Annotated in this window: 51 protein-coding genes, 3 tRNA genes and 2 pseudogenes (2 of these 56 only partly in view); 20 read left to right on the forward strand and 36 right to left on the reverse strand. The window is 70.5% G+C overall.

Annotated features, from left to right (window positions below; all coding sequences use genetic code 11):
* Nucleotides 1-542, reverse strand: partial view of a response regulator transcription factor gene (locus SSP29_RS17330; RefSeq protein ID WP_089101524.1) — the 5' portion only. 187 nt of this gene lie to the left of the window's left edge; 542 of the gene's 729 nt are visible here — the first part of the coding sequence; the start codon lies at nt 540-542; the stop codon falls past the left edge of the window.
* A complete protein-coding gene (locus SSP29_RS17335) occupies nt 539-1570 on the reverse strand; it encodes a DMT family transporter (RefSeq protein WP_089101525.1) in 1032 nt (343 codons plus the stop codon). The genes SSP29_RS17330 and SSP29_RS17335 overlap by 4 nt, the downstream gene beginning before the upstream one ends.
* A 443-nt stretch (nt 1571-2013) precedes the next feature.
* On the opposite strand from SSP29_RS17335, the gene SSP29_RS17340 reads away from it, so the two are divergent.
* Both SSP29_RS17340 and SSP29_RS17345 read left to right on the forward strand, forming a co-directional pair.
* A complete protein-coding gene (locus SSP29_RS17340; protein ID WP_150134352.1) occupies nt 2014-3666 on the forward strand; it encodes an alkaline phosphatase family protein in 1653 nt (550 codons plus the stop codon).
* A 326-nt stretch (nt 3667-3992) separates the two neighbouring features.
* Nucleotides 3993-4238, forward strand: coding sequence for a hypothetical protein (locus tag SSP29_RS17345; protein WP_089101526.1), 246 nt, complete (start codon nt 3993-3995; stop codon nt 4236-4238).
* Between the two features lie 31 nt (nt 4239-4269).
* Here SSP29_RS17345 and SSP29_RS55730 read toward each other — a convergent pair whose 3' ends face one another.
* From SSP29_RS55730 to SSP29_RS17355, 3 genes are all read right to left on the reverse strand, one after another.
* Nucleotides 4270-5127, reverse strand: coding sequence for a helix-hairpin-helix domain-containing protein (locus SSP29_RS55730; RefSeq protein WP_107436207.1), 858 nt, complete (start codon nt 5125-5127; stop codon nt 4270-4272).
* 2 nt (nt 5128-5129) lie between these two features.
* Nucleotides 5130-5558, reverse strand: coding sequence for a hypothetical protein (locus SSP29_RS55735; RefSeq protein ID WP_107436209.1), 429 nt, complete (start codon nt 5556-5558; stop codon nt 5130-5132).
* Nucleotides 5559-5706: 148 nt separating this feature from the next.
* On the reverse strand, nt 5707-6936 hold the full coding sequence (locus SSP29_RS17355) for an AfsR/SARP family transcriptional regulator (RefSeq protein WP_089101527.1): 1230 nt from the start codon (nt 6934-6936) through the stop codon (nt 5707-5709).
* A gap of 319 nt (nt 6937-7255) precedes the next feature.
* Between SSP29_RS17355 and SSP29_RS17365 the strand changes: the two genes are divergently transcribed.
* The gene (locus SSP29_RS17365; RefSeq protein WP_089101528.1) at nt 7256-7798 is read left to right on the forward strand and encodes an NUDIX domain-containing protein; all 543 of its coding nucleotides are present in this window, start codon (nt 7256-7258) and stop codon (nt 7796-7798) included.
* A 173-nt stretch (nt 7799-7971) separates the two neighbouring features.
* Here the strand turns inward: SSP29_RS17365 and SSP29_RS17370 are convergent, their stop codons facing one another.
* A complete protein-coding gene (locus tag SSP29_RS17370) occupies nt 7972-8691 on the reverse strand; it encodes a TetR/AcrR family transcriptional regulator (protein ID WP_245883116.1) in 720 nt (239 codons plus the stop codon).
* Between the two features lie 322 nt (nt 8692-9013).
* A complete protein-coding gene (locus SSP29_RS17375; RefSeq protein WP_167449934.1) occupies nt 9014-9580 on the reverse strand; it encodes a class I SAM-dependent methyltransferase in 567 nt (188 codons plus the stop codon).
* A 132-nt stretch (nt 9581-9712) separates the two neighbouring features.
* Between SSP29_RS17375 and SSP29_RS17380 the strand changes: the two genes are divergently transcribed.
* On the forward strand, nt 9713-10987 hold the full coding sequence (locus tag SSP29_RS17380) for a sensor histidine kinase (RefSeq protein WP_089101531.1): 1275 nt from the start codon (nt 9713-9715) through the stop codon (nt 10985-10987).
* Nucleotides 10984-11664, forward strand: a complete 681-nt coding sequence (locus SSP29_RS17385) for a response regulator (protein ID WP_089101532.1) — start codon at nt 10984-10986, stop codon at nt 11662-11664. Before SSP29_RS17380 ends, SSP29_RS17385 begins: the two co-directional genes overlap by 4 nt.
* Before the next feature lie 149 nt (nt 11665-11813).
* On the opposite strand, the gene SSP29_RS17390 is transcribed toward SSP29_RS17385, so the two are convergent.
* A complete protein-coding gene (locus tag SSP29_RS17390; protein ID WP_089101533.1) occupies nt 11814-12287 on the reverse strand; it encodes a hypothetical protein in 474 nt (157 codons plus the stop codon).
* A gap of 268 nt (nt 12288-12555) precedes the next feature.
* Between SSP29_RS17390 and SSP29_RS17395 the strand changes: the two genes are divergently transcribed.
* Nucleotides 12556-13962, forward strand: coding sequence for an MFS transporter (locus tag SSP29_RS17395; RefSeq protein WP_275539765.1), 1407 nt, complete (start codon nt 12556-12558; stop codon nt 13960-13962).
* A 654-nt stretch (nt 13963-14616) separates the two neighbouring features.
* Here the strand turns inward: SSP29_RS17395 and SSP29_RS17400 are convergent.
* From SSP29_RS17400 to SSP29_RS17410, 3 genes are read right to left on the reverse strand one after another with little or no spacing between them, the layout of a single operon-like run.
* Entirely contained in the window at nt 14617-15138 is a 522-nt protein-coding gene (locus SSP29_RS17400; protein ID WP_089101535.1) for a hypothetical protein, read from the reverse strand.
* The gene (locus SSP29_RS17405; protein WP_245883117.1) at nt 15135-16031 is read right to left on the reverse strand and encodes an alpha/beta hydrolase; all 897 of its coding nucleotides are present in this window, start codon (nt 16029-16031) and stop codon (nt 15135-15137) included. Before SSP29_RS17405 ends, SSP29_RS17400 begins: the two co-directional genes overlap by 4 nt.
* Complete coding sequence (locus SSP29_RS17410) at nt 16021-17457, reverse strand: MFS transporter (RefSeq protein WP_089101537.1); 1437 nt, start codon at nt 17455-17457, stop codon at nt 16021-16023. Before SSP29_RS17410 ends, SSP29_RS17405 begins: the two co-directional genes overlap by 11 nt.
* A gap of 202 nt (nt 17458-17659) precedes the next feature.
* Between SSP29_RS17410 and SSP29_RS17415 the strand changes: the two genes are divergently transcribed.
* The 3 genes from SSP29_RS17415 (at nt 17660) to SSP29_RS17425 (ending at nt 19678) form a co-directional block, all read left to right on the forward strand.
* Nucleotides 17660-18541, forward strand: a complete 882-nt coding sequence (locus tag SSP29_RS17415; RefSeq protein ID WP_089101538.1) for a helix-turn-helix transcriptional regulator — start codon at nt 17660-17662, stop codon at nt 18539-18541.
* 457 nt (nt 18542-18998) lie between these two features.
* A complete protein-coding gene (locus tag SSP29_RS17420; protein ID WP_057615609.1) occupies nt 18999-19268 on the forward strand; it encodes a type II toxin-antitoxin system VapB family antitoxin in 270 nt (89 codons plus the stop codon).
* On the forward strand, nt 19265-19678 hold the full coding sequence (locus SSP29_RS17425; protein WP_089101539.1) for a PIN domain nuclease: 414 nt from the start codon (nt 19265-19267) through the stop codon (nt 19676-19678). The genes SSP29_RS17420 and SSP29_RS17425 overlap by 4 nt, the downstream gene beginning before the upstream one ends.
* Nucleotides 19679-20984: 1306 nt before the next feature.
* Here SSP29_RS17425 and cas6e read toward each other — a convergent pair.
* Genes cas6e through SSP29_RS61695 form a run of 6 tightly spaced genes read right to left on the reverse strand, consistent with a single transcriptional unit; the run spans nt 20985 to nt 26054 of the window.
* The gene (gene cas6e / locus SSP29_RS17430) at nt 20985-21743 is read right to left on the reverse strand and encodes a type I-E CRISPR-associated protein Cas6/Cse3/CasE (RefSeq protein ID WP_245883118.1); all 759 of its coding nucleotides are present in this window, start codon (nt 21741-21743) and stop codon (nt 20985-20987) included.
* The gene (gene cas5e / locus SSP29_RS17435; RefSeq protein WP_089101541.1) at nt 21740-22576 is read right to left on the reverse strand and encodes a type I-E CRISPR-associated protein Cas5/CasD; all 837 of its coding nucleotides are present in this window, start codon (nt 22574-22576) and stop codon (nt 21740-21742) included. Before cas5e ends, cas6e begins: the two co-directional genes overlap by 4 nt.
* Nucleotides 22573-23952, reverse strand: a complete 1380-nt coding sequence (locus SSP29_RS17440; RefSeq protein ID WP_245883119.1) for a type I-E CRISPR-associated protein Cas7/Cse4/CasC — start codon at nt 23950-23952, stop codon at nt 22573-22575. The genes cas5e and SSP29_RS17440 overlap by 4 nt, the downstream gene beginning before the upstream one ends.
* Entirely contained in the window at nt 23949-24506 is a 558-nt protein-coding gene (gene casB, locus SSP29_RS17445; RefSeq protein ID WP_089101542.1) for a type I-E CRISPR-associated protein Cse2/CasB, read from the reverse strand. The genes SSP29_RS17440 and casB overlap by 4 nt, the downstream gene beginning before the upstream one ends.
* Nucleotides 24499-25842, reverse strand: a complete 1344-nt coding sequence (locus SSP29_RS17450; protein WP_089101543.1) for a type I-E CRISPR-associated protein Cse1/CasA — start codon at nt 25840-25842, stop codon at nt 24499-24501. Before SSP29_RS17450 ends, casB begins: the two co-directional genes overlap by 8 nt.
* On the reverse strand, nt 25788-26054 hold the full coding sequence (locus SSP29_RS61695; protein ID WP_107436211.1) for a type I-E CRISPR-associated protein Cse1/CasA: 267 nt from the start codon (nt 26052-26054) through the stop codon (nt 25788-25790). Before SSP29_RS61695 ends, SSP29_RS17450 begins: the two co-directional genes overlap by 55 nt.
* 103 nt (nt 26055-26157) lie before the next feature.
* Between SSP29_RS61695 and SSP29_RS17460 the strand changes: the two genes are divergently transcribed.
* Nucleotides 26158-29130 (forward strand): CRISPR-associated helicase/endonuclease Cas3, encoded by a 2973-nt coding sequence (locus SSP29_RS17460; protein ID WP_089101545.1) that lies wholly within the window; start codon nt 26158-26160, stop codon nt 29128-29130.
* A 657-nt stretch (nt 29131-29787) separates the two neighbouring features.
* Here the strand turns inward: SSP29_RS17460 and SSP29_RS17465 are convergent.
* The 5 genes from SSP29_RS17465 to SSP29_RS17485 form a co-directional block, all read right to left on the reverse strand.
* A complete protein-coding gene (locus tag SSP29_RS17465) occupies nt 29788-30195 on the reverse strand; it encodes a PIN domain nuclease (protein ID WP_089101546.1) in 408 nt (135 codons plus the stop codon).
* On the reverse strand, nt 30192-30425 hold the full coding sequence (locus SSP29_RS17470) for a type II toxin-antitoxin system VapB family antitoxin (protein ID WP_089101547.1): 234 nt from the start codon (nt 30423-30425) through the stop codon (nt 30192-30194). Before SSP29_RS17470 ends, SSP29_RS17465 begins: the two co-directional genes overlap by 4 nt.
* 330 nt (nt 30426-30755) lie before the next feature.
* A tRNA-Ile gene (locus SSP29_RS17475) sits at nt 30756-30832 on the reverse strand.
* A gap of 178 nt (nt 30833-31010) precedes the next feature.
* Nucleotides 31011-31083: transfer RNA gene (locus SSP29_RS17480), tRNA-Asn, on the reverse strand.
* 5 nt (nt 31084-31088) lie between these two features.
* Nucleotides 31089-31161: transfer RNA gene (locus tag SSP29_RS17485), tRNA-Asn, on the reverse strand.
* Between the two features lie 132 nt (nt 31162-31293).
* Between SSP29_RS17485 and SSP29_RS17490 the strand changes: the two genes are divergently transcribed.
* The 4 genes from SSP29_RS17490 to SSP29_RS17505 all read left to right on the forward strand — a co-directional run bounded on the left by SSP29_RS17490 (nt 31294) and on the right by SSP29_RS17505 (nt 37039).
* Entirely contained in the window at nt 31294-31599 is a 306-nt protein-coding gene (locus tag SSP29_RS17490) for a hypothetical protein (protein WP_089101548.1), read from the forward strand.
* Nucleotides 31600-31759: 160 nt separating this feature from the next.
* Nucleotides 31760-33214 (forward strand): FGGY family carbohydrate kinase, encoded by a 1455-nt coding sequence (locus SSP29_RS17495; RefSeq protein ID WP_089101549.1) that lies wholly within the window; start codon nt 31760-31762, stop codon nt 33212-33214.
* A gap of 163 nt (nt 33215-33377) precedes the next feature.
* Complete coding sequence (locus SSP29_RS17500; protein WP_089101550.1) at nt 33378-35111, forward strand: ABC transporter ATP-binding protein; 1734 nt, start codon at nt 33378-33380, stop codon at nt 35109-35111.
* Nucleotides 35111-37039, forward strand: a complete 1929-nt coding sequence (locus tag SSP29_RS17505; protein WP_089101551.1) for an ABC transporter ATP-binding protein — start codon at nt 35111-35113, stop codon at nt 37037-37039. The genes SSP29_RS17500 and SSP29_RS17505 overlap by 1 nt, the downstream gene beginning before the upstream one ends.
* A gap of 196 nt (nt 37040-37235) precedes the next feature.
* On the opposite strand, the gene SSP29_RS17510 is transcribed toward SSP29_RS17505, so the two are convergent.
* The 5 genes from SSP29_RS17510 to SSP29_RS17530 all read right to left on the reverse strand — a co-directional run bounded on the left by SSP29_RS17510 (nt 37236) and on the right by SSP29_RS17530 (nt 44358).
* Entirely contained in the window at nt 37236-38537 is a 1302-nt protein-coding gene (locus SSP29_RS17510) for an RNA polymerase sigma factor (RefSeq protein WP_089101552.1), read from the reverse strand.
* Between the two features lie 103 nt (nt 38538-38640).
* On the reverse strand, nt 38641-40557 hold the full coding sequence (dnaG, locus tag SSP29_RS17515; protein ID WP_089101553.1) for a DNA primase: 1917 nt from the start codon (nt 40555-40557) through the stop codon (nt 38641-38643).
* 126 nt (nt 40558-40683) lie between these two features.
* The gene (locus SSP29_RS17520; RefSeq protein WP_089101554.1) at nt 40684-41946 is read right to left on the reverse strand and encodes an NAD(P)/FAD-dependent oxidoreductase; all 1263 of its coding nucleotides are present in this window, start codon (nt 41944-41946) and stop codon (nt 40684-40686) included.
* 158 nt (nt 41947-42104) lie between these two features.
* Nucleotides 42105-43385 (reverse strand): deoxyguanosinetriphosphate triphosphohydrolase, encoded by a 1281-nt coding sequence (locus tag SSP29_RS17525; RefSeq protein ID WP_089101555.1) that lies wholly within the window; start codon nt 43383-43385, stop codon nt 42105-42107.
* Nucleotides 43386-43623: 238 nt separating this feature from the next.
* Entirely contained in the window at nt 43624-44358 is a 735-nt protein-coding gene (locus SSP29_RS17530; RefSeq protein ID WP_089101556.1) for a sirohydrochlorin chelatase, read from the reverse strand.
* A gap of 154 nt (nt 44359-44512) precedes the next feature.
* Between SSP29_RS17530 and SSP29_RS17535 the strand changes: the two genes are divergently transcribed.
* The gene (locus SSP29_RS17535; protein ID WP_089101557.1) at nt 44513-45193 is read left to right on the forward strand and encodes a SanA/YdcF family protein; all 681 of its coding nucleotides are present in this window, start codon (nt 44513-44515) and stop codon (nt 45191-45193) included.
* 212 nt (nt 45194-45405) lie between these two features.
* On the opposite strand, the gene SSP29_RS17540 is transcribed toward SSP29_RS17535, so the two are convergent.
* The 6 genes from SSP29_RS17540 to SSP29_RS17565 all read right to left on the reverse strand — a co-directional run bounded on the left by SSP29_RS17540 (nt 45406) and on the right by SSP29_RS17565 (nt 52546).
* Nucleotides 45406-46713, reverse strand: a complete 1308-nt coding sequence (locus SSP29_RS17540; RefSeq protein ID WP_150134363.1) for an AMP-binding protein — start codon at nt 46711-46713, stop codon at nt 45406-45408.
* Nucleotides 46714-46997: 284 nt separating this feature from the next.
* Nucleotides 46998-48839: an SPFH domain-containing protein gene (locus SSP29_RS17545; protein WP_150134364.1), complete on the reverse strand. Its 1842-nt coding sequence runs from the start codon at nt 48837-48839 to the stop codon at nt 46998-47000.
* Nucleotides 48833-50260 (reverse strand): TIR domain-containing protein, encoded by a 1428-nt coding sequence (locus tag SSP29_RS17550; protein ID WP_089101558.1) that lies wholly within the window; start codon nt 50258-50260, stop codon nt 48833-48835. Before SSP29_RS17550 ends, SSP29_RS17545 begins: the two co-directional genes overlap by 7 nt.
* A gap of 150 nt (nt 50261-50410) precedes the next feature.
* A complete protein-coding gene (locus SSP29_RS17555) occupies nt 50411-51592 on the reverse strand; it encodes a protein kinase domain-containing protein (protein ID WP_089101559.1) in 1182 nt (393 codons plus the stop codon).
* Between the two features lies 1 nt (nt 51593).
* Nucleotides 51594-52061: a TIR domain-containing protein gene (locus tag SSP29_RS17560; RefSeq protein WP_107436212.1), complete on the reverse strand. Its 468-nt coding sequence runs from the start codon at nt 52059-52061 to the stop codon at nt 51594-51596.
* Between the two features lie 47 nt (nt 52062-52108).
* Complete coding sequence (locus SSP29_RS17565) at nt 52109-52546, reverse strand: gamma-glutamylcyclotransferase family protein (RefSeq protein ID WP_245883120.1); 438 nt, start codon at nt 52544-52546, stop codon at nt 52109-52111.
* A gap of 138 nt (nt 52547-52684) precedes the next feature.
* Between SSP29_RS17565 and SSP29_RS17570 the strand changes: the two genes are divergently transcribed.
* Together SSP29_RS17570 and SSP29_RS17575 are read left to right on the forward strand one after the other, a co-directional pair.
* Nucleotides 52685-54328 (forward strand): M4 family metallopeptidase, encoded by a 1644-nt coding sequence (locus SSP29_RS17570; protein WP_089101562.1) that lies wholly within the window; start codon nt 52685-52687, stop codon nt 54326-54328.
* A 246-nt stretch (nt 54329-54574) separates the two neighbouring features.
* Nucleotides 54575-55237, forward strand: a complete 663-nt coding sequence (locus tag SSP29_RS17575) for a YceI family protein (protein WP_089101563.1) — start codon at nt 54575-54577, stop codon at nt 55235-55237.
* Between the two features lie 28 nt (nt 55238-55265).
* Here the strand turns inward: SSP29_RS17575 and SSP29_RS17580 are convergent, their stop codons facing one another.
* From SSP29_RS17580 to SSP29_RS55750, 3 genes and pseudogenes are all read right to left on the reverse strand, one after another.
* Complete coding sequence (locus tag SSP29_RS17580) at nt 55266-55508, reverse strand: hypothetical protein (protein ID WP_089101564.1); 243 nt, start codon at nt 55506-55508, stop codon at nt 55266-55268.
* Nucleotides 55505-55753 carry a hypothetical protein gene (locus SSP29_RS55745; protein ID WP_089101671.1) on the reverse strand — a complete coding sequence of 83 codons (249 nt, stop codon included), beginning with the start codon at nt 55751-55753 and terminating at the stop codon, nt 55505-55507. Before SSP29_RS55745 ends, SSP29_RS17580 begins: the two co-directional genes overlap by 4 nt.
* Nucleotides 55754-55846: 93 nt before the next feature.
* A pseudogene (locus tag SSP29_RS55750) lies at nt 55847-56278 on the reverse strand (ATP-binding protein); the annotation flags it as partial.
* A 158-nt stretch (nt 56279-56436) separates the two neighbouring features.
* On the opposite strand from SSP29_RS55750, the gene SSP29_RS17595 reads away from it, so the two are divergent.
* The 3 genes and pseudogenes from SSP29_RS17595 to SSP29_RS17600 all read left to right on the forward strand — a co-directional run.
* Nucleotides 56437-57324: a helix-turn-helix domain-containing protein gene (locus SSP29_RS17595; protein WP_150134368.1), complete on the forward strand. Its 888-nt coding sequence runs from the start codon at nt 56437-56439 to the stop codon at nt 57322-57324.
* Between the two features lie 2 nt (nt 57325-57326).
* A complete protein-coding gene (locus SSP29_RS59750; RefSeq protein ID WP_245883121.1) occupies nt 57327-57512 on the forward strand; it encodes a DUF397 domain-containing protein in 186 nt (61 codons plus the stop codon).
* A gap of 20 nt (nt 57513-57532) precedes the next feature.
* Nucleotides 57533-57671 (forward strand): annotated as a pseudogene (locus SSP29_RS17600) (site-specific integrase) (its annotated part continues 482 nt past the right edge of the window); the annotation flags it as partial.

Consider the following 57671-nt stretch of genomic DNA (forward strand, 5'->3'; position numbering starts at 1 on the left):
CGGGTGAACACCCGGCCGGGGGCGCGGGCCATGGCGATCAGCAGGTCGAAGTCGAGGGCGGACAGCTCCGCCGTCCGATCGCCGTCGACCAGGACGGTCCGGGTACTCGGGTCGATGGTCAGACCCTCGAAGTTCAGGGTGCCGTCGGCCGCGTCCTGTTCCGCTCCGGGCCCGCTCTCGGCGCGCCGCAGGATGGCCCGGACGCGCAGCGCCAGCTCGCGCGGGCTGAACGGCTTGGTGACGTAGTCGTCGCTGCCGGTGGTGAAGCCGATGAGCCGGTCCACCTCTTCGTCCCTGGCGGTGAGCATGATCACGGGGACCTGGCTGGACTGCCGGATCCGGCGCAGTACCTGGAAGCCGTCCAGTCCGGGCAGCATCACGTCCAGCACGACCAGATCAGGCCGGTCGCGGGTGACCGCCTGCAGGCCGGAGGGTCCGTCCGGGGCCTCCAGGACCTCGAACCCGTCCGCCTCCAGATAACCGCGTACGGTCATGCGGATCTTGGGCTCGTCATCGACGACCAGAACCCGTTGCGTACTCATCGTGCTCGCTTTCGCTTTCGGTCTCGGCTTTCGGTCTCAGGTGCGGGGTCCGGTACGGATGCGGAGCGTCCGGCGGCCTGGAGGCGGAGGTCGTCGAATCGGTCCAGCGTACGGCGGACGTCGTGACGCGGCCGGGTGAGCGGGCCGGCTGTCACGGCCCGCTCCTGCGGTGGCGAGGGTGCTCGCAGGTGGGGGAAGGGCGTGGCACGGGTGATCTGGAGTACGCCTGCGAGGGCGATCGCCCAGCAGGCCAGTCCGGCGAGTGCGGTAACCGGGGTGAGCCCGGGGGCCTCGCCGAGCAGGCCGATCCCGATCGCGACGGCGACGAACGGGTCGACCACGGTCAGGCAGCCGACCGTGACCTCCGGCGGCCCCGACGCCTGGGCTTTCTGGACGAGCCAGAAGCCCGCGAGAACGGTCAGGGCCAGAGCCGCGAGCGTGCCGCACAGCACGGGACTCACGCCGGAGGTCGTGAACTCCTCGCCCGCCGCCCGGATCAGTACCGACATGCAGCCGTACGAGCTGCCCGCGCCGACGGCCGCCGCCAGGCACCGCCGCCGGCCGCGCAGCACCCCTGCGAGTGCGGTGCAGCCGGTCACCATCGCCAGGACCAGCAGCCCCGCCCGCACCTGGGCGGTCGCCGAGACGGAGGTGGCAACGGTGATCCGCGCGGCCAGCGTCGCGAAAGCCCCCGTCCCGAGGACCACCGCCAGCAGCGCGATCCCCGTGGCCGCGCCGAGCCGGGCCCGGCGCGCCCGCAGCCCCCAGAGCACGCTCACCACGACCCCGGTCACGCCCAGCGGTTGCACGACCGTCACCGGAGCCAGCCGCAGAGCGGTCACGTGCAGGCCCGCACCGGACGCCATCAGGACCAGCCCGGCAAGCCAGCGCGGCCGCCGGACCACGGACTTTCGCGGGCCGACGGCGGCACCGCGCGGCGGCTGGTGCAGAGCCTGGTGCTGGAGCCGTGCGCCCGCCGCGTAACCGCACGCGTCCAGAACCGCCAGAACCATGGCGAGCACGATCACGGCCGGCTCCGTCCATCGTGCCGCACCCCGGCCGTCGCGAAGGCCGTGAGGGCAGCCGTCGTCGGACGCCCCGGATCACGGTGACCGGCAGCGGCCGGCAGCGAATGGAGACTCTGCATGCCCGTCACACAACGCGGACCCGATAAGGCGGACACCACTCGCCGTATGAAGCTTCCATGAAGCCACCGCTCGCCTCCGGAGCGGGCGCTCGTCTCCGGAGCGGCCATGCCGGCAAGCCTCCCTGGGGCCTCCTGGGGTCTCCCTGGGTCTCCCTGGGTCTCCCTGGGTCTCCTTGGGTCTCCTTGGGGAAAACCAGACCTGCTTGGTGAAGCCCCGACCGCCCATTCCGGGTGTGTTCACAGCTGCGCCGGTTCCGGTACACAGGGCGCGACTCTGATGAGCCCGGCACCCGCAGCACGCTCCGAACACCCGGGAGAGATCAGATGTCCAGACGTTACGTCAGACCCGCAGCCTTCCTCGCCGCCACCGGAGTCCTGGCCGGAGTGACCGCCGCCCAGCCCTCCGCGTTCGCCGCCTCCCCCCACCCGGCGGCCGCCGCCAAGCACGTTCTGCTGATCTCCGTCGACGGGCTGCACCAGTCGGACCTGACCTGGTACATCGCCGGACACCCGAAGTCCGCGCTGGCCCGGCTGGTCGGCGGCGGCGTGGAGTACACCCACGCCAGCACCACCACGCCGTCCGACTCCTTCCCCGGCATGGTCGCCCAGGCGACCGGCGGCAGCCCCGGCACCACGGGCGTCTACTACGACGACACCTACAACGCCGCGCTTCTCCCGGCGGGAACCACCAGTTGCAAGGGCGTCAAGCCCGGGGTCGAGGTGGACCTCACCGAGGACCTGGACAAGAACCAGGCCTCCATCGACGCCGGTCAGGGCCTCGCGGGCCTGCCGGACAGCATCCTGTCGATGACCGGCCGGCCGGAGAGCCTGATCAACGCGTCGAAGCTGCCCGTCGACCCGAAGACCTGCAAGCCGGTCTACCCGCACTCGTACCTCAAGGTGAACACGATCTTCGAGGTGGCCCGCCAGGCCGGTCTGCGCACCGCCTGGTCGGACAAGCACGCCGCCTACGAGATCCTCGACGGCCCCTCGGGCACCGGCGTCCAGGACCTGTTCACCCCGGAGATCAACAGCGACGCCCTCGGCTACGCCGCCGGTGACGACTGGACCAAGGACAACAAGGCCACCGAGCAGTACGACGGCTACAAGGTGAAGGCCGTCCTCAACGAGATCGACGGCTACGACCACAGCCGCACCCACAAGGTCGGCACCCCGGCGATCTTCGGCCTCAACTTCCAGTCGGTCTCCACCGCGCAGAAGCTGCCCGCCTCCGACGGCCTCACCGGCGGCTACACCGCCAAGAACGTCCCGGGCCCGCTGCTGGTGAAGAACCTGGACTTCGTCAACACGGAGATCGGCGCCCTGACCGCCGAGATCCGCAAGCGGCACCTCTCCGGCAGCACCGCCGTCATCCTCTCCGCCAAGCACGGCCAGTCGCCCACCGACCCCGCCGCGCTCACCCGCGTCGACGACGGCCCGCTGCTGGACGGCCTCAACGCCGCCTGGAAGAAGCTGCACCCCGGCGCCGCCGACCTGGTGACGCACGCGGTGGACGACGACGCCATGCTGCTCTGGCTCTCGGACCGCTCCGCGGCCGCCACCGCCTTCGCCAAGAAGTACCTGCTCGCGCAGAGCGGCACGGGCACCGACATCAACGCCGCGCCCAAGGCCTACACCCACAGCGGGCTCAGCAAGGTCTACGCCGGCAAGGCCGCGGCCGGCTACTTCCACGTCAAGGCCGGCGACGCCCGGGTCCCCGACCTCTTCGGTGTCGCGCAGTACGGCGTCGTCTACACCGGCGGCACCAAGAAGATCGCCGAGCACGGCGGCGGCCACTCCGACGACCTCGACGTCCCCCTCGTCGTGTCCGGCGCCTACGTCCCGGACGGCGTGCGCGACTCCGCGCACGTGCAGACCAAGCAGATCGCACCGACGATCCTGAGCCTGCTCGGTCTCGACCCCCGCTCCCTCAAGGCCGTCCGCGAGGAGCACACCGCCGTACTGCCGGTCCGCTGACCCGTCCGGTGCGCCCCGGCCGCACACCGCGGGGCGCACCGGCCGCGATCCCACCACCCGACCGCCCCGCCACAGCCGACGCCCCCGGTGCGCCGCGCCGGGGGCCGGTCAGCCGGGTGATTGGCGATCAGCTCGCCATGGGCATGAATCGGATACGGGCGTACGGCCGCGCCACCCCGCGGCCGATCCGGTCCCCGATCCGACTTCCCTGTTCCGCGGCGGTACGGAGAGACGCCATGAGCACAACCCATGAAATGCAGCTGGTCAACACGTTGGCATCGGGCGCCGAGGAATGGTTCTGCCCAAGTTGCCGGCGACGGATACTGATGCAGTGGCCGCCCCAGTACGAGCTGGTGGTGCTGGAGCGCGGCGACGAGACCGTCACCCATGCGGGAGGCAAGGGCGGCCTGTCGATCGTACGGACCGAAGTGCCCACCGCCCCGACCGCCTCGACCGTCCCGCAGCCGTTGGCCATGCCTTCCGGGCCGGGACCGGAGGACAGCCGCTGGCTGCGGGAGATCGGCATCGCCTGGGACGACGAGGCGGGCCCGGACTCGGACTCCGCCGCGTGAGGCGTGAGGCGTGGTCCGGTGCCCGTCACCGTCACAGGCTGAGCACGAGCCCGTCCACGGTGGCCGCCAGCGCGCTCGGGTGCAGCCCGCCGGGTTCGCGCAGGCTGACCGCGACGCCCAGGCTGTGGGTGCCGGGCGGCAGACCGGGCAACGGCAGCCGGATGACGGGGTGTCCGGCGACCATCACACCCCGGCCGTCGGCCAGCATCCGCCGTCCGGCGTCGGTCAGGGTCTCGGTGACGGCCGCGTAGTACGCGAAACGCCGCTCCGGGCCACCGGACGGCGGCAGTTCGAGCGTGACGTCCATGGCGAACGGCGCCCACGCCCGTACGGTGCCGCCGTCCCCGACCGACAGCCGGGGCTCGGCCAGGACGACCGTCGGCGGCACGGGGCGAGCCCCGGGCTCGTCGGCTGCCGCTGCCGCTGCCACCGGCTCCCGCTCCGGCTCGGGCTCCGGCTCCGGCTCCGGCTCCGGCTCCGGCTCCGGCTGTGCGTCGGCCTCCGGCGGGGCCGGCCGGCCCAGGACGCAGGCCAGCAGCGCCTGGGCGTCCCACTCGGGCCAGTGCCGGGTCTCCCCGGTGCGTACTCTGCGGATCTCCGTCGCGCGGACCCGGCCCCGGTCGAGCCGGACCCGCAGGACGAAGCTCTCGTACTCCGCCTCGTCGGCCGGCTCCGGCTCCGGCCCGGGTTCCGCCACAGCGAGTTCCGCCGCGTTCTTGCGCCATCGCTCGGCCCGGCTCACGGACATGCCGTGCAGGCCGTGCACGGCGGCGAGCACCTCGTCCGTGGATGCGGCGGACAGTGCGGCGCAGGTACGTATTCCGGCGGCGGCCAGTCTGCGCGCGGTGGCCGCGCCGACACCGTCGATGCGGGTCAGCTCTTCGGTCACGGCTAGTCGATGACCTCGATCACCGGCAGCGTGGTGAACGCTCCGATGCTGTTGACACCGGGGAACTGGACCATGGCCGAGACCTGGTAGAGCCCGGGCGCCAACGTGTTGGCCGGCAGAGTCACTTCGGTCTCGGCGCCGCTGTGCACCACCCGCGGATGCTTCGGCAGCGGGCCCGTGATCAACGGGCGCTCGACAAACCGCGTGACGTTGCCGGTGCCCGAGAGCGAGGCGAAGGCGTAGGTCACCCGGTACTTCGCCGTGATCGCCAGTGCCAGTGCGGACCCGCGCGCCTCGAAGGTCACGCTGACCGTGATCGGCAGGGAAGCGGTGAGTATCAGGCTGGACGGAGTGGCGTCGTTGTCCTTCACCTGGATGTTCCTGGCGTCGACTCCGAAGCCGGGGTCGTTGAGGTCGGGCTGTCCGGACATGCTGGTCTCCTCCTGACGCGTGAGCGGTCGGCTCGGTGGCGGGGTGCCACCGGCCATGGCACCGGTTATGCCGGACGCCGCTTAACGGCCTCGCCGGGCACCGCTTAATCGCGCGGCCCGGCGCGTTAAGCCAGGCGTCGAACGACGCTCACACCGGAAGGTCGGCGCGGAGCCGGTCGTACAGTGCCGCCGTCTCGCGCTGTGGCGGTATGCCGAGTTCGGCCCGCAGGGCCTTGGCGCAGGAGCGGAACTGGAGGATGGCCAGGTGGGGTTGGCCGATCCGGCTCAGGCAGCGCATCAGGCGGCGGTGGGCGCTCTCCCGGCACGGGTCCAGCTCGACCAGCCGGCGGCAGAGCTCGGCGCAGGGGACGTAACGTCCGGTGGTGAAGTGCAGTTCGCTGAGCCGGGCGAGGGCGTCGAGGTGGGCCAGGCGCAGCCGCTCCCGGTAGAGGGCGCTCCACTCCTCGTACGGGGATTCGGCGAGGAACTCGCCCCGGTAGAGGGCGAGCGCCTGCTCGTAGTCCGTCACCGCGACGGTCTTGTCGCCGCGGTCCTCCGCGTCCCGGGCGGTGCACAGCCGCAGCTCGAACTCGTCGGAGTCCAGCCACAGGCCGAGGCGCGGGCAGAGCCGGTAGGTGCCGCAGCTGAAGACGACCACGGGATCGCCGGTGGCGGTGCGCAGGGTCTGGCGCAGCTGGTGCAGTGCGACACCGAGGCTGTTGCGGGCGGCCTCGGGGGCGGAGTCCGGCCAGAAGGCACCCATGAGGGCCTCCCGGTGCGGCCAGGGGTCGCGGTGAGTGGCCAGGAAGGCGAGCAGTGAGCGGGTCCGGTGGCCGTTCCAGCCCTCGGCGGGGACGCCGTCGACGCTGACGTTGAGCGAGCCGAGCAGGGCGATCGCCAGCTGCGGCGCAGGGTGCGCGGCAGGCCCGGCCGGGTCGGGGGACCGTTGCGGTTCCGGGGACCGTTGCGGTTCCGGGGACCGTTGCGGTTCCGGGGCGCGCCGGGTGTGGCGCAGCCGCCCCCACAGCCGGGGGCCGGGGTCGGCGCGGGCCGCGTCGTCCGATGTGCGCGGTGGGGGCCGGTCCGCGTCCGGCGACCCGGCCTGCCGGAACCAGTCGGCGGCGGCCTCATGGTCCCCGGCCAGCAGGGCCAGGCGTCCCTGGCGCAGCTGGGCGGCCCGCAGGTGGGTCGCCAGCCCTGCGGAGGCGGCCAGCATCGCCGCGGTACGGGCATGGGCGGCGGCGGTCGCCAGGTCGCCGGTGTCGGCGGCGGCGTCGCTCGCCTCCAGCAGCTCACGGCAGAGACGGTCGTTCGGGACTCCGGGCAGTGGTGGTTGCAGCGGCGGCTGCGGCGCGGATGAGTTGCTGTGACCAGGCATGACGTCTCCCCCTGCGGTTCTGCCTGGCGTCCACTCAAGGGCGGTGGTTTGGGCGTGTCAATCCGCATTTCGGTGTAGCGACCGGCGGCGCCCGCAGGCCGTCGGGACCGGAATCCGCCCCGCGGCCGGACGGCCTTGCCTAGGGCCTGTCTGACAATTCCCGTCGTCGCCCGGAGGGCGGCCTCGCGGCGTCAGGTGCGTGCTCTCGGCGTGCCGGGCGTAGGCCCTCGTACTGGACGTACTTGGGTCTGCGCCCGGTGCGGCGAGAGTGCGTGCATGGCGTCGCGAGGCAGACGGGAATTGTCAGACAGGCCCTAGCATGCCGAGCGAGCCCATCGACGAAGGGAAACCCGTGGCGGACCAGCACACCGGCGGCAGGCCACCGGCCCTGCGGCCGGCGGTGGAATCGATGACTCTCCTGGCGGCCGCCGTCATCGTCCACGACAAGGAGAACAACCGGATCGTCCTCCTCCAGCGGGGCCCGGGCGCCAAGTACGGGAACGGGCTGTGGGACCTTCCGGTCGGCAAGAGCGACCCCGGCGAGCCCGTCACCGAAACGGCCGTGCGTGAACTACGGGAGGAGACCGGGCTGGTCGTCGACCCGAAGTCGCTGCGCGTCGCCCACCTCATCCACGGCGCCTGGGGCGTCGAGGCGCCGGGCGGCTTCCTCACCGTCGTCTTCGCCACCCACGAGTGGACCGGCGAGCCGGTCAACGCCGAACCGGCCAAGCACGCGCAGGTCCGCTGGACCGGCACCGGCGCCATCCCGGCGGCCATCGTGCCGACGACGGGCATCGCCCTCGGCCACTATCTGAGCGACGGCACCCAACTGTCGATCGCCGGCTTCGGCGCCGCCGGGTAGGCCCTGCCGTCGAGTCCCTCTTCGCCGGTCAAGAGGCGAGCTCGTCCACCGGACTGCGCGTGGACCCTGGCCGCAGTCTGTCGATCGGGTCAGCCGAGGACGTAGGCAGCGAGGGCGGCGACCAGCCGTCGGTGCGGCGATCGGCGCCTCCGGATCGAGCGTTTCGCAGGCGGTCATTCGTCGGTGTCGAGGCCGTCGATCAGGCGGCCGAGGAAGCGGGTGAACGTGGCTTCGGGGGTGAGGGGGCGTCCGGGTGAGGAGAGGGCTTCGGCCAGCTCCGGGTGGTGGCCGTCCGTTGCGACAGCGGCCAGGTAGCGGGCTTCGGCCGCGGCCCGGTCGGGTGACTGTGCGGCTGCGGCCTGCGCGATCTCGTAGGCGACGTGCCCTGCCACGAACGCGGTGAGCTGGGCGAAGATCTCCAGGTTCGCCGCGCCGTCCAGTCCGGCGGGCCGCAGGGCGGCAAGTGCTCGTTCCAGGAAGGCCAGGGTGTTGGGGCCGAGTGTCCGGCGGGTGGAGAGGGCACCGGGCAGCCAGGGGTGCCGCAGCATCAGGGCGCGCTGGAGATGGGCGATGGTTTTCAGGTCGGCGCGCCAGTCGCCGGTGGGTGCGTCCGTCGTCGGCAGTTCGGCGCTGACGTGGTCGACCATCAGTTCCAGCAGCGTCTCCTTGTCGGGGGCGTAGCTGTAGAGCGACATGACACCGGCTCCGACCTGTGAGGCGACCCGCCGCATGGTGACCGCGTCAAGCCCTTCGGCATCCGCCAGGGCGACGGCCGCCACCGTGATCGCCTCGCGGCTGAAGGCGGGCCTGCGCCCCCTGCGGGGCCCCGTGGGGCCCAGCCAGAGCTGTTGGGGGTCGACACCCCTGGCACCGGACGCTCCATCACGGGTCACGATCTTCGCAGTCCCCTTCTCTCTTTCTCTCTGCTGCGGCCCTTGCGAGAGCCATCCAAGCATCCACCATTCTCGTACGTCGTACGATGAGAGCGGTCTGTTGCTGCTCCCCCGGCGTGCCAAGGCTGCGCAACCCTCCGGTGTTCAGCAGCCCGACGCACAGACAGCGGGCCCGCCGAACGAAGCGGGATACAGGGGCAGATCAAGACGGCGGGGGTGACATCGCCATCCGCCACGACTCCTCTTCGCCGGCACCGGCAGGGTCACGCAGCGGCCGCAGCCCGCCGTGCCGTGGTCCTCGCTCTCGCGGGTCTGCCCGCGGTCATGGCCTCTGGGTGGCCCGGTGCACGAAAGCGGGCGGCAGGTTCGCCCACACCGTCTTCGAGCGTTCCAACCGGTCGAAACGGCGGGCCAGTTCGGCGGTGAGTTGACGGGCGGGCGGGGTCCAGGCCGCGTGCAGGTAGGCGAAGGTGGTGAACCGGCCGCCGGGCGCGAGGACTTCGGTCACGGCATCCAGGATGCGCCCGCGCTGGTTCTGCGGCATGACCGTCCACGGCAGCCCGGAGACCACCGCGTCGACCGGTTCACCCACCGCGGCGGCCAGTTCGGCCGCCGACCCCTGCACCACGGTCAGCCGTCTGTCGCGCCGGGTGGCCGTCAGCCGGCCGGCGAGCACCGGGTTGAGTTCGACGGCGACGAGCCGTGCGCCGGAGGCGAGCCGGGCGAGGATCGCGTCGGTGAACACCCCGGTCCCCGGGCCGAGCTCGGCAACGGTGCGGGCCTGCTCCAGGCCGATGCCCTCGGTCATCGCGTACGCCAGTCGTCGTGAACTGGGCGCCACAGCACCGGTCATGAGGGGCCGTCTGAGGAACTCGGTGGTGATCGACATGGCGGCCATGGTGGAAACGCCCTGGGTGGCCGCACGTCGTATCCCCGGCCGGTGTCCGTACGACTGCGGGAGGACCCCGTGACGCCCGCCAGGACGATGCCGGGGAGCGGGCCCCGGCCGTAGCGTGAGGCGGTGCAACGGCTGATGGAGACCCTGCCCCGCCTGCGGCGCGGACATCCGTGGCTGACGGACCTGCTGCTGGTCGTGCTGGTTGCCGTGCCCCCGGTGATCCGCCCCCAGCCGGGCTGGCGGCCCGTCTGGGTACAGACGGGCGTGTACGCCGCCCTGGTGCTGCCTCTGTTGTGGCGCCGCCGTCGGCCGGTGCTGGTCGCGGCCCTGGTGACGGCCGGGTTCTGGGTGCAGTTTCTCGGGCGGGTGTGGGGACAGGAACCGGGACGCGGCGCCGTCGCCCTGGCCGCGGTCCTGGCCACCCTCACGGTGCGCGGCCTGCGCCGGGCCGCCGCGGCGACGGTGATCTGTGCCGCCGGCTGCGTTGTGCTGTGGATTCCCGCCTGGCAGCGGGACTACGGGGGCCCAGGTGCCCGCGGTGCCTGGCTCACCCCGCTCGCCGTGGGGCTCCTGCTGGCCGGGGCCTGGGTGTTCGGCGAGTACGTCCGGGCCCGGCGCGCCTATGTCGCCGAGTTCGAGCGGCGGGTCGCGCTCGCCGAGTCGGAGCGCGTCGCCCTGGCCCGGGTCGCCGTCGCCGAGGAGCGGGCGCGCATCGCCCGCGAGATCCACGACGTCCTCGCACACAGCGTGAGCGTGATGGTGCTGAACGCCGAGGGCGGCAGGCTGATGCGGCACGCCGATCCCACGGTCGTCGACCGCACCCTCGGTGTCATCAGCACCACCGGCCGCGAGGCCCTGGACGAACTGCGTCGGCTGCTGGAGGTGCTGCGCACCCCCGACGCGGACGCCCCAGCCGGCGGCCCCGGACCCTATAACGGTAGGGCCGGCGAGTCCCTCTCGGCCGATCTGCGGCGGCTGGTCGGGCGCCTCAACACGAACGGCACGCGCGCCTGGCTGGACCTTCGCGGAGAGCCGGGCGGCCTTCCGGCGGACCTCACCGCGCAGACGCACCGCATCGTGCAGGAGGCGCTCACCAACGTCGTCAAGCACGCACCGCCGGACGCCACGATCCACGTACGGGTCGACACCGGTACCGAGGGGCCCGGACGGCTGGTCCGCATCCGGGTGGAGAACTCGGCCGGAGCCGGAGCCGGAGCGGGAGCCGTCCCGGAGCACCCCGCCCCACTGCTCTCCTGCGGTCACGGACTCACCGGCATGCGCGAACGCACCGCCCTGTACGGCGGGAGCGTCGACGCCGGACCCACACCCGGCGGGGGCTACCGGGTCACCGCCACCCTGCGCACCACCGAGCCCGAGCCCACCACGGCGGCCCCGTGACCGGCCAGAGCCCGTCATCGTCCCGGGTGCTGATCTGCGACGACCAGGAACTGATCCGGATGGGACTGCGCATGGTCGTCGACAGTCAGCCCGATCTCACCGTGGTGGGCGAGGCCGCCGACGGCGACGCGGCGATCGCGGGCGTGGCCGCCCTGGAGCCGGACCTCGTCCTGATGGACGTACGCATGCCCGGTCTGGACGGGCTCGCCGCGACCGAACACCTCTGCGCGCAGCCCCATGGGCCCCGGATCCTCGTCGTCACCACCTTCGACCTCGACGAGTACGCCTACGCGGCCCTGCGGGCCGGCGCGAACGGCTTCCTCGTCAAGGACGCCCCCGCCGAGGAGATCCTGGTGACCGTCCGCGCGGTGCTGCGGGGCGAGGTCATGGTGGCGCCCTCGCTCACCCGGCGCCTGGTCGAACGCTTCGTCCTGCAGTCCCCCACGTCCGCGCCCGCAGCGCGCAGCCGCCTGGCCGCACTCACCGAACGGGAACGGGACGTCCTCGCCCTGGTCGCCCGGGGACTGGCCAACGGCGAGATCGCCGACCGCCTCTTCGTCGGGGAGACGACCGTCAAGACCCACCTCGGCCGCATCCTGGCCAAACTCGGCCTCCGCGACCGTATCCACGCAGTGATCTTCGCCTACGAGAGCGGGCTGATACGGGCCGGGGACTGACCGCCCGGCATACCGCCCGCGGCTGGGACCGGGGTTCGCGAACGGCCGGAGCCGTTCGTCGACCGGCGGCCGCTGCGAGGGGTCCATTGCGGTGAACTTCGGTGGTGGTACCAAGCCGTCCGTGTGCTGTCGACTTCCGCCGGGCGCCCCTACTTCGCGCCTGGGGCCAGCAGCCGCCGGATGCGCTCGTACTCGGCCGCCATCTCCGGTGTGGCGAGGAAGTCGCCGAGATCCGCGGACACCTCCTGGTCGATGTCCTCGATGGAACGGATGGCGAGTTCGTAGAGCTCGCCGCGCCGGTTCTGCTCCAGGTAGCTCTTCCAGTGCGCCAACGCGCTGATGGCGGTGAGGACTCCGAGGTCCAGACCGTCGTCGACCAGGATGCCGTCATAGATCGACGCAAGCCCGTCGTGCAGCTCGGCGGCGCTGATCGTCAGGACGTTCGCGCACGCGGTGGTCAGTGCCGCCCGGGCCTCTTCCGTGAGTTCGTCCTCGGCCGCACCGCGCAGCAGCTCCGGCCGCACCAGACGGGTGACCGTCTCCTCTCCGAAGGCACGAACACTGCCCTCGGTGGCTCCGACGATCAGCCGGAGAATCTCCGCCTCAAGTTCGCTGTAATCCACGCCCGCAGCTTAGGCGGGGTGGGACCGAGATCCGCGCCGAAGGAGTGACGGGATGAGCCCGAGGCCCTGAGTTGACACTCCGAAACCAAAAAATGAACGTTTCCGCAGTTCAGAAGCCTGCGCTGGTGGGGCGGGTGGGACTCGAACCCGCGGCCGACGGATCATGGGTCCATCGAGGAGCCTGGCGACCCTTGTCGGTCTGTTCCCGTCCTTGCGTCCCCACTGCGTCCCGACACCGCCCTGGTGAAGCGATCCCTCCGCCTACGCCCTGACCCTCGCCGTGCTGCTCCTCATGGCCGGTTCCGTTGCCGACCTCGTCGGCCGCCGGCTCGTGTTCGGCGCCGGGATCGCAGTCTTCACAGTCGCTTCCGCCCTGTGCGGCGCTGCGCCCAACGCCACGTTCCTGGTTGTCTCACGGGGGCTCCAGGGGACAGGCGGCGCCATGATGTTCGCGACCAGCCTGGCACTGCTGGCCCAGGAGTTCGCGCCTGAGGAACGTGGTACGGCATTCGGGATCTTCGGCGCGGTGACCGGCGGAGCGGTCGCGGTCGGGCCGGTGCTGGGTGGCGTCGTCACGACGGACGTGTCCTGGCGCTGGATCTTCTTCATCAACGTGCCGGTCGGTCTCGCTCTCCTGGCGGTCACCGTGCTCACGTTGCGCGAGTCGAAGCCGCCGATGGCCCGACATCTCGACATCCCGGGCTTTGTCAGCTTCGGCTCGGCTCTCGCCGCCTTCATCTACGGGCTGATCAAGAGCCAATCCGACGGTTGGGGCTCCGCAACCGTGGTCATCTCACTGGGCTGCGCACTCGTACTGCTCGTCGCGTTCCTCGTCGTCCAGGGCCGCTCCCGGCACCCGATGCTCGATCTGAGCCTGCTGCGCATCCCCACTTTCACCGGCGGTCTGGTGGCAGGCTTCGCCATCAGCGCGTCGATCTTCTCTCTGACGACCTACCTGACCCTCTACATGCAAGGCGTGCTGGGGTACTCCGCCATCGCCACCGGCGTGCGCCTGCTCCCGTTCACCGGCGCGATCTTCCTCATCGCCCCGGCCGCGGGACGCCTGACAGCGAAGGTGCCCGTCAAGTACGCGATCAGCGGCGGATTCCTGCTGCTCACCATGGCGATGCTCCTCATGCGCGGCCTCACCGCCGCCGACGGCTGGACGCACTTGTTGCCCGGATTCATCCTCGCCGGCATCGGCTGTCCACTCATTGCCGTGCCGCTCTCGTCCACCGCCGTGGGCGTCGTTGCACCCGAACGCGGCGGCATGGCATCGGGGATCAGCGCAACCGCCCGGCAAGTCGGCGTCGCGACCGGTGTCGCCGTGCTGGGCACGATCCTGGCAACCAGCGTGCGAGACCACGTCACCCACCAGCTCGCCGCAACACCACTCGCCCCTCACACCCACCGGATAGCCGGCGCGGCAAGCTCCGGGTCGGTGCTGGAGGCCACCCGGCAGGCGCCCACCGCGTTCCGGGAGCTCGTGATCAGCACCGCTCGCGGCGGCTACGTCGACGCACTCAACTCAGTGCTGCTGATCGGCGCGCTGATCGCGGCCGCCGCAGCAGTCGTGACCTTTCTGACGATCCGGTCCGAAGACTTCCACCACGTCCGGCAAGCGGTGGCAACCGGTCGCGACGAGACCGCCCAGGCGACGTCAGATGCGGCTTGACAACCCGGTCGACACGGCCCATCGCCGCCCCGCGGCCATCGCGACGAGGCAGGGACGCGCCGGGCTTCGCCCGGCAGCGGACACGGGCACCAGGGCGGTCCGTACGGTCCGCTTCACGTCAACCAGGCAGGGCTGGAGCAGTAGGAGACGGAGGTAAGGGCGTGGCGAGCACGGCCATCAGTCGGCGTACATCCTCGCCGGAGACGCCGTCAACGATCACGGACGGGCCGTCCGCAGCCCACCACGGTGTGAAGGCGGCGATCGACCACCGGCCGAGTGTGAGGCGCAAGCTCGCGTAGAGCGTCACGAGGTCGGCTACTGCCTCAGCGTGAGAAAGCGCGAGGCTGACGACAACCACCGGCCGAGCCCGACCACTTCGGCGGCACCATCTTCCGCGACCGCCACGATCTCCCACCGCACGCGTCATGCGCTCCGAATCGGGCCTGCCCAGCCTGAGGCCAAGGTGGTTCACACCGCGGCCGAGGACCACCTGTCCGGATCGATCCGGTAGCCGACCGCACCATCCCGCATGATCACGGCAAAGCCCGATGGCTGTGCGCCGTCGGCAGGGGCGCACCCACGGGCTGGAGGAACCGGACCCCACGAGGACGGGCGATTGGTCCAGCACCGACAGACGCGGGGCCGCCGCCCTGCTCATCGCGCACCTCGCGTGATCGCCGGCACGATCCTGTAGTCCCGCTGGAAAACCAGGTTGTGCAGATCACCGGTGGCGATCGCGCGCAGCGTGGGCACCTCGGCCGCCGCCTGCTCGGGCGAAAACACGTTCAGCGGCCAGTCGTGCACGGTCGCGCCCCGCAGATGTGGGTGATGGAAGCCGCCGCCGTAGTACGCGAGAAGGGTGATCGGCGCGATCCCGGACTCCCGCTGCTCGGGCCACGACAGCGTCCAGCTCGCCCCGAGCCCCAGGTCCTGGGTGCGTCGGGTCCCGCTGGCCGCCACCTCGCCGGTACCGAGGAGCAGGGCGGTGTCGAACTCCTCCAGCACCTGGACGGCGTACGGGTGGAGCAGTTCGGCTGCCTGCTCGAAGTGCCGTTCCTTGCCCCGGCGCGACACAGTGTCGCCGCCCTCGCCGTGGGTGCCGTCGCGCAGGTCCCCGAAGTGGCGCAGCAGGGCCGCGATGTGCGGCGGCCCCGTCTCGGACCGTGTGGTGGTCATGGTGTCTCCTTCCGTCGTTGCAGTTGCTCGCGCAGCGCCGTGCCGAGCCGGCGCCGCAGCCCCGGGTTCCCCGCAGCGGGACCGTCGGCGGCGAGGAAGGCCGCGTGCGGGGTGCCGGGGAAGGTCTTCAGCCGTACGGCGTTGCCCGCCTCTCGCAGCAGCCGGGCGTACTCCGCGACGTCATCGCGGACGGGATCGAGCTCGCCGACCGCGAGTACGGCCGGGGCCAGGCCGCCCAGCCGCTCTGCCGCCAGGGGGGTGCTGTACAGCGGGATCCCGCCGCGTACGGCGGTTTCCACCCCGCCGCGGTACGTCTCCCAGGCCAGCCGGAGATCCTCCGCCGCGGGGAAGGCGCCCCGCTCGCTGGTGTAAGAGGCGGCGGCGCAGTCGGGGTCCAGTGGCGGGTACGCCAGCACCTGGGCGGCGAGCGGCTGGTCGCGGTCGCGGCGGGCGAGGGCCGCGCAGGCGGCGATGGTGCCGCCTGCGCTGTCGCCCCCGACCGCCAGCGGCTCGCCGTCCGCCGCCTGTTCCCCGGCCCAAGACAGCGTGGTCAGCACGTCCTCCAGCTGGGCTGGGTGCCGATAGCCGGGGGCCAGCCGGTAGCCGGTGCTGACCACCGTGCACCCCGAGGTCCTCGCGAGGTCCATGACGGGCCCGTGCCAGCGCTCGACCGACCCTGCCTGCCAGCTGCCGCCGTGCGCCCAGACCAGCCAGCCGTACGGCCGCGGTCCGGGCCGGTAGATCCGAACCGGTATGCGATGGGTCCCCGCGTCGAGCCAGACCGGCCGCCGCTGCACCTCACCGGACCGCCGGCCGTCCGGACGTACGGCCCTGTCCTCGTCCGGAGCGGCCAGGCCCGCGCGTGGTTCGTACCGTCGTGAGTTACTGCGCACTCGGCCGCGCACCACGCAGGAACACGGCGCTGGTGAGGGCGCCGAGGACAACGAGGGCGGCGTTGACCGCGATGGCCGTCTTCAGCCCGCCGAGGATGGCCGAGGCTCCCCTGCCGGTCATCGCGGCGGTGGCGATGGCGCTCATGATCGGCGTGCCCATGGTGATGCCGATCTGCTGGGTCATGGTCGCGAGCCCGGTGGCCAGGCCCTGTTCACGGTCGGCGAGACCGGAGGTGGCGGTGACCATGAATCCGACGATGACGAGCATGTTGCCCACACCGCCGGTGAAGGTGGCGACGAGCAGCAGCCACAGCGAGGAGTGAGTGGCGCCGAGGCCGAGCAGGGCGGCCGTGAACACGGTCTGCAGGATGCCGCCGGTGATCAGCGTCTGCTTGCTGCCGATCTTCCCGATGACCTTCGGGGCGACCGAGCCGCCGACGACCGTTCCGATTCCCAGTACACCGAAGGACAGGCCGGCGGCCAGCGGGGAGAAGCCGAGCACCTCCTGGAGGTAGAGGGTCAGCAGGAAGACCAGGGAGGTCTCGGTGAGGAAGGCGATCAGACCGGCGACGTTGCCCCAGGCCACCGAACGCTTGCCGAGCACGCTGAGCGGTACCAGCGGGGCGCTCACCTTGCGCTCGACTGCCCAGAACACGATCAGCAACAGCACGCCGGCCGCCAGCGACAGCAGGGCGTTCGCGGAGCCCCAGCCGTGCTCACCGGCCTGTGTGAGGCCGAAGACGATGGCCAGCAGACCGACGGTGACGCTGATGGCGCCGGGAACGTCCAGCTTCGGGCGCTCGTCGGGCCGGGACTCCTTGATGACCGTCGGGGCGACGATCAGGACGGCGAGGGCGACGGGCACATTGATGAAGAACGCCCAACGCCAGGACAGCAGGTCGGTCAGCACACCGCCGAGGATCGCTCCGGTGGTGAACCCGGCGGACATCAGAGCCCCGTTCAGGCCGAGCGCCTTCTCCCGCAGCGGGCCCTCCGGGAACGAGGTCGTCATGAGCGAGAGGCCGGCCGGGGTCACCGCCGCAGTAGCGAGCCCCTGGAACACACGAGCCGTGATCAGCACCTCCGGGTTCTGCGCCAGACCGCCCGCCAGCGACGCCGCGCCCAGCACCACCAGACCTCCGAGGAAGAGCCTGCGACGGCCGAACAGGTCCGCAACCCGGCCGAACAGCAGGGTGAACCCCGCCGCGCACAGGGCGAACGCGGTGCCGATCCACTGCAGACGCGCCAGAGAGAAGCCCAGACCCTCGCCGATCACCGGCAGCGCCACGTTCAGGATGGAGAAGTCCACCGCCAGCATGAACTGGGTCGCGAGAAGCAGCACCAGCACCAGCCGCAGACGCGGGGTGAGGACGGCCGGAGCCGTTCCCACGGCCGTACCGGCCGTGTCCGAATCAGTGACGGACATGACGTCGAGTCCCTTTCGTTCGAGCTTCGCCGGTGCGTCTGTCGTGCACACCGTTGGGAAAGAGACTCGTCTCGGCCCGGGGACCCGGCCAGCACCCTGTCTCGCACAGTCAGCGCAAGGGTGGTCATCGCATGACCACCCTTATGGCTCACGCCTGGCCCGGCGGGTGGGCATCATGAAGGGGAGTGATCGGGAGGCATCGATGGACGCTCCGTCCGAACTGGGAGACTTCCTCAGGTCCCGCCGTGCCGCACTGCGCCCGGAGGACGTCGGCATCACCCCGCATCCGACCCGCCGCCGGGTCAGCGGGCTGCGCCGCGAGGAGCTGGCCATGCTCGCCGGGGTCAGCATCACCCACTACACCCGTCTCGAACAGGGCCGTGTCCTCAGCGCCTCGGACTCCGTGCTGGACGCGATCGCGCGCACCCTGCGGCTGACCGACGACGAGACCGCGCACCTGAAGGACCTGGCCCGGCCCACCGCCACCGCTGCCCGCCCCACCACACCCCGCGCGGAGCAGGCCAGCCCCTCGGCACGGCAGCTGCTGGCGGCCATGTCGGAGGTGCCGGCGCTGGTCCTGGACCGCCGTAACGACGTACTGGCCTGGAACCGGCTGGGGCACGCACTGCTCGCCGCGCATCTGCCCGCGGACAGCGGCGAGACGCCGGCCACCCGGCCCAACGTGACGCGGATGCTGTTCCTGGATGACCGCTACCGCGCGCTGTACACCGACTGGCACGACGAGGCGCAGCTCGCGGTCGCCTCGCTGCGGCTGATCGCCGGCCGCCACCCCGACGACCGCCGGCTGACCGAACTGGTCGGCCAACTCACCGTTCAGTGCGATGAGTTCGCATCCCGTTGGGCCCGCCATCCGGTGCGCACCTGTACCTCGGGAGTGAAGCAGCTGCGTCACCCGCTGGTCGGCACGATGGACCTGAGCTTCGAGAACCTCGTCATCCCCGGCTCGTCCGGCCAGCGCCTGATCGCCTATACGGCCGAACCGGGCTCACCTTCCGAGGCGGCCCTGCGCCTGCTGGGCAGCGCGGCCGCACCTGAGGTCGAGAGCACCTCCGCGACGCTGTGAGGGGAGATCGCTCGGACCGGCCGGGCGAGGATTCAGCCCCGTGACGCAAAGCCCTGAATCCGCACACCTGGCGAGACATTTCCGCAGGTCAGAGACCTGCACAGCGAGGCGGGCGGGACTCGAACCCACGGCCGACGTACCGCACCGCCCTGCACATTCGACGCGAGCACCCTGCCGTCAGCGGCAGCACCATGACCTGGCTCAACACCCGCCGGACACCCTCGCCTTCCACCGCGCTCCCGGCCTCGTGTGCGTGCTCAATCCGTCGAACGAGGCGTACAGGCTGCCCGACCGCACCACGGTCCTTCTGGCCAGCGGTCCCGTCGAAGACGGATTGCCCGCCGACTGGCCAGTCCCTGGCCCACACGAACGGTTGCGGCCCCGCACCTTGGAATATATAAAAGATCTTGTATCTTGATACACTTCGCCTAATACACTCAAGTTGGAGGAGGCCACCATGAGTCGGACGGTCATTGATCTCGACGACGAGGCGCTGGAAGCAGCTGCCAGAGAGCTCGGCACCTCTACCAAACGCGACACCATCAACACCGCACTGCGGGAAGTCACGGCCCGCTACCGGCGTCTGCGAGCACTCGACGAGGCCCGCGAACTGGTGGCCGAGGGTGCTCTGGACATCGACCTACTGCTGGACAAGAGCGCATACCGCCCCACGAGCGCGGGCGCGGGCGCGGCGGACGATGACCGCGACACCGGAGCGCACGAGTGACAGTCGCCGACTACCTCATCGACACCTCCGCCCTCGCCCGCGTCCTGCTCCGCCAGAACACGGCCGAATGGGACGACAGGATCGCCGCCGGCCTCGTCGCGATCTGCGACCTCACCGAACTGGAAGTCCTCTACTCGGCCCGCTCGGCCACGGACCGCGCCCGCTTGAAGTCGGCACTCGACGCCCACTACGCCTGGTGCCCCATGCCCGACGGTGTCTACCGCCGCTCCCGCGTCATCCAGGAACAGCTGACCGCCAAGGGAGAACACCGCAGCGCGGACCCGGTGGACCTCCTGGTGGCCGCAGCCGCGGAAGAAGCGGGACTCACTCTGCTCCACCACGACCGCGACTTCGAAACGATCGCCCGCACGACAGGGCAGCCGGTCCGCACGATCGACCTCAGGCAGTAGAGCTCGCGCGGCACCGACGGGCACCGAGCTTCTGACCGACCAGGCCGCCTGGCGGTCACTCAGGGGCCCGGGCCGTCTCCCGACACCCAAGGTCACCAAGCAACTTCCGAATCCCCGCGTCCAGCCAGCGTCCAGAATGCGACGTTCAGACGCTCGCACAGCCCACCCACGACGCCGTCCTCCAGCCGTTGGCCGATACGACCGCGCAGGCCAAAGCGATCTCAACGCACACCGACCGCCACCGAGTTGAACTCACGAGCAGCGGATTCAGCCCCGTGAACCAACGACCTGAATACGCACCCCAGATGAGGCGTTTTCGCAGGTCGCAGACCTACACAGTGGGGCGGGTGGGACTCGAACCCACGGCCGACGGATTATGAGTCCTTTGAGGATCTTGGCGACCCTTGTCGATCAATGCTCATCTTGGCCGTTTTCCCAGGTCAGACGAAGGTTTGGCACCTCACTCTCCCTCTGCCCTTGTCAGTCTTTTCCGATCCTTGTGTCCAACCTGCGTCCCGAATGCGTCCCGGATGGACACGCACACCCGGTTCAAGGACCCTCTCCCCAGCTGGGGAGAGGGTCTCGAAACCATGCGCAGCGGATTCCCTTTCCAACGCGCAGCGACTCAAAGGCAGGTGGATCGCCCCTCAAGTGCACGGGGCCGACACTTCCTCCGTCGCCTCAACGATGACGCAGTACGGGCTATCCCCGCGCGAAGGCCAACAGCAGCTCATGATCCCCCACACCGTGGAGGAGCTATCTCATCGCGCGCGGGGCCAGCAATATGACCTCGCCCGCATAGGCATTGGCCTTGGAGCTTCCCCCCGTGCGGGGCCGAGCAGCGGCGGCTGTACCAAGGGCACATCGACGCGGAGCGACCCCAGCGGGCGCGGGGCCGACTGGTAACCGCGTGTGTGCATGGTATGTAGATCGGAGCCATCCCCGCGTGCACGGGGCCGACGGCCGCTCGTCCGGCATCCACCAGTAGATGTAGGAGCTATCCCCACGTGCGCGGGGCCGACGCGGTGGTCTACATGTGCCGCCGGTTTGCCTGGGAGCTATACCCGCGTGCGCGGGGCCGACGCCCTGACGTGCTCGATGTAGGGCACCCCGATCGAGCTATCCCCGCGCGCGGGGGCCGATTGCGAGGCGGCTCCGCCGTGGTAGCGGCACACGGAGCTATCCCCGCGTGCGCGGGGCCGACGGCGTCCGCGTTGTAGACGAACCCGCCGAACCGTGGGCCATCCCCGCGTGCGCGGGGCCGACTCTCCCTGAGCTGGCACGTTCGCGGCTATCAGCTGCGATTTCATGCACTCGTGTCGAGGTGCGGTATGCCTGCCTGAACTTCGGTTTGTTCCTGGGTGGGTCTGGTCAGGATGAGGCCGCAGGAGTAGGCGCGGGCGCGGCCCAGGCCGGTAGTGATGGTCTTGGTGAATGTGGCCGGGTCGGTGACGGTGAGGGTCCCACGAATTTCGGCACGGGTGATCTTCAGTCCCTTGTGGTGGTCGGTGCTGACCGGCGGAAGCATCCGGATGGCAAGGGTGGTCCGCTCGGCGTCGGCACCTATGCGGGGGATACCGCTCGGCGCGGTGTCAGGTATTCCGGCGGGTTGGAGGCGGTCCTCGAACCACGTGCGCACGTGTGCGGGTAGGACGTGCGGGAGCCGCTTGATGACAGGTTTGCCGTTCTGTTTGAGGTCGGCCCGCGTCTTGGTCGGGGAGACCACGGTGCGGAAGGTGAATCGGTCTCCGGTGCTGATGGTCTCGTCGACGGTACGGATGTCGACTGGGGCGCAGAGGGCCTCACGTGGGATGGCGGTCCAGTCGGGGCGTACGCGTGACTGGACGATGAGCAGCAGGGTTTGTGTCGCCAAGTTGGCGGACCAGGTGGACAGAACGCCGACTTGCGCGCGAGGGGCATCAGCGCCGTCTGGGACCCAGCCTTTGAAGCCGCCCATCACGATGCGATGCATGTGGTGGGCATCTATGAGGGCGGGCGCGGCATAGGTGTGGTTGAGGTCGAGTTGGATGATGCTCTGGCAGGTGATCAGTCGGGCGGTGCTCACGGGATGATGTCCCATCCGATGGTCGGCTCGGGGCTGATGCGGGTGCGGGTCTCCCACCGAGCCGTGTGGGTGCGGTGTTCGGGGTGGTAGGTGACGGGCTGGTCTGTTCTCTGCGTGGCCCCGGGGGTGCCGGGGGTGGCTTCGATCCATGCCCATGGCTGTTGGCTGGTGGCATTGGGCAGGAGCGCGGTCGTGGTGAGGATCGTCTCGGCGGTTCCTGGGTGGACGCCGCCGGAGATGGTGCCGCTTGGGGGGCAGGACTTGCGGCCGAGCCAAAGAAGGCGTTTGGGGTGTTCCACGGCGTGGCTGATGCCGTGCAGGAGGTCCTGGTCCGGATGTTCGACAGCCGCGACGAATGCGGCGTCCGCCAGGTACCAGCGGGTCGTCATCATTGCGTCGCGCGTGGTGTTGCCTGCCAGGAGAACCCCGGTTTTCGGGTCCGGGGCGATTTCTTTCGGGGCGCCGTACCACTTGGTGACGGAGCGGGCGGTGAGGTGTCCGAACACGGGACCGGTGCTGGTGTCGAGAGCGGCAGCGGCCTTGTCGGCCCGGCGGTGGTCGGTGATCAAGTCGCGGGGGCGTAGCGGGTAAGTGCCGCTGCCGACGATGTGGAAGTCCCGGACGGCGGTGCCGGGGCGGTCGGCCCGTACAGCGAAGCGCAGGTCGGTGAGCGCGCCGAGGTCGTCTGCTCGGTCCAGGCCGAGGGCCGCGGCCACGAGTCCGGTCACCCCGGACTTCGTCGGCCGGTTGAGGGTGTCGCGACGGTCGAACCGGGCCAGGGCTCCCCACGACTGGAGCGGACCGGCCAGGCGTAGCAGAAGCACGGCGGTCACCGGCTGGTCAGCTCCTCGATGCTGTTGGCTTCCACTCCGGGCAGGGTGCCGGCGGCCGTACGGGAGTCGATGAGTTCCTGTACGTCGAGGTCGTAGGTGAGCACCTGGGCGGGTGAGATGTCCGTGCGCTTTCGCAGAACGAGAGCGTGCTGGTTCAGGAGGCGGTCGGCGGCCGCGACGGATACCATGCCATCGATCTCTTCGGCGATCGGCTTCTCGAAGATCCCGGCGTAGTTGAACGGTCGGGCCCCGGTGAAGGCCATGACGAGCTTGGGAAGAACGCCAGTTGCAGCCGTGGTGTTCTTCTTGGCTTGAGGGATGGCGTTGGTGAACCCCTCGACGAATTCGAGTTCGGCGGCTTCGGCGGCGGCCTGTACCTGGTCGGGTTTCATGCCGGAGGCAAGCAGGTTGATCCGCAGCTTGTAGCGGTCGAGGACCGCGTGGCGGTAGAAGGTGCCGGAGATGAGCGACTGATAGCCGGTCATGCCTGCGCCGGAGTCGTCGGCGGCGTCGATGTAGTCCAGGGCGTGGGCCTTGCGGTGGAGCTTGGCGTCGTCGGCTGCGGCGTAGAAGTCGTCGATGTGTTCGGCCGCGTGGACGGTGAAAGCGTGCGCTGTCTGGATGGCGCCGTCCACGTTGGGCGAGTCGGCGATCTCGGCGAGGAACCGGCCATACAGGGCAATGTCGATCGCGTCGCGGGGAGCGAGTGCGGAAAGGATCGCCTCGCGGATCTTCCGGGGGAGAGGCGGAAGCTGCTCCTCGTTGTTGGGGTCGTCGGCAGCGGGGGCGGGGATTTCTGTGCCGTTCTTCTTTGCCTTCCTGGCAGCCGCAGCTGCGGCTTTCTTCTCGGCCTCGGCGGCGTTTCCCGCTTCCCTGGCCTTGAGGTAGTCGGTGGTCCAGGCGGTCACCTCGGTGCGGTGCTCCTGGATCCAGTCGGCGATGACCTGCCCGGCGTCCTCGGGTGCGAACAGCAGTACCTGGGTGAGGTCGCGGGTGGTGGTTTTGGCGCCGAACTTCAGGCCGACGCCTTCGAGTAGGGCCTTGGCGGTGGCCAAGGCATCGGCCCGGTCCCATCCGTACCGATCGGCGAGCGCCTTGGCGGTGAGCTTGGCCCATTCGCGGGTGCGGATGCCCATGGTGTATCCGGCGAGTGGTCCCTGGCCGGCGTTGGCGCGCTCGCGGCTGTGGGTGCGCTCGGCACGTCGCCGTGCTTGTGCGGTGATCATCGTGCGAGGGTCGCCGCCGAAGACGAATTGCTTGGGCATGCCGTTCTCGTCACGCACGGGAAGCGCGGCGGTGAATGTCTCCAGCAGGTGGAGGGAGAGGTACTGGTCACCGGTGAGAAGCTCCGCGGCCGGGGTGTTCAGGGCGGTCACGTGGTTGTCCTCTTCGTGTGGGTGGGCGTGTAGAAGGAGGAGCCCCAGGTGTCGGCGACGGACCGGTTCCGGCTCCTCAACCGGTCCCGGGTCTTCCAGCGGGCCAGGTCATCGGGGAGCTGGGCCCAGGACGGCGGGGCGGTGTCGCAGGCGCGGGCTCGTTCGATGGCGTGCTGCAGGTGCGACCAGGGGATCTCGCGGGATGCGGTGATCCGGTCCAGTAGCCGCTTGGCCCCAGGGTCGGCGGGGCCGCGGCCGGCACCGCTGCCGATCTTTCGCATGGCCGTGCCCACGTCGCCATATCCGTAGTGCGGGCGGAGGGCTCCGGCGTGGTAGCGAGCGAAGAGGAACGCAGTGAATTGGTAGATCTGCTCATGTTCTTCGGATGGGGCGAAGCCCGCGGCGATGTGGTGAGCCTCTGTGCGTCGGGGCGGGTTTGGTCTGCGTAGCGCGGCGAGAGCACCGAGTTTGTGTGTATGGACCAGGCCGCACAGCCAGATCGAGAGTTGGGTGCCGGGCGGCTTTGTGCCGGCGGTCGGGGCGAGGTCAGGCATCTGCGGGTTCCTTCAACTGGACAGGCGCTTTGCTGTGGCCGAGGAGGGCGCGGAGCCGGGCGCGCGCGGTGACGCGGGCCTGCAGACCGGTGCCTCCTGGGGGCAGGCTGGTCAGCCGCCCGTCGAGAGACGTGATGGCCAGGGCGCGGATGTCGCAGCCGAAGGTGGCCAGGGCCTCGATGGTGGCGCCGGTGTCAACAACCTGGTCCAGCAGGTGGTGGAACAGGTCGGCGGCACCGGCCCACATCTCAGGTTCGCCGTTGAAGCGAGCGAGCTGGGCGGCCTTGTCGTCCGGCTTGGGATTGGGGTAGGCGATCTCGCGTGCGGCCGCCGCCGCGAGGTACAGGGAGCGCGCGGTGTATTCGCAGATCGCCGAGCCCTGCTCGGCGGCGTGGCGCAGCTGGGTCTCTCGGCCGGGCACGTACGGGAACTCGTCTGACACCCAGCTAGTCAGCTTGCCCTGGGTGGCGAGCAGGCCGATGGCCCACAGGTGGACTCGGCGGCCGTGCAGCATTGCGACCCGGCCGTACAGATCGGTGCCCTTGTCGCGCTCGGCGACGGCCGCGTACAGAGCCTGGGACTCCCGCCACAGATCACGCGTGGGTGACGGCTTGAGCAGGGTCTTCTTCCCGCCCGGGGTTTCGAAGGTGACAGCGTCCGGCACATACGCAGCCGACAACTCGGAGAGGGTTTCACCGGCGCCGATGAGTACCCGGTCGACACCGACGCGGCCGTCGGGAAGGACGATCGGCCGCAGCGCGATCGAGCGGCCGAGCACGGTGTGTAGATCGGCCGGGCCTCGCGGGGAGCGGGTTTGCTGTGGTCCCGGCCGTGTGAAGTCTCGTCGCGAGGAATCCTGATTCCACGTCAAGTTGAGCGGCCCGGGTTCATGCGGCCACGGGGCGGTGTTGACGCGCAGCAGGTCGCCGAGGGTGGCTCCTGGCCAGGCAGGACGGGCGATGACCTTCAGGCGGGTGGCCAGTCGGTTGGTGCCGAGGTTGGTGAAGGTCCCCGGCAGCCCCATGTCCTTGGCCTTGATCCTGCCGCGCATCCCGATCCCGTACGCGTGCTGGGTGAGCATCGCACGCCATGCGGCATCCGCCGGTACGGGCTCCGGGTGATGGAGATGGTAATGGTTGAAGAACTGGTTGTAGTCCCCGACCCGTTCCAGGAAGAGCTGAGCTGGCCCGACACCATAAGTATCGAGGTGAGGGCGGAGGACGGGGTTCTGGCCGAGGGGCCGCTCGGGGTCGAAGAGGTCCCAGCAGCCGGAGTGACCAGCTATCCAGTCGGCACCTTGTCCAAGGGCGTGCGGCCGGTGACCCACGACAACCATTCGTCGGAAGTCTCGGGATGCTGATCCGCCGCGTAGATCAGGCCGATCAGCCAGTCGATCAGCGCGGCTGTTTCCCCCGGGGTGTCACCGCAGACAGCGGCCAGCTCGTCGGCCCGGCGGAACACGTCGACCAGGTTCAGCTTGACGCGCTGCAGGTCAGAGCCGACTGTCAGTGCCGGGATGCATGCTTGATCGCGCGGTTCCCATCGCATCTTGTTTCCACCTCCTTCCAGATGGAGTTGGACTTATAAAAGGACGTGCTCTGTTGGCAGCGTCGTTGAGGGTGGCGACACTAGCACCATTCGGGGGAGGGATATGACGATAAGTCATAATTGGTCACTGCGACGGCACTTCTTCATCTGGGCCAAGACCGACCAGCGCAGAATCAGTCGTCGTAGGGGCGGCCCCGCTTGGAATCCGCTGCTTGCTCACGCTCTCGACACCGCCGCCTGCGTCGCTCAGCTGTGGGACCGTTATCTCCCCCTCACCGCTTGGGCCCGGCTTGCCGACGCGTTCGGCGGCGGCCGCGAGGACACGGCCCGCCGAGTTGTGATGCTGCTGGCCGCCCTGCACGACCTCGGTAAGGGCTCCGGATGCTTCCTGCGTATGTTCGGCACCAGCCAGTGGGACGGCTCCTACCTGCAGCAGGCCCGCGCCATGTGGGAGCAGCAGGCACGCGCTGCTGGTCTTCCTCTGGGAGAGGACCTTGACGCCCAGCCCGGCGCGCGGCACGAGCACATCACCGCCCTACACCTGCCACGACTCCTCGGCTGCACCTGCGAGGACTGCGGCGGGAGCGGCTCGCCGTCAACCGGACTCCACACCGCCGCTGCCCTCCTCGGCGGCCACCACGGAGACATCCCCAGCCCCGACACCATCGGCCGCGCGGCCATGGCGGCCGACATCACCGCCTGGCTACCGATCTACTCAGAACTCATCCAGGACACGGCCGACCTGATCGGAGTCGACCTCGCCACCCTCCCCCGGTTGGTGACGCCCGAACGCCCCAGCGCAATGGTGCTGTTCGCCGGGCTGGTGATCCTCGCCGACTGGATCGCCTCCGACGAATCCCACTTCACCTACCGAACCCTCACCACCAGCCCGCCCCAGTGGTGGCACACCTCCGGTATGCAGGCCCGCGCCGCGGTCACGCGACTGCGGCTGGACGCCTGGCAGCCCGAGCGCGCCGCCGACTGGAGCGACCTCTTCCCCGACACCCCGCCGCGCCCTTTCCAAACTGCCGCCATGGCCGCCCTGCCCGCCACCGGCCCCGCACTCGTCATCGTCGAATCCGACACCGGATCGGGAAAGACCCGCCTCGCCCTGTGGTGTGCCCACCACCTCGCCGTCACCTGCGGATACCAAGGCCTGTACATGGCCCTGCCGACCCGGGCCGCCGCCAATCAAGCGGCCCGCGAGATCGCCGTCTTCATGAACCGGGCCCTCGGCGAGCAGAACACGGCCAACCTCGCCGTCGTCCACGCCACGGCGGAGGCAACCGACTTCGTCCACCAGCTCCTCGATGCCGAGCGAACCCGAGCACAGGCGGCACTCGACGGGCTCGAAGACTTCATCTCTACTCCCCGCCCCGACGACCCCCTGCAGCGCCGGGCAGTCCTCAGTCCTTGGTACCTGCGCCGCTGCCTGGGCCTGATCGCCCCGTTCGCCGTCGGCACCGTCGACCAGGTGGCCCTCGCCGCCCAGCCCAGCCATCACTGGATGCTGCGCATGTTCGGCCTCGCCGCCAAGACACTCATCATCGACGAGGCCCACGCGTACGAGCTCTTCCAGCAAGGACTCCTCGAAGCCGCCATCGCATGGCTCGCCGACGCCGGCGCGTCCGTCGTCGTCCTCTCCGCGACCCTGCCCACCGCCATACGAACCGCCCTCATCCGGGCATGGTGCGACGGCCACCGCGTCCCTACAACACCCACAGATCAGACCGGCCCCATCACCGTCGTGGACCAACACGGCACCATCACTCGCACCGGCCAAACCGACGACACCGACCGAAGCAGCGAAAGCGAACGGACCGCCGGGTCGGAGTTGCACACCTTCATCGACTTCCTGCCCGATCCCGGCACGGCCGCCCTCGCCGCCCGCCTCATGAACGAGGCCGGAAAAGGCGGAATCACCGTCGTCATCCGCAATCGCGTGGCCACAGCCGTCGACTTATACAGAGCCGCCACACACTGCGCCCAGACGCACGGATGGTCACCAAGAGAAATCGTGCTCCTGCACGGCCAGAACCTGCCCCGCTACCGACTCCCTGGTGAAGGCCTACTGACCAGGCGCCTCGGCCCGGGCAAGGACCGCGCCCACCACAACCCCGAGCGGCCCGACCGCCTTCTGGTCATCGCCACGCAAGTTGCTGAGCAGTCCCTCGACATCGACTTCGACCGGATCTACACCGACCTCGCGCCAATTGACGCCCTCATGCAGCGCCGCGGCCGAGTCCACCGGCACCAAGTCAATGACTCCTCACGGCCCGAAGCGTTCCGCAAGCCCCGCATGACCATTCTCACCCAGCCTGGCGCCGACGAACTGCCCGTGGTCGAACCCCCGAACCCAGGCGAAGCACGGCCTCAGGGCAACCCTGACGGCCACGTGTATCCCCCCTACCTCTTGGCCGCCACCTGGTACGCCCTCAGCCAACGCGCCCGCGAGGACGGCACCGTGCATCTCATCACGCCCGCAGACACCACCTCATTGATCGAAGAGGTCTACGGCCCGAAACCCACCGTCGTCGGCACCCTCGGCGAGATTCTCGACCGCACGTCACGCCGCCTGCAAAGCGACCACGGCAACGAGGAGGGCCAGTCCCTCAGCCGTGCGTTCCGCCCCTTCACCCGCCGCGGCAAGTCAATTTCCGTGACCGACCTTGCATCCGGCAAGAGCCACGGTTCGGGCGACAGCGACGGCGTCGCCGGCCTCCGCGCAATCTCCCGTCTCAGTGAGCCTCCGATCGACGCCATCCTCCTGTACAAGCAGCCAAATGGCATCCTCAGTTACGACCCCTCCGGACAGCGACGCGCTGACCTCGCCCGCCATGGCGCCGACTCCCCCGCCCGCCGCCGACAGCAAAAAGACCTTCTCCTCAACACCGCGTCCCTGCCCACACACTGGTTCACCGGAATCAACGCCCTCCCTCTGCCCGAGACCTGGCCGGCCGTCCCCCGCGCGGCCCTGCGAAGCCGCTACGTCGCCCTGTTGAATCCCAGCACTGGGGCTTGCATCAGCGGCCCCACCGGCCTCACCTGCAATCCCGTCACTGGCTTGACCAGGTGAGCACGACAAGTAGTTCAGCCAGCGGACCCGCAACGGCTAGGGTGCTTCCCTAGCCCCACATGGGCATGGGTCAAGAGCGCGTCCATTCTGACCTTCGGCCCCGCACACGCGGGGATAGCTCCCGCGCGCTGTGTGTCATCGCGTCGACACAGCGGCCGGCCTCGCGCCCGCGGGGATAGCTCCGCCGACGACACCACCACTGTGTGGGCCGACGGATCGACCCCACGTACGCGGGGATAGCTCCTTCACGGACATCAGCGAGTCCATCGCGATGCTGTCGACCCCGCGTACCGGGGATAACTCCTACGTCGCCACGACGCTGGACGACCTGCACACGTAGGCCTCGCACACACGGGGATAGCTCCTCGAACTTCTTGTCGTACGCGGTCTGAACGGCGTTGACCCCTCACACGCGGGAATAGTTCCCCGCCCGTCACCGTCACTGCGCGCACGTAGTGGGCCCCGTGCACGCGGGGATAGATCCGCTGGGGGCTACGGCCTGGACCTGCCCGAGGTATGGGTCCCGCGTATGCGGGGATAGCTCAGTCGGGCTTATACCGGTGACGGCACCCGGCAGCGGCTCCGCGCACGCGGGGATCGCTCGGAGAGGGGCCCATACGGGTGTTCTACCAACAGTCGGCCCCGGGCACAGGGCGATCAGACTCGTGCGTCTCGCTGCTGAACTTCCTTGAGGACTCCGGCCACTGTCGCGAAGTCATTATCCACGTGGAGAACAGTGTGGCCGTGGTGCACAGCAGTCGCACACACCAGCAGGTCAATCGCTCCAGCCGCCCGATGCTGGCCCCGCTGGGTCAGCTTGTACTGGGCGGTGTCGACCCAACGCCAGGCGTTCTTCGGAACTGGAGAGAGCAGGCAGAGCGCGTCCAGTTCCTCCGCCAGCTCATCTCGATGAGACGGGCTGGTTGCCGAGTAGAGGAATTCGGTCCGCGTCGGCTCGCAGAGGTGGAACACCCCGGCAGCGATGTGCCCCTCCCAGGGGCGCAGCGCGCCTGGGGTGCGGAACAGGTGCCACAGAGCCGAGGTGTCCACTAGATACGTGATCACTCGAAGGCCTCACGCCGGGCACGCTTCTCGGCGTCACGCGCCGCTGCGGCCTTCTCGAACTCGCCACGCGAACCTCGCGCGGCCAGCTTCTCTGCGGCCTCAAGCCGCTTGATCCGCGCCACGTAGTCCCGAAGGGCCGCGTTGACGGTCTCCTTCTTCGTCGTGGCACCCATAAGTCGCATGGCCTCGGCCAGCGCCTCGTCGTCCAGATCAATCTGTGTGACGGACACCGGACACCTCCAACATCCGCGATGTATGCACCCAGGATACATCACCAACATCCGGCACGGGCATAGACCACAAACAGACCGCCCGAGGGCAGCGCCGAACGCCGAGGCGTTCCCATGGGCTTATTCCCGCCACGAGACGAGCCGGCGGAGGCCTGCTCGACGCCGACACGAAATAACCCATAGGCGCCATGCCCGACTTGACCGGAATCGGCGTCCAGAATTTGTCCAGACGATCATGAAATCATGATCACGACAGGGTCGCCAGGACCCTCACTCCCTCGCCCCGACCAGGAAAGTGCCTGATCAGAACGGTTCTTCTCGCGTAGCGAGTGGTGGGGCGGGTGGGACTCGAACCCACGGCCGACGGATTATGAGTCCGCTGCTCTAACCGGCTGAGCTACCGCCCCATAGCGGCGTGTCGCGTACATGTGTGCGCGCCGTCTGCCGCAGCATAGCCGCTCATACGATCTCCTGCCTCGGCTGGTCGGCTACCGCGGGCGTTCACGACCTTGAGGACATCGGTGCAGGCCCGGCGGTTCCCGCGGACATGAAAAAGGACCCCGCAAGGGGTCCTCGTTCAGCATGCTCCCCCGACTGGACTCGAACCAGTAACCTGCCGGTTAACAGCCGGCTGCTCTGCCAATTGAGCTACGGAGGACCGAGCTCCCCCGACTGGACTCGAACCAGTAACCTGCCGGTTAACAGCCGGCTGCTCTGCCAATTGAGCTACGGAGGAATGCCTCGTTGCATCGAACGTACCTACCTGGGTATTCGCCAGGGGGCGCCCGCTCGCTGCGACACATACATTAGCGCAAGCAGGGGGGTGCTCCGCCAATCGGTTCTCCCCCACGTCGGAAGGGTGGCCGCCATGCGCTACAAGCTCACGTTCGTCCTCGGGCTCGCTCTCGGTTACGTGCTCGGCACGCGGGCCGGACGAGAGCGCTACGAACAGCTGAAGAAGTCCGCCCGCCAGGTCGCCCAGAACCCGGCCGTCCGCAACACCGCCGAGACCGCCGCCCAGCAGGGCCGCGTCTACGCCGGCAAGGCCTTCCACACGGTCAGCGTGAAGGTCGGCGACCACATGCCCGACTCGGTGGCGGCCCGGGTCCGCTCCCTGCGCGACCGCAACACCAACGGCGTAGCCGAGGACGACTGGGGCACGAGCAACACCTGACAGCACTTTCTGACGCCGGCCGGGCTTACCCACCCAAGGGGCGCGGGGAACTGCGCGACCAGCCACAGCGCACCCGCACTCGCACGCCGACACCAGGCACCCACCCCCAGAAGGCGCCCGTCGGCCGAACCACAGCGGCGCGTGCGGCAGAATTTCGGGCATGGGGATAGTCGCCGGGTTGGACAGCTCACCGGATTTCACACGCATCGTGGTCTGCGACACGGACACGGGCGCGGTGCTCCGCCAGGGATACGCACCGCACCCGGTCGACACGCCGGACGGCGCCGCGCGCCCCAGTGACGTCGACCCGCAGGCCTGGCTGCTCTCCCTCGGCGAGGCCGCCGGCGGCGGGCTCCTGGAGGGCGTGCAGGCCATCGGCGTGTCCGCGCAGCAGAACGCGCTGGTCCCGCTGGACGCCCAGGGCAACACCGTCCGCCCCGCGATGGTCGGCGGCGACAAGCGCGCCCAGGTCGCGGCCGCCGATCTCATCGACGCGCTGGGCGGGCGGGAGGCCTGGGCACAGGCGGTGGGATCCGTGCCGCAGGCCGCGCAGCCCGTCACCAAGCTGCGCTGGCTGGCGAAGACCGAGCCGGAGAACGCCCGGCGGACCGCCGTACTGCTGCAGGCCCACGACTGGCTGGTGTGGCAGCTGCTCGGGCGGCCGGTCAGGCGGACGACCGACCGGGGCGGGGCCTCCGGGACCGGGTACTGGTCGGCGGCCACCGGCGGTTACCGGCCCGACCTCGTCGAACTCGCCCTGGGGCACCAGACGATGCTGCCCGAGGTGATCGGCCCGTCCGACGCGGCCGGTACCACCCCGGAGGGGCTGCTGATCTCCGCGGGGACCGGCGAGACCATGGCCGCCGCCTTCGGGCTGGGGCTCGGGTTCGGGGACGCCGTGGTGTCGCTCGGCGCCTCGGGGTCGGTCATGGCCGTGCACACGGAGGCGCTCGCCGACACCTCCGGGATGATCACCTCGCTCGCCGACGCCACCGGCATGCACCTGCCGGTCGTCACCACGCTCAACGCGGTACGGGCCCTGCGCGGCACCGCCGAGCTGCTCGGACTGTCCGATCTGGAGGCCCTCTCCGACCTGGCGATGAAGTCGACGCCCGGGTCGCACGGGCTGGTCATGCTGCCGTATCTGGAGGGCGAGCGGACGCCGAACCTGCCGCACACCGCCGGGACGCTGGCCGGGCTGCGCCGGGAGTCGATGCGGGCCGAGCATCTCGCGCGGGCGTCCTTCGAGGGCATGCTGTGCGGCCTCGCCGACGCGCTGGACGTGCTGCGCGGCCGGGGCGTGGAGGTGCGGCGGATCTTCCTGCTGGGGCAGGCCGCCGAGCTGCCGGCCGTGCAGGCGGCGGCGCCGATGCTGTTCGGCACGCAGGTCGTCGTACCGCAGCCGGCGGACTACGCGGCGATCGGGGCGGCCCGGCAGGCGGCCTGGGCGCTCGGGGTCTCACAGGGCACCCTGGACCCGCGTACGCCGCCCGTGTGGCAGGGCGCGGCGGCGCAGGTGCTGGAGCCCGGTGACGAGCTGGCGGTCGGGCAGGCGGTCCGGCAGCAGTTCGTCTCGGTGCGGGAGCAGACCCATCCGGGGGCGTTCCGGTCGTAAACGGCGCGAAACGTGCGCCTGTGTGCGCCCGTGCACGTCCGCTGTCGGGTTAATCGGTTGAGGTAACGCGGGTGGAGTGTCGGACGATAGGGGCCTAGGGCAAGCGGCCCCGCCTTTCCGGGCAAGCGAACCCGCCCCCACCGCCGACTCCGAGAGACGTAGCGTGCTCATACGACTTCTGCGGACCTATCTCAGGCCCTACAGGAAACCCATCTCCATCCTGGTGCTGCTGCAGTTCCTGCAGACCTGCGCCACCCTCTACCTGCCCACGCTCAACGCACACATCATCGACAACGGCGTCGTGAAGGGTGACACGGATTACATCCTGTCCTTCGGTGCCCTGATGATCGGCATCTCGCTCGCACAGGTCGTGTGCAACATCGGTGCGGTGTACTACGGCGCCCGGACCGCGTCGGCGCTCGGCCGGGACGTACGGGCCGCCGTCTTCGACCGGGTGCAGTCCTTCTCGTCACGTGAGGTGGGTCACTTCGGGGCGCCCTCGCTCATCACCCGTACGACGAACGACGTACAGCAGGTCCAGATGCTGGTCCTGATGGCGTTCACGTTGATGGCGTCGGCGCCCATCATGTGTGTCGGCGGCATCGTGCTCGCCCTCGGCCTGGACGTTCCGCTGTCCGGGGTACTGGTCGCCGTGGTACCCGTGCTCGGCATCTCCGTGGCGCTGATCGTGCGCCGGCTGCGGCCGCTGTTCCGGGCCATGCAGGTGCGGCTCGACACGGTGAACCGGGTGCTGCGCGAGCAGATCACCGGCAACCGGGTGATCCGCGCGTTCGTGCGCGACGAGTACGAGCAGGGCCGGTTCGGGAAGGCCAACGGCGACCTGACCGAGATGCAGCTGGCCACCGGCAACATGCTCGCGCTGATGTTCCCGATCGTCATGACGACGGTGAACGTGTCGTCGATCGCGGTGGTGTGGTTCGGTGCCCATCGGATCGACAGCGGCCAGATGGCGATCGGCGATCTGACCGCCTTCCTCGCCTACCTCATGCAGATCGTGATGTCCGTGATGATGGCCACCTTCATGTTCATGATGGTGCCGCGCGCGGAGGTCTGCGCCGAGCGCATCGAGGAGGTCCTGGACACCGAGTCCAGCGTCGTCCCGCCGCTCGCGCCGGTCACCGAGCTGCGCCGGCACGGCCATCTGGAGATCCGGGCCGCGGGCTTCTGCTATCCGGGTGCCGAGGAGCCGGTGCTCAAGGCCGTCGACCTGGTGGCCCGGCCCGGCGAGGTGACCGCCGTGATCGGCTCCACCGGCAGCGGCAAGTCCACCCTGCTCGGCCTGGTGGCGCGCCTCTTCGACGCCACCGACGGCCAGGTCCTCGTGGACGGGGAGGACGTCTCCGGCCTCGACCCGAAGCTGCTCGCCAAGACCGTCGGCCTGGTCCCGCAGAAGCCGTACCTGTTCGCCGGGACCGTGGCGACCAACCTTCGGTACGGCAATCCGGACGCCACCGACGAGGAGCTGTGGCACGCGCTGGAGGTGGCGCAGGCCAAGGGCTTCGTCTCGAACCTGGAGGGCGGGCTGAACGCGCCCATCGCCCAGGGCGGCACCAACGTCTCGGGCGGCCAGCGCCAGCGCCTCGCCATCGCCCGGACGCTCGTGCAGCGCCCGGAGATCTACCTCTTCGACGACTCCTTCTCCGCCCTCGACTACGCGACCGACGCGGCCCTGCGCGCCGCGCTGGCCGAGGAGACGGCCGAGGCGACCGTCGTCATCGTCGCCCAGCGGGTGGCGACCATCAGAGACGCCGACCGGATCGTCGTCCTCGACGAGGGACGCGTCGTCGGCACCGGCCGCCACCACGAACTCATGGCCGGCAACGAGACCTACCGGGAGATCGTGCTCTCCCAGCTGACCGAAGCGGAGGCTGCCTGATGGCCGGGCCCATGGGACGCATGATGGCCGGGGGCGGCCCCGACCAGCGCTCGATGGACTTCAAGAACTCGGGCAAACGGCTCCTCGCCCGGTTCAAACCCGAACAGTTCACGATCTACCTGCTGCTGGTCTGCGTGGTCGCGAGCGTCACCCTCAACGTGATCGGCCCCAAGATCCTCGGCAAGGCCACCGACCTGGTCTTCGCCGGTGTCATCGGCAAGCAGATGCCCGCCGGGACCACCAAGGACCAGGTGCTGGCGGGCATGCGCGAGCGCGGCCAGGACACCGTCGCCGACATGCTGGGGAGCACCGACTTCACCCCGGGCAAGGGCATCGACTTCGACCAGGTCGGCCACGTCCTGCTCTTCGCGCTCTGCACGTACCTGGCCGCCGGCCTCCTGATGGCGGTGGCGACCCGGATGGTCAACCGGTCCGTCAACCGCACGATGTACCGGCTGCGCGAGGACGTCCAGGCGAAGCTCTCCCGCCTGCCGCTGTCGTACTTCGACAAGCGGCAGCGCGGCGAGGTGCTCTCCCGCGCCACCAACGACATCGACAACATCGGCCAGACGCTCCAGCAGTCGATGGGCCAGCTCATCAACTCGCTGCTCACCATCATCGGCGTGCTCGCGGTGATGTTCTGGGTGTCCTGGATCCTCGCCCTGGTGGCCCTGGCCACCGTGCCGCTGTCGTTCCTGATCGCCACCCGCATCGGCAAGCGCTCGCAGCCGCACTTCGTGCAGCAGTGGCGCTCCACCGGCAAGCTGAACGCCCACGTCGAGGAGATGTACACCGGGCACACCCTGGTGAAGGTGTTCGGCCGGCAGGCGGAGTCGGCGCAGCAGTTCGCCGAGCAGAACGAGGCGCTGTACGAGGCCGGGTTCAAGGCGCAGTTCAACAGCGGTGTGATGCAGCCGCTGATGATGTTCGTGTCGAACCTCAACTACGTGCTGGTGGCGGTCGTCGGCGGCCTGCGGGTGGCTTCGGGCGCCCTGTCGATCGGTGACGTCCAGGCCTTCATCCAGTACTCCCGGCAGTTCTCGATGCCGCTGACCCAGGTCGCCTCCATGGCCAACCTGGTGCAGTCCGGGGTCGCCTCGGCCGAGCGGATCTTCGAACTCCTCGACGCGGAGGAGCAGACGGCCGACCCGGTCCCGGGCGAGCGTCCGGCGGAGCTGCGCGGCCGGGTGGCGCTGGAGCACGTGTCCTTCCGGTACGACCCGGAGAAGCCCCTCATCGAGGACCTCTCCCTCACGGTGGAACCGGGCCACACGGTCGCGATCGTCGGCCCGACCGGCGCCGGCAAGACGACGCTCGTGAACCTGCTGATGCGGTTCTACGACGTCTCCGGCGGCCGGATCACCCTCGACGGCGTCGACATCACCCGCATGTCCCGGGACGAACTCCGCGCCGGGATCGGCATGGTGCTCCAGGACACCTGGCTGTTCGGCGGCTCGATCGCGGAGAACATCGCGTACGGCTCCTCCCGCGAGGTCACCCGGGGCGAGATCGAGGAGGCGGCGCGGGCGGCCCACGCGGACCGGTTCGTCCGTACCCTCCCCGACGGCTACGACACGGTCATCGACGACGAGGGCACGGGCGTCAGCGCCGGAGAGAAGCAGCTCATCACCATCGCGCGGGCGTTCCTGTCCGACCCGACGATCCTCGTCCTCGACGAGGCGACGTCGTCCGTGGACACCCGTACCGAGGTGCTGATCCAGAAGGCGATGGCCAAACTGGCGGACGGCCGGACGTCGTTCGTCATCGCCCACCGTCTGTCGACGATCCGGGACGCGGACACCATCCTGGTGATGGAGAACGGGTCGATCGTGGAGCAGGGCGCGCACGCCGAGCTGTTGGCGGCGGACGGTGCGTACGCCCGGCTGTACAAGGCGCAGTTCGCGCAGGCGGTGGCCGAGGTGGACTGACGTGGCTGGGCACGGGTGGGGACGCTTACCGGCGCTTGCCGGGTGCCGCTGCGCCCACCCGTGCCGCCCTGCGGCACGCCTGCCCGCAGCTATGTAGGACACGGCTGGGGAGCGCCCCGTAAGGGGCGCGGGGCTGTATCGATTTGCGGCTACCGCCGCGTGGGCGCGAGCAACCCCCACGCACCCGCACCCGGCGTCAGTCCAGATAACCCCTCAGCTGGTCCGCAAAGGCGTGATCCCGCAGCTTGTTCAAGGTCTTGGACTCGATCTGCCGGATCCGCTCCCGCGTCACCCCGAAGATCCGCCCTATCTCCTCCAGCGTCCGCGGGCGCCCGTCGGCCAAGCCGTACCGCAGCTGGACGACCTTCCGCTCCCGCTCCCCGAGCGTGGACAGCACCGCCTCCAGGTGCTCCCGCAGCAGCAGGAACGCCGCCGACTCGACCGGGCTCGCCGCATCGCCGTCCTCGATGAGATCGCCGAGGGCGACGTCGTCCTCCTCGCCCACCGGGGCGTGCAGGGACACCGGCTCCTGCGCCAGCCGCAGCACCTCACCCACCCGCTCCGGCGGCAGATCCAGATGCGCGGCGACCTCGTCGGGCGTCGGCTCGTAGCCCCGCTCCTGGAGCATCCGGCGCTGGACCCGGACGACCCGGTTGATCAGCTCCACCACGTGCACGGGGACCCGGATGGTGCGGGCCTGGTCGGCCAGGGCACGGGACATGGCCTGGCGGATCCACCAGGTGGCGTACGTCGAGAACTTGTAGCCGCGGGCGTAGTCGAACTTCTCGACGGCGCGGATCAGGCCGAGGTTGCCCTCCTGCACCAGGTCGAGCATGGTCAGGCCACGGCCGACGTACCGCTTCGCGACCGACACCACCAGCCGCAGGTTCGCCTCGATGAGGCGGCGCTTGGCCATGCGGCCCATGACGACCAGCCGGTCCAGGTCCAGCGCCAGCTCGCTGTCGAGGTCGGGGGCGCCGGCCAGCTTCTCCTCGGCGAACAGGCCGGCCTCGACGCGGCGGGCGAGTTCGACCTCCTCGGCGGCGGTGAGCAGCTGGATACGGCCGATCTCGCGCAGGTACTGGCGGAACAGGTCCGAGGAGGGGCCGGCGGTGTCGGCGCGGGCGGCGGCGCGCGACTCGGCGGGCTCGGGCTCGGACTCCGCGTCGGGGGCGTCGGCCGCGAGCTCCTCCGCGGGCGGGCCCTCCGGCTCGGTCTCGGGGTGCAGCGCGGCCCGGCTCTGCGGCGGTACGCCGGCATAGCCGCCGCTGTCGGCTTCCGGCTCGTCCGTGAGCGTGCTGCTGCCGTCTGTCTGGGTCAGGGTCTGGGTCTGCACGGGGGCGACCTCCAGGATGATCGCTGCCAGGGAGTGCGGCAGCGGTACTTCGGGAGCGGAGACGACGGCCTCGCCGCTGTCCGTCCCGTACGCGATGAGTGGAACGGCGGGGGTGTGGGACCCGTCCGGGACGGGCCGGCCGCGCTCCGAGGACTCAGGCACCGCCCCCAGTGTGGGGTAAGACACATCGCCGCCACGAGGGGCGTGCGGTGACTTTTTGCGTCCGGTCCGTGACCGCGCGGTTATCCCGCCGGCCGAGCGGGGCTCAGAGGGCGGCCGGGCCCTGCTCGCGCAGCGCCTGTCCGTACTGCTGGAGGACCCACAACTCGTTCTGCACGGAGGTGAGTTGAGCCGGGTCGCCGCCGCTGCCGAGGCGGGTGAGAGTGATCTGGATCTCGTGGATACGGCGGTCGACGGCGCGGCGGCGGACGGTCACGAGTTGTTCGCCCGCGTAGTTCTCGTCGACCGTGCGGCGCATGATCGCCTCGACGGCGAGTTCGGTGACCATCGCGCGGACCCCGTCGTCGGCGGCCGCCTCACGGACCCGGACCAGGTACTCCTGCGGATCCTGCGCGCCGTACTCGGCGCCGCCCGCCTCCATGATGGTCTGGCGTACGGCCGCGTAGGGCTCGGCGGTGAACTCGTCGATGCCGTACGCGTCGAAGGCCGGGGAGACCAGCTCGGGGCGCTGCAGGGCGAGCTTCAGCAGCTCGCGCTCGGTGGCGAAGACGGCGTTGCGGAGGTTGAGGGCGGGCCCGGAGACGGCGGGGCGGGCCGCACCGTTGTCGTACGACGGCTGCTGCGGGCCGCGCGCCGGGCCGCCGGCCCCCCTGCCGCCGCCGCCCTTCTCGCGGGCCCAACGGGCCAGCTGGGCCACCCGCTTCACCACGAACTGGGTGTCGAGGATGCCGAGCATGCCGGCCAGCTGGACGGCGACCTCGTGCTGGGCGCCGCTGTTCTTGATCCGGGCGACGATCGGCGCCGCCTCGTCCAGCGCGGCCGCGCGGCCCGCCGGGGTGTCCAGGTCGTAGCGGGCGACGATCTGGCGGAGCGCGAACTCGAAGAGCGGGGTGCGGGGTTCGACCAGGTCGGTGACCGCCTCGTCGCCCTTGGCCAGGCGCAGCTCGCAGGGGTCCATGCCGTCGGGGGCGATGGCGATGTACGTCTCGGCAGCGAACTTCTGGTCGTCCTCGAAGGCGCGCAGGGCCGCCTTCTGCCCGGCCGCGTCGCCGTCGAAGGTGAAGATCACGCGGGCCGATCCGTTGTCCATCAGCAGCCGGCGGAGGATCTTGATGTGGTCGCCGCCGAAGGCCGTACCGCAGGTGGCGATCGCGGTCGTCACCCCGGCCAGGTGACAGGCCATGACGTCGGTGTAGCCCTCGACCACGACCGCGCGGCTGGCCTTCGCGATGTGCTGCTTGGCGAGGTCGATGCCGTACAGGACCTGGGACTTCTTGTAGATCGCGGTGTCGGGCGTGTTGAGGTACTTGGGCCCGTTGTCCGCCTCGTACAGCTTGCGGGCGCCGAAGCCGACGACCTCGCCGCCGATGTCCCGGATCGGCCACATCAGGCGGCCCCGGAAGCGGTCGATGGGCCCGCGCCTGCCCTCCTGCGAGAGCCCGGACAGCAGCAGTTCCTTGTCGGTGAAGCCCTGGCCGCGCAGATAGCGGGTGAGGTGGTCCCAGCCCTGCGGGCTGTAGCCGACGCCGAAGTGGACGGCGGCGGCCTGGTCGAAGCCGCGCTCGGCGAGGAAGAGGCGGCCGGTCTCGGCCTCGGGGCTGGTGGCGAGCTGCTCCGCGTACCAGACGGCGGCGGTCTTGTGCGCCTCGACCAGCCGGATCCGCTCCCCGCGCTGGTGGGACGGGTTGTACCCGCCCTCCTCGTAGCGCAGGGTGATGCCGGCCTGGGCGGCCAGCCGCTCGACCGCCTCCGAGAAGGAGAGGTGGTCCACCTTCATCACGAAGGTGAGGGTGTCGCCGCCCTCCTGGCAGCCGAAGCAGTGGAAGAGTCCCTTGCTCGGGCTGACCTGGAAGGACGGCGACTTCTCGTCGTGGAACGGGCACAGTCCCTTGAGGTTCCCGCCGCCCGCGTTGCGCAGCTGGAGGTACTCGGACACGACGGCGTCGATCGGGACCGCGTCCCGTACCGCCTTCACATCCTCGTCATTGATCCGTCCGGCCACGGATGAATTCTACGGGGGCGGACCGACAGTCCCGGGGCGCGTGCAGCGCCCCGTCAGGGGCGCGGGGAACTGCGCGAGCAACCACACACAACCCGCACCCGCGAGACGGCAGATCCCGGCAGCCCCTCAGGCGAGCGATTCCAGCGGCACATGCGGATCCGCCAGCGCATCCGTGTCCACCACGGCCCCCGAAGTGATCAGCTTCTGGATCGGCTCTGTGACATCCCACACGTTCACGTTCATCCCGGCCAGCACCCGCCCCTCCTTCACCCAGAACGCGATGAACTCCCGCTTGCCCGCGTCCCCGCGGATCACCACCTGGTCGTACGACCCCGGCGGCGCCCACCCGCTGTACTCCATGCCCAGGTCGTACTGGTCGGTGAAGAAGTAGGGCACCCGGTCGTACGTGACGTCCTGCCCCAGCATCGAGCGCGCCGCCGCCGGCCCGCCGTTCAGCGCGTTGGCCCAGTGCTCCACGCGGAGCGTCGTGTCGAACAGCGCGTGCGGGAAGGCGGCCACGTCGCCGGCCGCGTAGATGTCCGGGTCGGAGGTCCGCAGCCGTTCGTCGACGACGATGCCCCCGCCCTGCGCCCGGTCGGCGAGCTCAAGCCCGGCCGCCTCGGCCAGCCCGACCCGCGGCGCCGCGCCGATCGCCGCGAGGACGTCGTGCGCCGGGTGCTCCTCGCCGTCGTCGGTGCGCGCGGCGAGCACCATGCCGTCCTGGCCGACGATCTCGGTGAGCCGTACCCCGAAGCGGAACCGGACCCCGTGCTCCTCGTGCAGCTGGGCGAAGACGTTGCCCAGTTCGGGCCCGAGCACGCTGTGCAGCGGGGTCTGCCCGTGCTCGATGACGGTGACCTCGGCGCCGTACGTCCGGGCCGCCGCCGCGACCTCCAGGCCGATCCAGCCGGCGCCCGCGATGACGAGGTGCCCGTTGTCCCTGCCGAGCGCGGCGAGGACGCCCTTGAGGCGCTCGGCGTGCGCGAGGCGGCGCAGGTGGTGGACGCCGGCCAGGTCGGTGCCGGGGATGTCGAGGCGGCGCGGCTCCGCCCCGGTGGCGAGCAGCAGCTTGTCGTAGCGGACCAGCGTGCCGTCGTCGCCGAACCGGACGGTCTTGGCGGCGCGGTCGATGCGGTCCACGGTCTGGCCGAGGTGCAGTTCGATGTCGTGCTGCGCGTACCAGGCGGGCTCGTGCACGAAGACGCTGTCGCGTTCCGCCTTGCCGAGCAGGTATCCCTTGGAGAGCGGCGGCCGCTCGTAGGGGTGGTCGCGTTCGTCGCAGATCAGTATCACCCGGCCGCTGAAGCCCTCGGCTCGGAGCGTCTCGGCCGCCTTCGCGCCGGCGAGTCCGCCTCCGACGATGACGAAAGTCTGGTCCGCGTCGACCACTTGATGCCTCCTCGTAAGGGTGCCGCCACATATGCCGCCCACATGCGCCGCACTGTGAGCCTCCCGCACGCAGCGTGATGCGGGAAGAGGGAGTAACCCCCGCTGACGCGATCATGACCCGATCAGGCCACAGAAGGTCGCGGAGAGTCACAAACTGTTCACATACGTCCCGTCAGCCGCGCATGCAGCGACCGCGCGGAGGTGTCGGTGAGCGACGCGATCTGATCGACGATCACCCGCTTGCGGGCGTGGTCGTCACCGGCCGCGTCGAACAGCGCCCGGAACTGCGGGTCGAGTCCGTCCGGCGCGCGGGCGGTGAGCGCCTCGGCGAGTTCGGCGACGACGATCCGCTGGTCGGCGCGGAGCCGCTCCTGTTCGGCGCGCTGCATGACGTACCGGTGGGCGATGGCCTTGAGTACCGCGCACTCCATTCTGGCCTCGCGCGGTACGACGAGTTCCGCGCCGTACCGGGTGAGCCGCCCGCCGCCGTACGCCTCGCGGGTGGCGCCCTCCGCGGCCAGGCAGAACCGGCCGATGAGCTGGCTGGTGGTGTCCTTGAGGCGGGCCTGGGCGACCGCGGTGCCGTCGTAGCCGTGCGGCCACCACTCCTCGTCCTGGAGCCGGTCCAGGGCGGCGGCGAGTTCGGCGGGGTCGGTGCCGGCGGGCACGTACAGGCCGACGGCGACGGCGAACACCGCCTGCCGTTCCGGCTCCGCGTGCAGGCAGTTGGGGTCGATGTGACCGGCGTGCAGGCCGTCCTCGACGTCGTGCACGGAGTAGGCGACGTCGTCCGACCAGTCCATGACCTGGGCCTCGAAGCAGGTGCGGGTGCCGGGGGCCTCCTTGCGGACCCAGTCGAAGACCGGCCGGTCGTCCTCGTACACACCGAACTTGGGGGACGCCGGGTCGGTGGGGTGCGCGCCGCGCGGCCACGGGTACTTGGTGGCGGCGTCCAGGGCGGCGCGGGTGAGGTTGAGGCCGACGGAGCCCTCGGGGGTGAACCGTTTGGGTTCGATGCGGGTGAGGAGCCGCAGGGACTGGGCGTTGCCCTCGAAGCCGCCGCAGTCGTCCGCGAACTCGTTCAGCGCCTGTTCGCCGTTGTGGCCGAAGGGCGGGTGGCCGAGGTCGTGGGAGAGGCAGGCGGCCTCCACGAGGTCGGGGTCGCAGCCGAGGGCGGCGCCCAGTTCCCGGCCGACCTGGGCGCATTCGAGGGAGTGGGTGAGACGGGTGCGGGGGCTGGCGTCCCATGCCTGGGTGGGGGTGCCGGGGGTGACGACCTGGGTCTTGCCGGCGAGCCTTCTGAGGGCGGCGGAGTGGAGGACGCGGGCGCGGTCGCGCTGGAAGGCGGTGCGGCCGGGGCGTTTGTCGGGTTCGGGGGCCCAGCGGTCGACTGACGTCGGGTCGTAGGCCGAAGTAGGCGCGGGTGCGGGGACTGCCATGGTTCGACAGTACGGGTTGACGGTGACAAAACGGGGGTTGTGGGGTGCCTAGTCGTCTGCCGGGTTGGGGTGCGTTTGCGGCTGCGGGTGCATGGGGGCTTGTCGCGCCCACGCGGCGGTAGCCGCACATCAAACACAGCCCCGCGCCCCCAAGAAGGTGGGTCCACTGGGCCGACCTGAAAGGGGCGCGGGGAACTGCGCGACAAGCCCCCACGCACCCGCAGCGATCCACGCACCCCTAGGCGGCTGCAGTCACCGGCGTTCCCAGTGCCCGTTCGTATCGGTGGAGGATCAGCTCGGCCATCGCGTCGTGGGCTCCCAGAGGGGACGACGCGGTCCATGGGGCGTTCGCCGCGCACTCGGTGGCGAAGCGGCCGGGAGCCGTGAAGTAGGAGGCGATGGCGATGTGACGGCGGCCCCTCGCCCGCAGGGTGGTCATCGCCTCCTGGACCGTCGGCGCTGCCGCGGAGGCGTAGGCCGGGAGGACCGGGACGCCCAGGCGGGCGGCGAGGAGGGCGGCCATGCGGCTGGTGTCGACCTTGGCGTCGGGGTCGCGGGAGCCGGCCGCCGCCAGGACCACGGCGCTCGCGGGGCGGCGGCGCCAGCCGGCCTCCAGCAGGCGGGCGTGCAGGGTGTCGGCCAGGAGGGGGTGCGGGCCCAGCGGGGCGGCGATGCGCGTCCGGGCGGTGGCGGCGGCCGCCATCTCAGGGATGTCCCGCTTGACGTGGTGGCCGCGGCCGAGGAGCAGCGGGACGAGGACGGCCTCGGCGTCCCCGAGGGCGGCGAGGGTGTCGGGGAGCAGCGGTTCGTTCAGTTCGATGTGACCGAGGTGCACGGGCAGCCCGGGGCGCAGCGCGCGCACCCGGTCCATGAGCGCCCGCACGGTGCTGAGCGCGCGCGGGTCGCGGCTGCCGTGGGCCACCAGGACCAGGGCGGGCGGGCCGGGGCGCGGGGAGAGGTCGGTCACCGTCATGCAAGGATCCTCGCCGGGGGAGGTTGCACGCCCGTTGCCTGACCGTCACGAGTCTTTTCCGGCGCATCACGGCACGAACCCGCACGCTGTGAGCGAACCGGAACGTCCCGCGCTGCGTCCTCCATGGTCGAAGCCCACAGGGGGGAACAAGCGTATGAAGATCCGCCGACCGCGGCTGCCGCGGACCCGGGCCGGCCGGCGGCGCCTGGTGCAGGGCGTGATGGCCGGATGCGTGCTGGCGCTGCTGCCGGCCACCTGGCTGTACGTCTCGACGGCCGGCCGGCTGCGCACGGTGGCGGACGTGCCGCGCACCGACGTCGCGGTCGTCTTCGGCGCGGGCCTGTGGGACGGGGAGCCGTCGCCGTACCTCGCGAACCGGCTGAACGCGGCGGCGAAGCTGTACAAGGAGGGCCGCATCAAGGTGGTCCTCGTCACCGGCGACAACAGCCGCAAGGACTACGACGAGCCGGACGCCATGCGCACCTACCTGACCGGGCACGGCGTCCCCGGCAAGCGCATCGTCAGCGACTACGCCGGCTTCGACACCTGGGACTCCTGCGTCCGCGCGAAGAAGATCTTCGGCGTGGACCGGGCCGTGCTGATCAGCCAGGGGTTCCACATCCGGCGGGCGGTGGCGCTGTGCGAGGCGGCCGGGGTGACGTCGTACGGGATCGGGGTCGACGCCAAGCACGACGCCACCTGGTACTACGGCGGGACGCGGGAGGTCTTCGCGGCGGGGAAGGCGGCCCTGGACGCGATCTTCGAGCCGAACCCCCAGTTCCTGGGCAAGAAGGAACCAGGGGTCGCCCGCGCCCTGGCCGCGGCGCCGCACTAAGCGGGTCCGTCGAAGCCCGCGGCGGTTCGGCAGCGCCCCCGCCAGCAGCGCCCCCGAAGGGGCGCTGGGGGTACCCCCGGCCGAAGGCTGGGGGAGGAACTGCGCGACCAGCCACAACGGCGCCGCGGACGACAGACGACAGACGGCAGACGGCAGACGGCAGACGGCAGATCGCGGCACTCGGAGCGCTCAGGAGCGCCGCGCCGTCGTCCTCACCGGGTGGCCGTCACCGGGCCCGCCGTGCGTTCCCCGGCGAGCCGCAGCAGTGCCCGGGTGTCGGGCACCCCGGGCCGCTCGGCGGCGCGGCCCAGGTGTTCGAGGCCGCCGTCGGGGGTCCAGCGGCCGAGGCCGCGGGTGCGGAACATGGTGCGGCCCTCGCCGAGGAAGGGGTCGGGGGCGTAGTGCTCGGCGTTCAGGGCGTCGTCGCCGAGGTAGCCGGCCGAGACGCAGTCGCCGCCCGCCCACACCTCGCCGGCCTCGCCCATGGGCAGCGGGCGGCGGTCGGCACCGAGGACGTACACCGTGCTGTTGGGGGTGGGACGGCCGGTGGCCGGCCGCCCGGCGACCGCGGCGTGGCGGCCCATGGTGGTGACGACGGTCGTCTCGGCCGACCCGCGACAGTGGAAGAAGGCGGCCCGGCCCGACCAGCGGTCGGCGAGCGGGCGCGGGCAGGTTCCCCCGGCGACGGCGACCGTGCGCACGCGCGGGCAGCCGTCGGGGTCGATGCCGGACAGCAGGGCCGGGGTGGCGATCAGGACGGTCGCGGTGCGGGCCGCGGCGTCGGTGTCCTTGCCGCCGATGGCCAGGGTGGCGCCGTGGGTGAGGCAGCCGAGGATCTCCCAGGCGGCCAGGTCGGAGGCGATGCCGAGGAGTTGGGCGACCCGGTCGCCGGGGCGGATGCCCAGCCCGCCGGGTTCGGTGAGCAGCAGGTTGGCGATGTTGCGGTGGGTGAGCTCGACGCCGTGGCGGCGGCCGGTGGCGCCGGGGACGAAGAGCACGCAGCAGCCGTCGTCGGGGTGCGGCGGCAGCAGCGGCACGGGTCCGGGATCGTACGGCGCCGGGTCGTCGAGGGCGATCAGCCGGTGGCCGCCGGGGAGGGGGACACGCGGCGCGTGTTCCTTCTGGGTGAGGATCACCCGGGTGCGGGCGGTGCGGATGACGTGGGCGAGCTGCGCCGGGGGTGTGCGGCCGATGTCCTGGGGGACGTAGGCGGCGCCCGCCTTGAGGACGGCGAACAGGCCGACCAGCATCGGGATGGAGCGGCGGGCGAACAGGCCGACGCGGTCGCCGGGGCGGACGCCCTCGCGGACCAGGCGGGCGGCGAGGGCACCGGCGTAGCGGTCGAGTTCGCCGTAGGTGAGGGTCGCGCCGTGGTGTTCGGCGGCGACGGCGTGGGGGTGGACGATCGCATGCCGTTCGACGGCACGGTGGACGAGCGGTTCGTGGACGGGTACGTCGGCGCCGCGGCCGTACTGCCAGAAGAGGTGCTGGTCGCGGGGGGTGAGGTGACGCAGAGGCATGGCTCGGAGACCTCCTGGCTGGCTCTTTCGAGTGGGGGGAGGCCGAGTCCGGGTGCGGCGGGGGCCCGGTCAGGGCGGTTTGTCGAGCGGCGTGCGGGGCCTTGCGGAGCAGCGGTGGCAGGGGACGACTGTAGTCGGGCCCCTTGAAGTCTCAACGGGGCGGGACCGGCCAACGGGGGTGGGGAATGAGCCACGTGTAGCGCCCTGTGTCACTTTGCCCCCGGCAGACCCGGCCGTATCGCCCCGGTATCAGCGCTCACGATGGCTGGGATACGGCAGGAAGGTCACTGTCCCTGCTCGTCGGCCTCCGGCACGGCCTCCGTGCCGACCGTCGTCACCGAGTCGTCCGGCTCCGCCTCCACGAGTTCCTGCCGTCCGGGGGCGAAGGTCAGTTGCTGGTCGGTACGCAGTTGTCGCAGACGCGTCAGCAGGTCCTGCACCGCGGGCAGGGGCAGCGTGGAGAGGTAGGCCGAGATGTCGCCTCCGCCGCCGATGTACTGGGGGACGTCGAAGCCGGCGAACTCCCGGACGATACGGATCATCGCCACGTTGTCCTGACCCAGCGCCTCCACCTCCGCCCTGATCTCGAGGCCGGCTTCACTGACCTTGCCGGCTGCCCGGTACCTCTGGATGTCACTCTCCCGCTTGGCGTTCCTGGCCCTCTCCTCCAGGGCCCTGCCCCTCTGCATCTCCAACGGCTCGTCCTTGAGTGCTTCGAGCATGGACACGTCGGTGAGCTCGAAGTCGCCGAGGTTGGTCTCCAAGGTCTCCACACCCCATTTGCCCAGTGCGTGCCTGACCCGGTCCGTGAGGTTCTTGCGCACGTCCTCGTAGCTCTCCAGGAACTCGAAGACGGAGTACGTCATGGCGATGCCGTTGAAGTACCCGGTGACGGCCACGCCGAGGACGTCCCGCACGAACCGCTTCATGGGGGCGGGATCGTCGACGAGTCCGCCCAGACCGGCGGTGCTGGCGCCGCCGAACTGGGCGACGAGCGTGGGCGCCACGGCCGGTGGGATCTGGAGGTTCTGCGAGAGGTCGACGGACAGATCGAAGCGGCCCTGGACCTTCACGGTGATCTGTCCGAGGTCCGCGTCGTAGTTGTCGGCCTCGGACGCCGTCTTGTTGTGCCACTTGAGGATCAGGACCCGGGTCGGGATCAGGATCACCCGTACGAACCACGGGTTGAGTGCGTACGAGGGGCCTTTGCCCAGGGTCTCCTGCTGGACGCCGCGCTGTCCGTCGTTCGCCAGGAAGACCCAGGGAAGGCGGAAGTTGCTGTGCCCGGCCACCCGCGGTGCGACGGCACCTTCCGCACCCTGGTCGGGCTCGGCACCGTCCAGGGTGACGACCACTCCGGTGTAGTTCTCCCCGATGGAGATCTCCTGGAGGTGGGCCTCGGTCAGTCCGCCGCGGGAGGCCGCCACGTTGTCGACGGTGATGACGTCGAAGAGCTCCGGGTTGATGTCGTAGTACCCGCCCCCGAGGATGGCCAGTTGGCGGCCCTGCTCGCCGCCACCCGCGAGGAAGGCCTCCCCGTCCTGGAAGCTGTCGCACGTGACGTGCCGACCGAACCTCCGGTCCGGCGGCAGCACGGCCCCCTGGTTGGCCTTGAGCAGACCGATCGTGCCCGTCGGCACGAAGGTGCGCGGCCTCATCTCGACCTGGAACAGCCGGGTGTTGATGTAGTAGGCATGGTCACCCGTCAAGATGCTGACCTGGAAGCCCTGTTCGCCCTTCCTCCTGCCGTCGCCGAGCAGGAACCTCTCGCCGTCCTGGTAGTTGTCGCAGTCGATGTGCCGTGCCAGCACACCGCCGCCGGACCGGTGGTGTCCCTCCAGGGCCTTCACCACGCCGATCATGCCCTTCGGCACGTGCACCCGGGGCACGCACTCCACCGAGTTGACCACCGGCCACATCCAGTGGACCCCGGGGCGCAGGGTACGGGCCAGCACCCCGCGCGCGTTGTACGGGTTGACGTGTTTGTAGGCGTCGTCCGGGTGCGCGGGGACGCCCCACCGCGTGATGATGCCGACGTGGTCGGCGGGCACCACGATCCGCGCCCGCCGGGCCACCGCCGCGGCAACGACGGCCAGTGTGATCACGATCACCAGAAAGGTCACCACGGGTCAGTCCCCCATTCCCGCAGCCGCGCGTGCAGCGCCAGCACGGTCGAACTCCAACGGTCGTACCAGTCCGGGGCGTTCTCGTGGCCCGGATCACGCAGCGTGGGGTAGAACCCGGCCCGTCCGCCGGGTCCGGCACGTCGTGCGAAGTCGCGGTAGAGCCGAGGTACGGCGGCCTCGGCGGTGTCGCGCCAGCCCAGGACGGCGCCCAGTTCGGGCAGGCCGGGGCCCCGCGGCCCCCCGGCCGGGGCGAGCCCGAGCTGCCGGCGGAAGCCCTGGCGGCCGTGGGTGTGCCGGGCCCACAACGCGTCGATGCCGGCGAGCAGTTCGCGAGGCACGGCGGCAGCGTCTCGCGCGCTCAGCCAGCCCTCGGTGAGCCGGCCGGCCGACTCCATGACGAGCCGGGTGGTGAGCAGGTCGGCGTGTTGGTACTCGTTCTCGGCGAGGTGGGCGCGCAGCCGTTCCAGACCGGCGGCGGGTGTCAGCCGCACCGACGGTGCCGGGGCGTGGCGGCGGGGTTCGGGCAGCCGGGGCGGCCGGCCACGGGTGACGTCCTCGTGCAGCCGGTGCAGCAGGTCGAGGTCGGCGGCGCCGAGGAGCGCGCCGTCGCGGGCGTCGATGTGCCAGGAGGCGGCGAGATGGTAGTTGACCTCTCCGTCGAGCAGCACGGGGACGAACGGCCGCCCGTGCACCTGGCCTTCGAGGATCATGCGGGTGACGTCGTCGGAGTCCTGCGACGGGGATGTCATCACGACGACGACCGCGACGGCGTGCCGGAGCTGTTGCCGGATCGTCCAGAAGTGGGCGTCACCGGGCCGCAGGTCGCCGGTCGACCAGACCGGCAGCCCGGCCTCGCGCAGCTGACCGGCCAGGGCCGATCCGTAGGCGGCGTCGGCGGGGTCGTGGCAGACGACGAAGGCCGGGCGGGCCGGGGCGGTGAGCGGCCGGTGCGGGGAGGGGTGGGCGGCGCGGAGGTTGTCCCGGGCGGCCGCGGCGCCGGGCGGGGCGGGGCGGCCGGCGACGACCGCGGCGAGCTCGGCGGCCCGCTCCTTGAACTCCTCGTCGGTCACGTCGCTGAAGTCCCGCCAGACGCGGTTGGCGGCGAACGGCGGTACGGCGACCCGGCCGAGCAGCACCGGGACGAACCGCAGTCCGCGCTCGGCCGACGCGGTGGCCAGCGCCGCGTACTCGTCCATGGCGCGGCCGCAGCGCGCGGCGGCCGGGCTGATCACGGCGATTCCGTTGCGGGTGGCGAGCAGTTCGGCCTCGACGCGGTGGATGATCACCTCGCTCGGCCCGATGCTCCACTCGGCGAAGAAGGTCTTCAGTCCGTGTGCGTCGAGTTCTCCGGCAAGCCGTGCGGTCCAGACGGCGTCCGCGGCCGCGTAGGAGAGGAACACGTCGTTCGACCGGTCGTTCAACGGCGTGGGCCTCCTGGCGCACTCGCATGGGCCGTACGGCTGCCGGACCGAGCCGTCGGTTGCGGAGGGACCAGGCTAGGGGCGGACGTTTCCGTTCCACCCCCAACACGCAATAAGTCGTACTAACTCGGCTCTTTGGCCCCGATGGCCCTACGGTGGGAGGGCGGCAAAAGCGGGGTCGCGCGCGAGGCGGGTGGGGCGGGCCGGACCACCCGCGACGGCGGCCGGGGGCGCCGGGGGCGCCCCCGGATGGGTCCGGGGCAGCGGCTCGACCATGGGGGCGGCGAGCGCCCGCAGCTCCGAGCGGCCCCGATCCGCCCAGCCGGGAGCGGCCGCCCGCTCCGTCTCGGCCAGCAGGTCGGCGGCCCGCGGGCGCAGCTCGGCGTCCTTCGTCAGCCCGGCGGCCAGCGGCTCCCGCAGCGGCCCCGGGGTCTGTGCCAGCGGTACCGGGGCCGTCGTGTGCCGGGCCATCAGGCTGAACAACTCCGGTACCGGGAAGGGCGGTTGCCCGGTCAGGCAGAGATGCAGCAGGCATCCGGCGGCGTACACGTCGGCCCGGCATGTCGGGGCGCCGGTGCCGCTCCAGAGCTCCGGTGCGCGCAGTTCCGGGGCGCCGGTGGTCAGTGCCGCCAGCCCGAAGCCGGTCACCGTCACCGCCCCGTCGGCACCCACCAGCACCTTGCCCGCCCGCAGGTCGCCGTGTGCCGTCCCGCGCGTGTGCGCGGCGGCCAGTGCCCGCAGGACGCAGCCGAAGACCACCGTCGCGGCAGGCCCGGACAGAGCTCCGTACCGCTCCAGCAGGCGGGTCAGGCAGACTCCTTCGACGGCGTCGGCGACGAGCGCGCCGCCGACGGCCGCGGCCGACCGCTCGTACGCCGCCCGGAACCGCGGTGCCTCGACGAACCGGTACGGCAGGGCCGCCTCGGGCGCGCGCAGCCCGGCCAGCCGCCCGACGTCCGCCCGGAACGCGGCCTCGCGCGGCCGGTGGATCAGCAGCCGGGCGGGCACGTACCGCACCACGGCGAGCCGCTCGGGCGGGTGACCGGCGCCGACGTCAAGACCGGCCTCGGGACCGGCCGCGCGACCGGTATCGGGGCCGGTATCGGGGCCGGCCGTGCGACCGGCATCGGGGCCGGTATCGGGGCCGGCCGTGCGACCGGCATCGGGGCCGGCGTCTGCCTCGGGGAGCACCGCCCGGGGTCCGGCCGCCGCGGCGCCGTTGCGCACGGGTTCGGGCGGCGGCCACGCCTCGACGAGCCGCCCGCACCGGCCCCGGTGCAGTTCGCGCACCTCCGACCAGCGCGGCAGCCGCCACGGCCGGGTGGTTCCCACCTCAGGCCCCGTCCGTGCGCCGCAGCGCGCGGACGACCCGGACCAGACTGTCCACGTCACGGTCGTAACGGGGGCTGCCGGGCCGGGTGAGGTCGACCGGCTGGTGGATGGCGGCGAACGGCGGGAGCGGGTCGTCCGTGACAAGCCCCGGCACGAACCGCAGGCCGCCCTGGTGCTTGCGGTGCAGCAGCACCGCGTACTCGTCCCGGACGCGCTCGTCGGCCATCGTGCCCCGGCCGAACAACAGCACGGCCAACCTGACCTCCGCGAGAGCCCGTTCGGTCTCCAGCAGCGGGATCAGTCCCGGCTCGACCCAGCACACCAGGAACGCGTCCAGGTCCGCCTTGTACAGCTGACCGGCCAGCAGCGCGGCCGCTTCGGCGTCCCCGGCCGCGTACGACACGAGGACGTCGTACGGTCCCTGCCGCTCCACCGGTTCGGACGCTCTGCCCCGTTCGACCCCCGTCATAGCCAGCAGTGTAGGGACGATACGCCCGGAAGGGGGACGGTTCGCCCTCAGCGCACCCGGTTCAGCCAGTCCCCGCCGACGATGAGCGCGCCGCGGGCGCGGAGGCGGGCGGTCACGACGGGCCCGGCGACGTACACCCAGGCCCGGACCGGGGCCCCGTCCCGCAGCCGTACGACGTCCCGCGCGACGCGCACGTACAGGCTCGCCGGATCCTCCGGCACACACTCCTCCAACTCGTCGAGTTCCAGCAGGAGTCGGTCGTACGACTCGGGGCGCGCGGTGACGAGTTCGCCGCGCACCGCCGCCGGCCCGGGCTCCTCGACGACGTAGGGATAGCCGGGCCCGTCGTAGAGCAGCGCGCCGTCGAGGCGGCCGGGTTCCTCGGTCCGGGTCCGTCCCCGCAGGAACGCGTCGTGGTTGATCTCGCCAGGGCGGAGCGTGCCGTAGACGAAGAACGGGAGGTGGTGGGGGTTGCGGGTGGTCACAGGAAGGATTCTGCACCCCCTCCACCTCCACACACATCTCCATGGAGGCGCTATGGACATGACATGTCATGGCCTCTTAAATCTCAGTCGTCATCAGCGCCACCCCCACGCCTTCGAGGCGCACCTCCAAGGAGACCGATGAGCCGGACCCGGAACACCCGCGTTTCCCGTCTCGCCACCGCCGGCGTCGCCGCCACCACCGCCACCCTGCTGGCCGCCGCCCTCTCCCCCGCCGCCCACGCCGACGCCAGGCCGACCCGGGCCACCGCGATCGAGAACGCGGCGCAGGCGCTCGTCCAGCACGCCACCGCCCTGGGCCTCACGTCCGCCGAGGGCACCTCGGTCCGTGACGTGATCGTGGACAAGAACGGTACCCAGCACGTCCGTTACAACCGTACGTACCGCAAACTCCCGGTCCTGGGCGGCGACTTCGTCGTCCACCTCAAGGCGGACGGCGCGTACCGCAGCGCCGACCGGGCGACCCGGAGCCGGATATCCCTCGCCTCGGTCGTCCCGGACGTCTCCGCCCCGAAGGCCGCCGACCTCGCGGTGAACGCGCTGCGGGCGGCGAACCTCGGCGACGCGCTGAAGCAGGTGCAGGCCAGGCCGCAGCTGGTCGTCGACGCCCTGCACGGCACCCCGAAGCTGGCCTGGCGCACCAACGCCGTCGGCAAGGACTCGCTCGGCAACCCGGTCGCCCGCACGGTGCTGACGGACGCCCGCACCGGCGCCCAGATCGACGCCTGGGACAGCATCGAGACGGCGACGGGCGACGGCAAGTCGCTGTACAGCGGCACGGTCCCGCTGGAGACGACGCTCTCCGGATCGTCGTACAACCTCACGGACCCGACGCGCGGGAACACGTACACGGGTGACGCGGCGAACAAGACGGACCTGTGCATCTTCGGCATCTGCATCAGCCGGGCGCCGTCGACGGTGTTCACGGACGCCGACAACCACTGGGGCACGGGCGCCACTTCGGACCGCTCCTCGGCGGCGGTCGACGCCCAGTACGGCACCAACGAGACCTGGGACTACTACAAGAACGTCCAGGGCCGCAACGGCATCGCGGGCGACGGCAAGGGCTCGTACAACCGCGTCCACTACGGCAACAGCTACAACAACGCCTTCTGGGACGACAGTTGCTTCTGCATGACGTACGGCGACGGTGACGGGACGACCTTCGGCCCGCTGGTGGCGCTGGACGTGGCCGGCCACGAGATGACGCACGGGGTCACCTCCAAGACGGCGGCGCTGACGTACTCGGGCGAGTCCGGCGGCCTCAACGAGGCGACCTCCGACATCCTCGGCACGCTGGTGGAGTGGTACGCGAACAACCCCTCGGACCCCGGCGACTACCTGATCGGCGAGAAGATCGTCCGCTCCGGCTTCGGCAAGGCGGCGCTGCGGTTCATGGACCAGCCGTCGAAGGACGGGAGTTCGGCGGACTACTGGAGTTCGTCGGTGGGCAATCTGGACGTCCACTACTCCTCCGGCGTCGCGAACCACTTCGCGTACTTGTTGGCAGAGGGCAGCGGCGCGAAGACCATCAACGGGGTGAGCTACAACTCCCCGACGTACAACGGCTCGACGGTCACCGGCATCGGCCGCGACAAGCTGGGCGCGATCTGGTACCGCGCACTGACGGTCTACATGACGTCCTCGACGAACTACGCGGGCGCCCGCACGGCGACCCTCAACGCGGCGAAGGACCTGTACGGCAACGGCAGCACGGAGTACAACGCGGTGGCGGCGGCATGGAGCGCGGTGAACGTGAACTGAGGCACGGCGACGCACAGAGGTGAAGCGGCCGCCCCGGCGAACGAACCGGGGCGGCCGTCGCATACACCCCAGACGACAGGGAATAGCGCAATTCAAGAAAACGCGGAATCCGGGAATACCGAGCACCCCCTGAGTGGATCCCATGGCGATGATGTGCAGTTTCGGTGACGGTATACGGAATTCCCGAACTCCCTTGTCCTGACAACCACTTGCGACAATTCCCCGAGTCGACTAACTAGATAAATCATGAACTTGTTCAGCCGCCCCCACACGGCCCGCCGCACCCCCACGGTCCCCCCACGCCCGACGGCAGCGCCCTCCTCCCCCACCTCCGCCCCGGTCCTCCTCGACCCCGCCCTCGCCGCCCTCACCGGCGAGTGGGTCATCGACCCGGCCCACAGCAGAATCGGCTTCTCGGTCCGGCACGCGATGGTGACGACGGTCCGCGGGGCCTTCACCGAGTACAAGAGCCGCCTCTACTTCGACGGCCGCGACCCGTCCCGCTCCCAGGCGGAGATCATCCTGTCCACGGGCAGCGTCGACACGGGCGTGGAACAGCGGGACGCCCACCTGATCGGCCGCGACTTCCTGGACGCCGCGACCCACCCGCGCATGCGCTTCCAGAGCACGGCGGTCCGCCTCAAAGCCCCCGACGTCTACGTCATGACCGGCGACCTGACCATCAAGAGCACGACGCGTCCGGTGGACCTGGAACTCACCTACATAGGCAACGTCACGGACCCCTTCGGCTACCAGCGCGCCGGCTTCGACGGCACCACCACCATCAACCGCATGGACTGGGGGCTGGCGTACAACTCCCGCCTGGCGGAGGGCGGGGCGATGGTGAGCGAGACGGTGCGGCTGCAGTTCGACATCGCGGCGATCCGGACGGTGCCGGAAGGGGGCTGAGGCCACGGGCCGCCACCCTGGAACCGTTTCAGAGCGGGGCAACGAGCCTGACCACCGTCACGGTCAGGACGGATCCGGAGACGTAGTAGAGCACGATGACACCCAGCACGGTGGCCTCGCGCCGGTCACGCTCGCCCCTGACCGCGGTCGACCCGTGTCCGTAGGGATCCCGTCCGACGGTTGCCGCCATCGCATCTCTGAACGCGGGGGCATTGCCCATCTTGGCCAGGGTGTCGTCGGCAGGCGGGGCGTAGGTGATGCGGTAGGTCAAGCGACGCCCCGCCTCTCGGCCTCGTCCGCCGCCAGGCGCCGAAGCAGCGCCTCCGCCTCCGGGTCTGGAACGGCTTCGAGCATCCAGTGCCGCATGACCGCGTGGATGTCCTCCACACCGGCCTCGTTGATGGCCCGGTCGAACTCCTCGCGCCGCTCCTCGGGGAGAGCCGCGCGAATGTCGGGGATACTGTTGGGAACCTCGACCTCGACGCCGTTGACGAAGGTCTTCAACGGTTCGGCCATGACCGTCCTCCTCAAACGCGGGGGCGCGCTGCCGCCACCGTAATCGGCGAGCACGGCAGGCCGTACGACATCGAGCTCGCACCACACGACCTTGCCGACGGTGAGTTCGTCGACGCCCCATCGATCAGCGATGCCGCCCACGATGAGCAATCCACGACCGAACATCTCGTCCCGCGACGGATCTCGCGGGCTCGGCAGCAGCTCTCCCTTCGGGTCAGAGACGGACACGCGTAAGACACGTTCGGTGAGGGCGATTTCGACCCGGAAGAGCCGGCCACGGAGACAACCGTGCAGGACGGCGTTGCCGGCCAGCTCGGAGACGAGCAGAGCGGTGTCGGCGGCCAGTTCGGGGTGACCCCAGCCGGTGACGAGGCGGTGGGCCCGGCGGCGGGCGAGGCTGACGCTCCTGGGGAGGGGGGTGTAGTCGAGGCGGTCGTAGCGGAGCCGGATGTCGCCGGGCTCGGCAGGTTCCTTCGGGGCAACCATGTTGATGACCTCCGGGTTCGGGTGGGCAGCGCCACGCATCAACCAGCGCCGCTCTGTGATCAGTTCGTCACCGAAGGTAGGAGGCGCGCGCCGCGACGCGCAAGTTCATCTTGGATAAATTCCTCCGAAAGTGGTTTGCGTGACGCGCCTTCGCCGCGCCAGACTGCCGCCGCACCCACGTCAGGAGGAGCACCAGCGTGACTACAGACCAGCCGATGCAGGGCAACAGCACCTCCACCGTTCTCGGCCGCCGACTGGGCGGCGAGCTCATCAAGTTGCGCATCGCGGCCGGTCTGACACAGACGCATGCCGCCAAGGCGCTCACCGCTTCCACGACGAAGGTCGCGAAAATGGAGCGGGGCTGGGTGCCGGTGCGCGATCCTGATATCCGGGCCCTGTGCGAGTTGTACCGAATCCACGACCCCGGCATTGTCGGCGGACTCCTGGAACTGGCGACGGTCGACCGTGAGCGCCGCAAGGCAAAGGGCTGGTGGGACGACTTCACCATCCCGGGCGTGATGCAGGAGTACGTTGCGCTGGAGAGCGCTGCAACAGTCATCAAGACGTGGCAGCCCGCGTTCGTTCCCGGTCTCCTCCAAACACCGGACTACGTCCGGGCACTGCGGCAGAGTCCTGCGGCCGCGATGACCAAGAGCCCCGAGCCGGACGACAGGTTCGTCGAGGCTCGTCTCGCCCGGCAGCGGCGCCTCTACGACGACCCGCCGCTGTCCCTGCGGGTCACGATCTACGAGGCGGTTCTGCGCAACTTTCCCGGCGGCTCCGCGACGGCCAAAGGCCAGCTCGAAGAGCTGGTGAAGGCAGCCGACCTACCGAATGTCGCCCTACGCGTCTTCCCTTTTGCCGGCGGCACACACTCGGGCCTCAACGGCTCGTTCAACGTCATCTCGTTCGCCGCCCCAGGAGCTATGGACGTCGTCTACGTAGAGGCCCCCTTCGCCCAGCGATGGGTCGAGGGAGGACAGGGCGCGGCTGCCTACGATGAATTGTTCGAGAAGGTCGCCGCATGCGCGTTGGACGAGCAGGAGTCGGTGTCCTTCCTCCACAAGTTGCGCAAGGAGTTGTAACCGTGACCGAACTCGATTACCGCAAGTCCAGCTACAGCGACGATGCGGCCGAATGCGTCGAGATAGCCACCAACATCCCGGCAACCGTCGCCATACGAGACTCAAAACGTCCCGCCGGCCCCTCCCTCCGGCTCCTTTCAGCAACCTGGACGACGTTCCAGGCGGCCATCCGAGAAGGCGCGCTGTAGCTCCGACGCAGCCCGCGCCGCTGCACGCGCTGTACGAACTCGTCCTGCGCACCGGCCTCCGCAAAGGCGAACCCCTCGGCCTCCACTGGGAAGGCCTCGACCTCACCACCGGCACCGCCACCATCCGCCGCTCACTCCAGCGCACCCGCACCGGCGGCC

The sequence above is a fragment of the Streptomyces hyaluromycini genome, from assembly GCF_002217755.1.
Classification (GTDB): domain Bacteria; phylum Actinomycetota; class Actinomycetes; order Streptomycetales; family Streptomycetaceae; genus Streptomyces; species Streptomyces hyaluromycini.

Coding starts and splice junctions, on each gene's coding strand:
- SSP29_RS17530 (WP_089101556.1), bottom strand. CDS start 44,358: ATGACGGTGACCGACCTCTCCCCGCGCCCCGGCCCGCCCGCCCTGGTC.
- SSP29_RS17400 (WP_089101535.1), bottom strand. CDS start 15,138: ATGACCACCACACGGTCCGAGACGGGGCCGCCGCACATCGCGGCCCTG.
- SSP29_RS17450 (WP_089101543.1), bottom strand. CDS start 25,842: ATGGTTGTCGTGGGTCACCGGCCGCACGCCCTTGGACAAGGTGCCGAC.
- SSP29_RS17410 (WP_089101537.1), bottom strand. CDS start 17,457: ATGTCCGTCACTGATTCGGACACGGCCGGTACGGCCGTGGGAACGGCT.
- SSP29_RS17340 (WP_150134352.1), top strand. CDS start 2,014: ATGTCCAGACGTTACGTCAGACCCGCAGCCTTCCTCGCCGCCACCGGA.
- SSP29_RS17420 (WP_057615609.1), top strand. CDS start 18,999: ATGAGTCGGACGGTCATTGATCTCGACGACGAGGCGCTGGAAGCAGCT.
- SSP29_RS55745 (WP_089101671.1), bottom strand. CDS start 55,753: ATGGCCGAACCGTTGAAGACCTTCGTCAACGGCGTCGAGGTCGAGGTT.
- SSP29_RS17365 (WP_089101528.1), top strand. CDS start 7,256: ATGCCGAGCGAGCCCATCGACGAAGGGAAACCCGTGGCGGACCAGCAC.
- SSP29_RS17575 (WP_089101563.1), top strand. CDS start 54,575: ATGAACTTGTTCAGCCGCCCCCACACGGCCCGCCGCACCCCCACGGTC.
- SSP29_RS17505 (WP_089101551.1), top strand. CDS start 35,111: ATGGCCGGGCCCATGGGACGCATGATGGCCGGGGGCGGCCCCGACCAG.
- SSP29_RS17375 (WP_167449934.1), bottom strand. CDS start 9,580: ATGTCGATCACCACCGAGTTCCTCAGACGGCCCCTCATGACCGGTGCT.
- SSP29_RS17535 (WP_089101557.1), top strand. CDS start 44,513: ATGAAGATCCGCCGACCGCGGCTGCCGCGGACCCGGGCCGGCCGGCGG.
- SSP29_RS17540 (WP_150134363.1), bottom strand. CDS start 46,713: ATGCCTCTGCGTCACCTCACCCCCCGCGACCAGCACCTCTTCTGGCAG.
- SSP29_RS17490 (WP_089101548.1), top strand. CDS start 31,294: ATGCGCTACAAGCTCACGTTCGTCCTCGGGCTCGCTCTCGGTTACGTG.
- SSP29_RS17525 (WP_089101555.1), bottom strand. CDS start 43,385: ATGGCAGTCCCCGCACCCGCGCCTACTTCGGCCTACGACCCGACGTCA.
- SSP29_RS55735 (WP_107436209.1), bottom strand. CDS start 5,558: ATGTCCGGACAGCCCGACCTCAACGACCCCGGCTTCGGAGTCGACGCC.
- SSP29_RS61695 (WP_107436211.1), bottom strand. CDS start 26,054: ATGCGATGGGAACCGCGCGATCAAGCATGCATCCCGGCACTGACAGTC.
- SSP29_RS17460 (WP_089101545.1), top strand. CDS start 26,158: ATGACGATAAGTCATAATTGGTCACTGCGACGGCACTTCTTCATCTGG.
- casB (WP_089101542.1), bottom strand. CDS start 24,506: ATGCCTGACCTCGCCCCGACCGCCGGCACAAAGCCGCCCGGCACCCAA.
- SSP29_RS17345 (WP_089101526.1), top strand. CDS start 3,993: ATGCAGTGGCCGCCCCAGTACGAGCTGGTGGTGCTGGAGCGCGGCGAC.
- SSP29_RS17570 (WP_089101562.1), top strand. CDS start 52,685: ATGAGCCGGACCCGGAACACCCGCGTTTCCCGTCTCGCCACCGCCGGC.
- SSP29_RS17495 (WP_089101549.1), top strand. CDS start 31,760: ATGGGGATAGTCGCCGGGTTGGACAGCTCACCGGATTTCACACGCATC.
- SSP29_RS17415 (WP_089101538.1), top strand. CDS start 17,660: ATGGACGCTCCGTCCGAACTGGGAGACTTCCTCAGGTCCCGCCGTGCC.
- SSP29_RS17560 (WP_107436212.1), bottom strand. CDS start 52,061: ATGACGGGGGTCGAACGGGGCAGAGCGTCCGAACCGGTGGAGCGGCAG.
- SSP29_RS17355 (WP_089101527.1), bottom strand. CDS start 6,936: ATGCCTGGTCACAGCAACTCATCCGCGCCGCAGCCGCCGCTGCAACCA.